Here is a 54,992-nt window from a genome sequence, read left to right as displayed (position 1 = left end):
CGGACTCTTGACGAGCTTCCTGCCGCACGGCGAGACGGCCAAACCGTGTCAGACGCTCGGCTCACGCTGACCGTGCTTCCGGAGAAGGCCCGCACCCTACCCGCCGTCCGGGAACTGCGCGCCCTGACGTCCGGAAACCGATCAGCCTGAGCCGGACACGACGACGCCCCGCCGATCAACCAGCGGGGCGTTGCTGTCCCTGCCGATGTATAACCAGGTCAGGCCAGGTAACCACATTCTGTCTCAGCGTAGACCTGACGGACTATCCCCGCCGTGCGGGGAGCGCTACACGATGTCTATCTACCTCAGGACCACCACGGGACCATCCCCGCGTGCGCGGGGAGCACTACATAGAGGAAGTGTTCAGCCGGCTTGTGCTGGGACCATCCCCGCGTGCGCGGGGAGCACTCCATGCCGACCACATACCACCCCTTGAGGGGGGGACCATCCCCGCGTGCGCGGGGAGCACGACGCACCGGGCGCGGGGATCGAGTTGCACCAGGGACCATCCCCGCGTGCGCGGGGAGCACCGCCGGATCCGCAACGGCCGGCCGGGTGACCTGGGATCATCCCCGCGTGCGCGGGGAGCACGTGGGGTCGATCGCTCCCTGAACGGTGATGTGGGGACCATCCCCGCGTGCGCGGGGAGCACATGATCCGGTCAGATCGGCTGTGCCGGACGCTGGGACCATCCCCGCGTGCGCGGGGAGCACTGGTCAGGTCCATCGTCCGCAGGGGCGGCACCGGGACCATCCCCGCGTGCGCGGGGAGCACGGTGCTGATGATGTGGGCGCTACCCCCGGGCAGGGACCATCCCCGCGTGCGCGGGGAGCACGAAGGGGAGCTGGACGGTATCCGCGTGGAGCGGGGACCATCCCCGCGTGCGCGGGGAGCACCCGAAGCTGGGGCAGAGCCAGCCGCGGCACGTGGGACCATCCCCGCGTGCGCGGGGAGCACCGAGAGGAGGCGTCTCGGGGCGCTGGCGGACCAGGACCATCCCCGCGTGCGCGGGGAGCACCCCCGGAAAGTGATCATCCGGACCGGTCGGCGGGGACCATCCCCGCGTGCGCGGGGAGCACGAGATCCCGCAGGGGGTGCCGGTGCTACGTCAGGGACCATCCCCGCGTGCGCGGGGAGCACAGCGGTCCGCTCCGGAGGCCCGGCTTTGACCAGGGACCATCCCCGCGTGCGCGGGGAGCACTGGCCGAGGACCTGCCCCCCACCTTCGCGGACGGGACCATCCCCGCGTGCGCGGGGAGCACCCTTGCCGGCGTAGTCCGCGGCAAGACGCGGCGGGACCATCCCCGCGTGCGCGGGGAGCACGTAGGAGTCGCCGCAGTCGCCTGCGCGGGCGAGGGACCATCCCCGCGTGCGCGGGGAGCACTCCTCACGCAGGACGTGTCCCCGGCCGGGGAGGGGACCATCCCCGCGTGCGCGGGGAGCACATCTCGCAGGCACGCTCGAAGCCGAATACCCCGGGACCATCCCCGCGTGCGCGGGGAGCACACGACTGCGAGTAGCGGTTGACGAACGGGATCGGGACCATCCCCGCGTGCGCGGGGAGCACGAACGTCCACCACCAGGCGAGGCGGGCAAGCAGGGACCATCCCCGCGTGCGCGGGGAGCACCCAGGCGACGAGAGGCGCGAGGTCATTCACTGGGGACCATCCCCGCGTGCGCGGGGAGCACTCTGCCTGACCTGCAGGTTTATCGGCGGTAAGTGTGAAATTCGAGTACTTTCGAGGGATCGGACATTTCGGGCACCACCGGCCTTGTTGTCTCCGGATGTTCCTGAGCAGGGTAGTCCTCCTGGGCAAGCCATGCGCTATCTGGCTGTGAGCCCTTGAGGCTTGGGCTATTCCCACGTGCGGGGAAAGCGCGAGGCGAACGCCTGGCGGCATGTCAAGGAGGAAGGGATATCCCCGCGTGTGCGGGGAGCACACCCCCATGGGGTGTGATGACCTGTGCTCCCCGCGCACGCGGGGATGGTCCCTGCGCCGGATAGTGGTCAGATCCCGAGGTGTTGTGCTCCCCGAGCATGCGGGGGGGGGGATTCCTCGGAGGGGTGTGAGGACTGCTGGGATCGTTCGCTGTCGGTGTGATCGGCCGGTTTCTCTGTGACGCCGGTCGGATCAGGCGTGCCGCCGGGTTCATGGGCGAGGTCGTCATTCTCGATGAGGTTCACGCGGCGCGAGCACGCCCGCGCGTTTGTTCTGGACGCCGAGTGCGCCGGCCTGCTGGGTGAGGGACGCGCTGTTGTCCGATGTGTGTTCCGATGCCCCGGGTTCGTCCCCAAGCCCCCGGGGCGTCGTTTTTCGTCATGTCGCAGTCAAGCCCGTGTAAGGCTCTGATATCCCCGCGGGTGCGGGGCCGACGGTTGTCCGAGACACGGCTACGGACCATCCCCGCATAACTCATGGTCAACTTTTGCGAAATTCGTGTTTTGTCGGCGCCGAATGTGCGAGGTGGTTCCACTCTAGGGATTTTCCCTCCCGGGAGTCGTCTCCTCTGGCACGCTTCACTGATCGGCGTCCAGACACGGCTAATTCGAGGATCCCTCATGTCCGCATATGACCTGATTGATTCACCTTGGCTGTTCGTACGACCGCGAGGTGACGGAAAACCTGGGGATTTCTCCCTATATGAGGTGTTGCTCCGCGCGCACGAATTCGACTCTCTCGTGGTGGAGCTTCCCACCCACACCCCCGCCCTGCTGCGGCAGGTGCTGCTCCCCGTCGTGCTGGACGCGCTGGGGCGCCCGCGTGATCGGGCGGAGTGGGCGCGGAGGTTCGACGCCGGACGGTTCACCGACGAGGAGCGGGACAGGCTCTCCGCCTACCTGGAGGAGCACCGATCCCGGTTCGACCTGTTCGACGGCCGGGCCCCGTTCGCCCAGGCCGCCGGTCTGCACACCGCGAAGAACGAGACGAAGGGGTCCGCGCTGCTGGTCGCCACGGCGCCCTCGGGCAACAACGTCCCGCTGTTCGCCACCCGCACCGAAGGAGATCCGCTGCCGCTGACACCGGCTCAGGCGGCTCGCTGGCTGCTGCACGCGCACTGCTGGGACACCGCCGCGATCAAGTCCGGGGCCGCGGGCGACCCCCAGGCCAAGGCCGGAAAGACCACCGGTAACCCCATCGGCCCGCTGGGAGCGCTGGGGGTGGTCGTCCCCGTCGGGCGCAGCCTGTACGAGACGCTGCTGCTCAACCTCCCCGTCGGTTCTCAGCCCGCCGCCGACCGCCCGCACTGGCGGCGTCCTTGCGCCGGGCCGGAATGGGAGAGCAGGGCCGCCGTCGGCCTGCTCGACCTGTGGACCTGGCAGTCGCGCCGCATCCGCCTCATTCCGGAGGCGACCGATGACGGCGTGAGGGTCTCCCGGGTCGTGCTGTGCGCGGGAGACCGGCTGCTGGATCTGCCCGAGTGGGAGCCGCACACCGCCTGGATCTTCCCGAAGGCACCCAAGAGCCCCACTGGAACGATCCGCAGACCTCGCCGTCACGCGCCGGGCAAGGCGGCCTGGCGCGGTCTGGAAGCCCTGCTCACCTCGGTACGGGAGAACGACGACGGCGACTTCGAGACCTCGGCGCTGCTGAACCAGCTCGCCGAGGTCCAGGCCGATGGGCGCCTTGACCAGGACTATCCGCTGCGGGTGGAGGCGACGGGCATCGCCTACGGCAATCAGTCCGCGGTCGTCGAGGACATCCTCTTCGACGCGATTCCCTTGCCGGTGGCGGCCCTGCGCGCGGGGGAGGCCACCTCCACCGTCCTGCTGGAGGTGGCCGAGCAGGCCGAAGGCCTGGCCAGAGCCGTGAACAACCTCTCCGCCGACCTACGCCGGGCCACGGGAGCCGACCCCATCCCCTGGGACAGGGGGCAGCGCCCCGGTGAGTTCGTGTTGCACGCGCTCGACCCGCTGGTCCGCCGTTTCCTCGTCGGAGTACGGGCGGCCGGGGGAGACCCGGACAGCCTGGAGCGGGGCCGTACCGCGTGGGAGAGGATCGCCCGCGACCGCACCTGGGACGTCGCGGAGAAGGTCCTGGCCACCGCCACCCACGGTGAGTTCGGCGGCCGTGCCGTGGAGAAGAACGGCCGCGGGTTCACCTACCGGCTGGCCACGGCCGAGCAGAGCCTCCGCCGGCAGATCAACACCGTCCTGCCCCGCTGCGCGCAGCCGGCGGACGACCTCGTAGAGGACACGGCGGACGACTCCGGAGCGATGGACGATCTCGTGCGGGACGTGACCGGCGTCCCCGTGGCGGCAGGTGACCCCGGAGCGGTGGACGAGCTCGCGCGGAACGTGGCGGGCGACTCCGTGGCGGTGAACGACCTGGTGGAGGACGTGGCGGCCGGCCTCGGGGAGGACATCGCCCTGGCCGCCTCCGTCCCCGCGACCCAGACCTTTTAGACAGCCCGGACCTTTCAGAAGGTGAGGACTTTCATGCCCGCCACGAACGACAGGCTCCCGCGTTACTGGGGCCGATACATCACCTCGGACGGGACCTGGTGCGCCAAGGAGGGGCGCCCGCCGGGCGAGGAGCTGGCCGCGCTGCGCGCGGGGCTGGGCCGCGAGGCCGGAACCGTGCCCGCGCTGTGGCCGCTCTACCGATCCCCGGTCGACGACGGGCTGGCCCGCAGAGGCGAGGTCTCCGACGAGCAGTGGGCCGAGCACGCCGCGCTCGCGCTGTACGGCCTGCACCAGCAGGCACGCCCCGAGCCCATGCACCAGCCGGGGATCCGGCTGGGCCAGGCGCTGCGCCGCCTGCACAGGAGCGGCGCGTTCACCCAGGAGGCCGTGGACCGCCGGGTGAACGCGGCGGCCTCCGCCACCCAGGTCTCCGCGCTGCTCACCCATCTACGCGGCCTGGTCACCCAGCTGCGGACCATCGGTCAGCCGCTCGACTACGACCTGCTGCTGAGGGACATCCGTGCCTGGCAGCGGCCCGACTCCCGGCAGAGGGTCCGCCGCAGCTGGGGCCTGGACTACTACGGATGGTCCCGTCCCGAGGGCGAGGCGTCCCCCGCTCCAGTTCCGGCCCCGAGCTCCGTCTGACCGCCGGGTCCCGTCCCGGCATCGGTCTCGTCGGCCTCCCTTTCCCCTCTCCTCCGGGACCTCCCCGGATCCTCCCCAGGTCCTTTCCGGAGTCTCTTCCCGGGATCCTCCCCGGATCCTTCCCCGGAGTCTTCTCATCGGACCCTCCCGGGATCCTTTCCGGAGTCCTCTCTCCCCCTGGAGTCCCCATGGACACGTGTCTTTTCGTCGACGTCCACATCGTGCAGACGGTCCCGCCCGCCAACCTCAACCGCGACGACCAGGGCAACCCCAAGGAGGCCTACTTCGGCGGAGTGCGCCGCGCCCGGGTCTCCTCCCAGGCGTGGAAGCGCGCCACCCGCACCGCCTTCGCCCAGCAGGCGCCGGAGCAGGACCACGCCACCCGCACCAAACGGATCGTCGGTGAGCTGGCCAGGCGTCTGGCCGGCCGTACGGGGCTGGAGAGCGAGCAGTCCGCCCGGCTGGCCGCGAAGCTCCTCGAACCGCTGGGCATCAAGGAGGGCAAGAAGGCCGGCGACACCGCCTACCTGCTGTTCTTCGGCTACCGGCAGCTGGAGGACATCGTCGACCTGGTGGCCGACGATGTCGCCGACCTTGTGGCCTTGACCGACGAGCAGCTCGTCGTGGCGATGAGGAACCTGCCGGTGGCGCGGAAGCTCCAGAGCGGGCACCCGGTGGACGTGGCGCTGTTCGGCCGGATGGTCGCCGACATCCCCTCTCTCAACGTCGACGCCGCGGTCCAGGTCGCCCACGCGCTCTCCACCCACGCCGTGGAGCTGGAGTTCGACTACTACACGGCCGTCGACGACGAGAACCTCGCCGACGAGACCGGTGCCGGCATGATCGGCACGATCGGTTTCAACTCCGCCACCCTGTACCGGTACGCCACCGTCGGCCTGCACCAGCTGGTCGCCAACCTCGCGGACACCGAGGCGGCGCTCAACGCGGTGGAGACCTTCGTCCAGCACTTCGCTCGATCCATCCCCTCGGGGCACCAGAACTCCTTCGCCCACCGCACCCTGCCCAGCCTGGTGGCGGTCGTGGTCCGCGACGACCAGCCGGTCAACCTGGTCTCCGCCTACGAAAACCCCGTCGTCGCCCGCCAGGAGGGGATCGCCGAAACCTCGGTACTGCGCCTGGCCGCCGAATACGAGCGCGCCGTCCGGCAGTGGGGTGACACGCCCGTCCACGCCGCCGTCTGCCACACCTTCGCCCCCGGGGGGGAGGTCGCGGAGAGGCTCGGCGCGGCGTTCGGCGCCCAGCAGACCTTCCCGGAGCTGATCGCCGGCCTGCGCGCCACGCTCGTCGAGCTCGTCAAGCGGGCCGGATGAGCGCCGCCGAGGTCACGCTGGTGCTGCGGCTGGGCGGCCCGTTGCAGTCGTGGGGCGACCGCAGCGTGTTCAACCGCCGCGACACCCGGCCCGAGCCCACCAAGTCCGGCGTGCTCGGCCTGCTGGCCGCCGCGGCCGGTCGGCCGCGTGAGGAACCGCCGGGTGAGCTGCTCGACCTGCGGATGGGGGTGCGGGTCGACCAGCCCGGCACCCTGCTGCGTGACTACCACACCGTCAGCGACTACCGGGGGCGCCCGCTCCCGCAGGCGGGCGTGTCCGCGAAGGGGTTGCAGAAGCCCACGTCGCCCGCCAAGTTCACCCACGTCACCCAGCGTTTCTATCTCCAGGACGCGGTCTTCCTCACCGCGTTGCAGGGGCCCGCCGTGTTCGTGCGGGCACTCGCCGACGCCCTCAGGCGCCCGGTCTTCCCGCTCGCGCTGGGCCGCCGCTCCTGTGTCCCCACCCAGCCCCTGCTTCTCGGTGTCCGCGACGCACCGCTGGAGGAGGTCCTGCGCGCGGAGTCCTGGCAGGCCACCGAGAGGGCCAAAGAGCTCTACGTTCGGAGCCGCCGCGCCCGCCCGGCCACCATCGACCTGCCCGCGACCCTGGACGACGCGGACGGCGACGACTCCCTCAACGATGTGCCGCAGTCCTTCGCCCCGCGCGACCGCCGGTTCGTCAGCCGCCGCATCCGCCACACCTGGGTGACGCTGCCGACCGGATTCTCCCGGCCCGACGCCGCAGCCGACGGCCACGACCCCTTCGCCCTCCTGGGCTGGTGATCTCCCATGACCTACATGTCCCGCATCCGGATCAACCCGCTACGCGAGAGGAGCCGCCGGTTCCTCGCCAGTCCGCACGTCATGCACGGCGCCGTCATGCATGCCATTCCCGACCAGCCCACCGGCGAGCGCATCCTGTGGCGGCTGGACGCCGACAACCTCCACCGGCCGTTTCTTTATGTGCTCACCAGGACCAGGCCCGACTGGTCGCACCTCGTCGAGCAGGCCGGCTGGCCCGACGCCGAGGGCGAGCACGCCGCCGTCCGCGACTACGCGCCGCTGCTCGCCCGCATCGCGGCGGGCCGTGAGTTCGCCTTCCGGCTCACCGCCAACCCTGTACAGAACACCCCGAACCCCATCAAGCCCACCGCGATCCAGCTCGAACAGGCCGTGGACGCCAAACGGCGGTCCTTCCGCGTCGGTCACCGTACCGCCGGCCGGCAGCTCACCTGGTTTCTCAGCCGGACCGAACGCTGGGGTTTTGAGATCCCACCGGCGCGCACCGACCCGTCGGCCCTCGGCCTGAAGCCGTCGGCGGACATCGACGGCCCGGCGCCGTACGAGGTCCGGATCACCGCTCGTGGCCGCCGCTCGTTCAAGAAGAGCCGTGACACCAGGCCGGTCGTCCTGCACACCGCGACCTTCGAGGGCCGGCTGCGGGTCACCGACCCGTCCACCTTCGTCGAACGGCTGCTCGGCGGCATCGGCCCGGCCAAGTCCTACGGCTGCGGCCTGCTCACCCTGGCACCGCTTCCGAGCGGTGCGCCCGCCGAGCACCCGCCCCTGGCGGGCGGATGAGGCTCAGAGCGGCCCGGCCCGCTGGTGGACGACGTCCACACCTTCTTCCGCCCCTCCGTTAGCGCGACGGCCACACCTCTCGCACGGTGCTTGTCCCGGACAGCGACCCCACTTTTAGCGGGGTCGCTGTCCGTAAGATCCGGGGAGTTTCGGGCGGTGGCGGCGGATTATATCCGCCGGGTAGGCCGAGGCCCGATGTGGCAGCGGCGGTGCGGCACGATAGAAAAGCCCCCGAGCCTCCGGTGCGATGGTTTACCTTGGTCAACAACCCCTCCGCCGGGGCCTCTCCAATTCACGAGCAAGGTCGATGACTCGTGGCGCTCCTGTTAACTGCGATATCAGGTTGCGATTGGTTCATCGGGCCTTCTGTGAGCACGTTCAACAGCCGTGGTCACAGTGTGAACGCACCTACGTCTGTGTCAAAGTCTGACGGGGGAACCGATGGAGGACCACCAGGTGGCCCGCAGTTTCCTTGACAGGCCCGATGTGACATCACGCGAACACGTCACGGCCTGCGAAGGAGAGGTGAACGGAGTCGGCGAATTGCGTGTGCTCTGGCTCGCGTACGACGAGGTCTCCTTCTACGGGTTGCCCGCCCTGCTCGACCGGTTGCCCGTGGTGCGCACGCACAAGGTCTGCTGGGGAGTCGACGCCTTCAAGCAGTCGATCACGGAGGAACGCTACGATGTCTGCGTCCTTCCCCTGAGTTCACACACCGACGTACTGGCGTCATTGATCTCACGGTGCGGCGCCCAGCTTGTGCTGACGCTTTCCGAGGCGGCGGAGTCGCTTTTGACCCGTGTAACGCGCGGCAAGGAGCCGGACGCGTGGCTCTTCGAGCAGGGGATCAGGTCTGCTGGACTGCTTGACGTGTTCAGGCAGTTGACGAAAAATCGCGCCCTGGAAACCGCGGTCAATCCTGAGCTGACCGTGTTCGGTCGTTCGCCGAAATACTGGCTCAGTAAGGTGACCGAGCGGGAGCGCTCTGTTCTGCGCCTACTCTGCCAGGGGGAGGGCAACCAGCAGATAGCGAGCGCCCTCGGCATATCCATTCATGGGGTGAAGCGTCACATCTCCAATCTGATGCTCAAGTCGGGCTGCTCGAACCGTACCGAACTGGCGCTGATGGCGGCGAGGCTGGGTTTCGCCCTCCCCGCCGAGGGTCAGCCTTGATCTGAGCCCGTCGTTCAACCTGTGCGTTGCCGCCGGGTTCGGCACGCGACCTCGAAACGGCTCGTACCCGAGGCGTCCTTTAACCGGCGCACGCCGCGAAATTGATCACACCGGCCGTGGGAACGCGCCGGCTCGGGGTGGAGCGTGCCGGTGCCGTACAAGAGGCAGGAACGGGCCGCGGTGTCACAGGAGCGCCAACCCCGCCTCCGCCGGGCTCCGCGGCCGGAGGGAACGAGCCAATACGGATGTCGTGCTGAAATCGTGGCGTACTCCTGCGCGAACCTCATCGCTGTCCGCCGCGCGCGGGTAGGCTGGCCAAAAAGATTTTCACGCTCCAATTTCGTCGAAAGGACGAAAAGCGCTCATTGGATGCCGTGCTCGGAAGGCGGCCAAAAGTCCGGTCCATTGGTCATGTCTTATCGGCCACCCCTGGTCGACCGCACCTTTGGGCACTTGTCCACATGCGGACCATTGGTTTAAACATACGAGGAGCCGGTGACCGGGTGCTGGTGAGAGGGGCGCACGGCTTTAAACGTGGCCGATGGAAGGGGTAACAAGTGACCGTCCGGGGAGCGCCTAGAGATGCCCTGGAGGGTCTTCGCCCACAGGAGCTGGAAACTCTGCTCAGTGGATTGCCGGCTGCCGCCGACGAGCGTCAGAGCGCGTGCGATCCAAGCCCGGTGAAGGGGCTTGGTGAATGGGACCCTCCAAACGTCAATGGTCAAGCCCGTGCAGGCACCTGACCGTTCTGGGAATCGCTTCAGAGTGCCCGTGGCGCGGGCCGCTCTCCCGGCGACGCGACCCGGCGGCGGGATTCACGTGACCAAGGGCGGCCATGCCGGTACTCACCTCTTCGAAGGTGGTCCGGCCCACAGCTTGACGGAGGGTGCTCCGAGGGCGTCCGTCGAGACGCCGTTACTCGTCTCCGGCATGTGTAAGAGCACGGCCTGCGCCATCCGCCCGGGAAACCGCGCGTAAGACGCAGGACACCGGTGTTACCGGCGAGATCAGTCGCCACGCGGGAGCACCGGCACCCTGATCGTTTACGGTGATCGACCCGGAACCCGTTCCAGGTCGTCATGAACAATCGTCCCGTTCAACGACGAAAACGGCATGTCCACTACCTCGAAGGTCCGCTGAAGAGCTGTTGAACCGTCTGAGCACAGCTCGGCACCGCACTCTTGAAGAGAGGAGCACGTACGTGAACGTGGCACCGGTCGGCACTGGGCGCGGAAACGCACGAGCGGACAGCGCCATCCGTAGGAGTCGGGACCAGAGACAGGTGGGTCATGTCACTCAAGGCCGCTGAAGTCGCGCATGTCCTTCTGGCCATCGTCGCCCTTCTGCTGTTCGCGCACGGCGGTGGACGTATATTCGAGCTCATCCGCCAGCCGAAGGTGATCGGAGAGATCGCCGGCGGTCTCATACTCGGCCCCACGGTACTCGGCGCGTTTTACCCGGGTGCCCAGCATTGGCTCTTTCCGGCCGGTGGACCTACGGCCAGTGTCCTGGGCGCCTTCTACAGCATCGGCTTATTGCTGATGGTTTACCTGACGGGCACCGAGATGCGCATGCCCGGCGGGGGAGGCGAACGGCGCACGGTCGGGTTCATCACGGTGTCCGGGCTGGCGCTGCCCTTCGTCTTCGGGCTGAGCATCGCCCAGCTCGTGGATACGGGCCAACTGGTCGGCCCGAACGGCTCCCCCACGACCCTGGCGCTCATCTTCGGTATGGCGGTAGCGATCACCAGCGTGCCGGTCATCTCCAGGATCATGCTCGACCTCGGCATCCTTAACACGGTCTTCGCGCGCATCGTGCTCGCCGTCGCAATCGTCGAGGACATCCTGCTCTACGTTATCCTCGCGATCGTCCTGGGTTTGGCTCAAGCCCAGGCCAGCGACTCGTACGGTGTATGGGCGCTGCTCGGAAGCGATTCCATGGCGCTCGCCGTCGTCTATTTCACCGTGGCGCCCCTGGCCTTCCTGGCGGTGGTCATCCGCTTTGGCCCATCGCTGTTCGTCCGTATGTCGAAGAGTTCGCTGAATGTGCTGGAGCACGCGAGCCCGATCGCGTTCCGCCTTTTCTTCCTGTTTCTCATGTGCGCAGGGTGTATCGGGCTCGGCATTGACCCGATCTTCGGCGCCCTCGTCGCGGGAATGTGTAGTTCGGGCACCGCGCGGCAGGAGGAGGCGCAGCCTCAAGAAACGCTCCGGCACATATCGCTGGGATTCTTCATCCCGATCTACTTCGCTATCGTCGGTATCAAGCTGGACCTGTTGCACCACTTCGACGTGGTCTTCTTCTGCTGGTTCCTGGTGCTGGCGTGCGCGGTGAAGTTCGCCAGTGTGTGGCTGGGGGCACGGCTGGCCGGTGAGGACAATCCCTCCGCCGTCAACCTTTCGGTGGCGATGAACGCCCGTGGAGGCCCGGGGATCGTGCTCGCCTCGACGGCCTTCGGAGCCCAGATCATCAACGAGAACTTCTTCGCCTCGCTTGTCGTGCTGTCGATCGTCACCTCGCAGCTCGCCGGATTCTGGCTCTGGAGGGTTGTCGGCAGGGGAATGCCACTGAGGGCCGATCCCTCGGCGAAACGGGAGGTCATTACGCGGGAGGTCGAACCGGTCGCCGCCCGGACAACGCGTAACGGGAGAAGACCGTGACCCAGGTCTCCGATGTGGACATCGGCGTCACCGGCGGTCCGGACGCGAGGTCGCGGCCGGAGGGCGGGTGCCATGGCGACCGGCCCGCCCAAGCGGGCCCGGGAGACCGACACTCTCTTATTCAAACTCGACGACTACGGAATCAACGCGATCGAATGGACGAATGGAAAATGCTGGGTGACACATATCAACCTATGGGATCATCTTTCGCCGAGTCCACGAGCCTTGCGGTGTCCGATAAACCGCTGTCTCTGTGCAGGCTTACCATCACTCTTCGCAACGGCGCTCTCTGGCACCACAAGCCGCTCTACTCGGAAATCATCCAGCGGGCCCGCGGATATGGGCTGTCGGGCGCCGGTGTCTTCGTGGGGGCCGCGGGGTTCGGGTCCGACGGGGTCATCCACACCACGCGGATTCTCAGCCTGAGCGACCACCTGCCGATAATGATCGTCGTCATTGACGAGGAATCGAAGATTCGCGGCTTCGTCCAGAGGCTGGAGGCCTCGATGGAGATCGAAACGGCGACCATCGAACACGTGCAGGCCCTGAGAGTCCGGCAGTCGAACGGCGTACCCCGATAGCACCCGGGTGCCCCGGCGGGTCGGTGGCCGGTCGGCAGGCCGGGGACAACGTGGGCGGGCGCGGAGGTCGGTGTGAGAAGGACCTCCGTGCCACGACCGCCACGGTATGAGCCCAGGAGCCGCGTGGGGGCGACAGCCGTCGGGCGAGCCGCCGGGAGCGCTCAGAGGCTGTTGAGGGACGGTTCGGCCTCGCGCCGGCGCATGCCGGCCTCACCACGCACCAGATGGACCGCCTGCTCGGTGCGGTCGGTGGACGTGAGCTCGCGTACGCGGATGGCCGGGGCGGGGCCGGTGTACCTGTGCACGGCGGAGCTACGTGGCGGAAGGGCTGAAACCGGGCCATGACGGGATGGCTCCGCATGTCATGCCCCATCGCCAACGCATAGCCACCGCGTCGGTGACCGTCCTGGAGACTTTCAGGTTGAGCCCGGTGCGCCGGCGCATTTCCTTGATCGCCTGAATCCTGGGCCCCTGGTGGGGCATCCGTGTGACACGCTCCCGCAGAGCTTGTGGTGCCGGCGAGATGGGTGTTTTCTTCTCCTTTCGGCCGGCCAATGACAACGCGGATCGTTCCTACTGGACCTTGCCCTCCGGCGGCTCCGAGTGGGGTGAGAATGGCAGATGGATCCGGCGTGTCCTCTACCAGGACGAAGCACTCTAAAAAGCACAAGGCTTCCCCTCGCCTCTGTCAACTCTGCCCCAAAGTTCTGCTTTCGACGGTGCCGCGGGCATGGCAAGCTAGGTGATCGGTTACGTAGAGAGGCGGAGTGATGACGGGCAAGGCAGTGGACCCGTCGGAGCACTCAAATAAGGATATTCGTAAGGAACTTGATTACTGGGTCAGCGTGGGGTGGATACTTCGCAAAGAGGGGCATGGATTCCGGCTCTACTGTCCATGCGAGGGGAAGTGCACGACCATCCCTGTCGGCGGCACTGTCCCTAGGCCTGAGCGCAGAGTTCGAGGCATCCGCACCGCGGCTCAGCTGTGCCCGAAGGATCCTGAGGACCCTCGCAGGAGCCTGACCGGCCTGGATCGGGGAGAATGATAGAAGCCGTTGACGAACGTCAACACCCCTGCGAAGCTCAGGTATTAGGTGGGAGGAGGAGCGGTGGAGTATGAGTTCCGATTCGTAGTTGAAGGCGTGTCCGTCGACGATATCGACGTAGTGGAGACGCTTGATCGGGAGCTCGACGCCATGTTGTTCCGTGGTGGGGGGGTTGACCTTCTTGACATTGCCGCCGAGGGCGTAGACGCTCTGGCCGCCGCCATGAAGGCCGCTCGCGGGGCCACCATGTCCATCCCGGGCCTTCGGGTACTCCGCCTCTATCGTGATCTGGTTGGTGTTCCAGAGATCGCAGAACGAGTGGGAGTCTCGCGTCAGAATGTCCATCAGTGGATAGCCGGAAAGCGGCATGGCGGAGTTTCGCCTTTTCCTCGGTCGGAGGGCACGGCGGGGCGAGCGCAAGTATGGCTGTGGACAGAGGTCAATGAATGGCTGGAGCAGATCGTCCGGGGCGATGGGGTCAATAGGCCGACCCGCAATGAAATGGCGGATATTGATTCCGCGCTGAACTGCAGCCTCCAACACAGGACAGAGCGTTCGATGGAGCGTTGGCGTCGAAATCGACAGGTTGGCGTCGCTCTATATGAAGCTGATCTTGTGTTGAGTGGGGTGGATGACAACGGTTCCTTCATGGATAGTCCTATGAAGGGCTGGGATCGCGCAGAGGCCTCGCATTATAAGGTTGCGATGCAATGAGTGTTGAGCAAGAAAAGTCGTTGATGACTCTAGAGAAGCTCGAAGCCCTGCTTGAGTTGCGCCGTGTTTTTTTCGTCGAGTCGTCGAGTCGACGCTGGAATTCTGGAATAGGCGAGGAAGAAGTCCCGCCTGCCAGTACAGCTCGCGACCTTCAGGTGATGCAGACTGCGGACGAGGAAAGCATCTCTGTGCGAGGTCGCATGATCGTAAAGACGCCCCAAGCGGTTCTTATTGCTGACGTCGTGGCTGTCTTCTCGATCGAAGAAAATGACGACGATAAAAACTCGGGAAAAATTGAAGAGGTTGAACTTTCCGCTGATCTTATGCGAGAGTTCGCTGAGCGAGTGGCAGTGCCCATACTTTTCCCGTTTATTCGAGAATCCATCTATGGCGGTGCTCGAAAGATAGGTGTTAAGCCTCCTGTGTTGGGCATTCTCCGGCATGGGAGCGTCTCGCTGAAAAAAATACCGGAGCCTTTCGGCCCTTCAGGGGATCAGCGTTAGATGAAAGATGCAACGGGGAAGCCGTCAAACCGCTGAGATGTCAGGCTACCCGTGGTGTCTGTACTGAGGCCTCGGTCCGGAGGGTCGTGGATGGCCTGTCACATGGCGGCGTTCACGCGGGCCGGTGTCAAGCACGACCGATGGCTTCGGGCGAGGAGCCGGCGAAGACAATGATCTCGTCGATGTCGCCTCCGGCGGTCACATGGACGACATCCATCCCCGACAGGAGAGTTTCGCCGCCGGCGCCCTCGTAGCGCCAGCCGAACCTCGCCCACTCTCCGGGCGCGTCCACCTGGGTCGTCCTGACGAGGCGTCCCGGCCCGCCGGGGTGGCCATGGACCACCGCGGCGATGAAGTCGCTGACGACCCTGCGCCCCACAGCGCGGCCTAGAGGACCCCAGAAGACCACGTCAGCGGTCAACGCGCGGCTCAGGAGGGTGACACGGCGCTCGGGGTCGACGGTGGCGGTGGCTTCGATGAAGATGTCAATGGCCTGCGCGTAGAGTTCCTCGCCCATCACCCTGCGGTCCTCTCGGTGATTGACATCCTCTCCGCCCTAAAGGGCGGAGATTCCCGTCTGCCGCGTGTGCGGCTTCGAGTGGGTTCCTGCTTCGTCGCGCGGTGCCGGGACGAGTCCCGATCTTACCCGCGCTCCACAGTCGTTTGGTCTCTCCGCCTGTCCGGCGGCGAGGATGTTGATCGCGGCGTTGACGTCCCGGTCGTGGGTGACACCACGCCCTCACACCACGCTGAGGTTCGTGAGAGCCGGTCAGGCGTTCGTGCGTGATAGGTGGTCGGGGAGGTCGGTGAGCCGTTCGATGCGGAGCACCGTCTCGTCTGCCGCCGGCGATGGTCCACCGGTGACGAAGTTGACGCCGCGGTCCAGCCAGATGCCGGTGAGCCCGGCGAGGGCGGCCTCGTTCACGTCGCTTTCCAGCATGTCGCCCACGTTGACCGCCTGCGCGGGGTCCGTCCGCATCCACCGGCAGGCGGTGGCGTAGGCGACGGGCTTGGCCGCACCGAGCTCGGTCGGGGTCAGAACGGCTTCGAAGTATTCCAGGAGGCCGAAGCGGGCGAGCTTGGCGCGCTGCTGCCCGGGGTCCCCGTTGGTGAGAACGGCCAGACGCGGTCCTCGGGGAAGCCGTTTCAGGGCCTCCAGGCATGGCTGGACATCGGGATAGCACCGCCAGGACTCCTCGAACACGGTGAGGTAGCGCTCGGCGATCCAGGCGTCCAGAAGGCCGGGGCTTTCAGGAACCGGCTCGCCGAGCATCGGCAGGAAGGAACGGAGCCTGCGCCGGTGGTGCTCAGCGAAGGAGCACTGACCGGCCAGGTATTCCCGCATGTGGCGCCCCTCCAGCGTCCACCACAACGTCACCAGCTCCTCCGGCGGAGCCGTCGCGTTCGGCGCGGCCCGGACGATCTGGCCGATCGTTTCCCAGACCGCGCTTCGATGATCGACCAGGGTGCCGTCCAGGTCGAAGAAAACCACATCCGCCATAGGGTGATCATCTCGTGGCGCCTGTCCCTGACACCAGAGGGGTCCTTGGCGCCCGGTCTGGCGGACCACGCCACCTGAGGTGCTCAATCCGCCGACTGAAGTGCTCAGTCACATTGACGGCGCGGGGGCGTCCTGCTGTCCACCCGCCCCCACCCGGCCCCCGAGCCGTACCCTGCTGTCCGCAACCGTCGCCGACGGCGGATGCCGCCCGGCCCGCACAGAAGGAGCAGGTAATGACCAACATCAGAGCCGATTTCCTGTCCACTGCCCGCTCGGCTGCGGATCTGCTGCGCAACCCGGTGGTCGCCGCCGCCTGGAGCCGGCCGAGCGCGCTGCCGGAGTTCAGCGTGGCCGGTCTGGCGGGACATCTGGCCTACCAGATCCTGGCCATCCCACAGCTTTTGACCGGTCCGGTGCCGCAAGAGGAGACCGTCGCCCTGCTGGAGCACTACACCCGGGTGCGCTGGATCGGGGCGGGCCTCGACGACGACATCAACGTCCGCATCCGGCGAGGCGGCCAGGAGGTCTCGGCCGAAGGACACGCTGCGCTGGTGGCGCGCGTGGACTCGGCCCTCGGAGAACTGGACGGCACCCTCACCTCAACGGCGGACCGGCCGGTGCGCATCTCGCTGTGGGGACCGTGGTCACTGGCGCTCGACGACATGCTGATCACCCGGATGATGGAGCTCGCCGTCCACTCCGACGACCTGGCGGTCAGCGTGGGCGTGGCGACACCCACGCTCCCGCCTGGCGCCGTCGACACGGTGGTCGGCCTGCTGGCGCGCCTGGCCGTGCGACGCCACGGCCCAACCGGCGTCCTACGGGCACTCAGCCGCGCCGAACGCGCCCCGGCCACCATCGCCGCCTTCTGAGGCCGGGGTCTTTGTACCGGCGGCCTATGTAGTGAGGGCGTTGTCACCTCCGCCCGTGCATGATCACCCGGCCGCACCACCATGACGGGATGAGCGCACCCGACGACGACCCGATGCCCGACCACGTCCTCCGCGACGCCCTGGCCCTGAGTTACGCGCACCTGGCGCCGGAGGCTCACGAGAAGGTCATCACGTCGTGGAGGCGGCGTGCGACCGGAGACGGAAGTTAGTGATCTTGACACATCCGCGACGCACGATCACCGAAACCAGGGAGCGAAAAAGGCCGCTCCCGATCTCTCGGAAACGGCCTTTGACCTCGGGAAAGTCTTAAACGTCGGGGTGACAGGATTTGAACCTGCGACCTCTTCGTCCCGAACGAAGCGCGCTACCAAGCTGCGCCACACCCCGGTGCACGCCGGTCTTGCTCGTGCTTGGGAAAGTCTAGCGGACTTCGCGGGTACTTGCGTCACCGCTTGCGGCGGGGAACCAGGGTGAGGAGGCTGGCCTCGGGGAAGCAGGCGAAGCGGACCGGGGCGTACGGGCTGGTGCCCAGGCCCGCGGAGACGTGCAGGTAGGCGGAGTCGTGGCGGTTCAGCCCCTTCACCCGGGCCGGCTCGATGCCGCAGTTGGTGACCAGGGCGCCGTAGAACGGGATGCAGAGCTGGCCGCCGTGGGTGTGGCCGGCGAGCAGCAGCTGGTAGCCGTCCGAGGCGAATCGGGTCATGTTGCGGGGCTCGGGGGAGTGCATGACGCCCAGGCGGAGGTCGGCCTCCTCGGGGGCGGGCCCGGCGATCTCGTCGTACCGGTCGAGGTTGATGTGGGAGTCGTGGATGCCGCCCACGGCCACGTCGAGGTCGCCGGCCTTGATCCGGGCGACGGCGTTGTTCATGTCCAGCCAGCCCTCGACGGACATGGCGGCGCCCAGCTCCTCCCAGGGGAGCGAGGGGGCCCTGCGGGACTGTTCCCCCTTGGAGGTGCGCCAGAGGTAGCGTGCGGGGTTCTTGGCCCGTGGGGCGTACATGTCGTTGGAGCCGTAGACGAACAGCCCCGGACGGGACAGCAGGGGCTGGAGGGCGTGCATGAGGGGGGCGACGGCGTCGGGGTGCGCGATGGAGTCGCCGGTGTTGACCACCAGGTCGGGTTTGAGGTCGCCCAGTGAGCGCACCCAGTCGATGAGCATCCGCCTGCCGGGCGTGAGATGCAGGTCGGACAGGTGCAGGATCCGCACCGGACGGCGTCCGGGCTCCAGCACCGGCACGTCGAAGCGCCGCAGGCGGAAGGCGTTGCGCTCGATGACCGAGGCGTAGGCGAGACCGGCCAGGCCGACGCCGAGCAGGGACAGGGGCACCGCGGCTGCTTTCCTCACCTTCTCATCATGCCCGACATCAAGCCCTCAAGAGGAAACTCGGGATACAGATGAGCTGGTGAGGCGGCAAGATGGACCGCATGAGCGCATTGAAGGACAAGTTGAGGACCGATCTCACGGCTTCCATGAAGAGCAGGGACGAGGTCCGCACCCGGACGCTCCGCATGGCCCTGGCCGCGGTGAACGTCGAGGAGGTCGCGGGCAGGGCGGCGCGGGAGCTCTCCGACGACGAGATCGTCAAGGTGCTGGCCAGGGAGGCCAAGAAGCGCCGCGAGGCGGCCGAGGCGTTCAGCGGCGCCGGCCGTGTGGAGCAGGCGCGGGCCGAGGTGGACGAGCAGGCCGTGCTGGAGGAGTACCTCCCGGCCCAGCTGTCCGACGAGGAGATCGCCGAGATCGTGGACGAGGCCGTCGCGGAGAGCGGTGCCTCCGGGCCGCAGGCCATGGGGCAGGTCATGAAGATCGTGAACCCGAGGGTCGCCGGGCGGGCGGAGGGCAGCCGGGTGGCGCAGGCCGTTCGGAGCCGTCTGGCCTGACGATTGTGAGGCGGGGCTGTACGGAGTCGTCCTGCCTGACGGTCTTGAGTCTTGAGGCGGGGCCGTTCGGAGAGGAGCCCTCCCCGGACGCTCGGGGAGGGCTTTGCCGCCTCGTGGGGGAGGGCCGGGCCTACGGGTTGATCAGGCCGCCGGTTTCGGTGCCGGGCTCCCGGGTGATCCAGCCGCCGCCGTTGCCGTTGTTGTCGAAGCGGCCCCTGCCGTTGCCCCTCCCGTTGCCCCTCCCGTTGCCGTTGCCGTTGCCGTCGCCCTCGTCGTCGGGGCCGATGTGGTCGGGCTTCGGCGGGGCCTTGGGCGCGCACCTGCCGCCGGAGCAGCCGCCGAAGCGTCCCATGTTCACCGGGGTGAAGGCGGTCGGCTCGGTCCCCCGGAGGGCGTTGAGCATGGAGTACTTCCAGATCCTGCCGGAGATCGAGGCGCCGTACACGTAGCTGTAGTAGCGTCCGCCGATGGTCACGCCCGTCAGGTCGTGCATGAAGGCGCCGCGCGGGTCGCCGAGGCTGACCGCGGAGGCGAGGTCGGGGGTGAAGCCGGCGAACCAGGCGGCGGTGTAGCCGTCGGTGGTGCCGGTCTTGCCCGCGGCCGGGCGGCCGATCCCGCCGACCTCGGTCATCGTGCCCTTGGTGAACACCCCGGACATGATGTGGGCGGCCGCGTCGGCGACCTCCTCGTCCAGGACCTGCTCGCACTTGGGTTTGTACGGCGTGGCCTTGTTGTAGCGGTCGCGGATCTCGGTGATGGCCATCGGCTTGCAGTAGGCGCCTCGGGCGCCGATCGCCGCGTAGGCGGCGGCGACCGTCACCGGGTCCATCTCGTTGATGCCGAGGGTGAAGGTCTCGAACTCCTTCAGCTTGTCCCCGTCCGCGCGCTTGATGCCCAGGCTCTTGGCCGTCTTGACGACCTCGCAGAGGCCGACCTCCTGCTCCAGGCGCATGAAGAAGGTGTTCACCGAGCCCAGGGTGCCGGTCGTCAGGGTCTTGAAGCCGCCGCCGCCCTCGCTGGAGTTGCGCACCTCGTGCGTGGGGTCGCCGACCGCGTTGCCCTTGCAGTCGCGGAACGCGCTGTAGCCGGGGGCCGTGTATCCGGAGCCGGTGCCGAAGCCGTCGTTGAGCTTGAGCCCCTTGCTCAGGGCGGTGAGCAGGGTGAAGACCTTGAACGTGGAGCCGGCCTGGAAGCCCGCGCCGCCGCCGTGCATGACGTCGCCGGCCAGGTTGTAGCTCATCTCGTTCTTTTTTCTGTTCTGCCCGAACTTCCGGCTGGCGGCCATCGCCTTGATGGCGCCGGTGCCGGGCACGACCATCGCCTGGGCGGCGACCGGCTTGTCGCTGGTCTTGACGTATTCGGCGATGGCCTTCTCCGAGGCCAGCTGGGCCTGCGGGTCGAGCGTCGTCTTGATCGTCAGCCCGCCCCGCTGGAGCAGCCTCTTGCGCACCGCGGCGGACTTGCCGAAGATCTCGTTGTTGAGCATCTCCTGCTGTGCGTAGAGGCAGAAGTACGGGTAGGAGCTCTCGTCGCAGCCGCCGGGGACCGGGACGTCCTTGAACCCGAGTTTCCTGGCCTTGGCCTCCGCGGCCTCCTCCGGAGTGATCTTGCCGAGCTCGGCCATCCGGGTCAGCACGGTGTTGCGCCGCTCCAGCAGGCGCTCGCGGCTCGCCTTGCCCGCGTTGGGGTCGGTCCTGCTGGGGTTCTGCACGGCCCCGGCCAGGGTGGCGGCCTCGACGAGGTTCAGCTTGGAGGCCGGCTTGCCGAAGAACCGCTTGGCCGCGGCCTGGATCCCGTGGGCACCGGCGCCGAAGTAGGAGATGTTGAGGTAGCGCTCAAGGATCTCCGACTTGGTGTACTTCTCCTCGATGGCCAGCGCGTAGCGCAGCTCGTTCAGCTTGCGGGAGAGGGTCTGCTCGATCGCGGCGGCCTTGTCCTCGGCGCTCTCCGCGGAGTTGAACAGCACCAGCTTGACGTACTGCTGGGTGATGGAGGAGCCGCCCTGGACGCTGCTGCCGGAGAGGGTCTTCACGGCCGCGCGGAGGGTGCCCTCCATGTCGATCGCCCCGTGTTCGTAGAACCGGAAGTCCTCGATCGAGACGATCGCGGTCTTCATGATGTCGGCGACCTGGTCGAGCTTCACCGACTCGCGATTCTCGAAGTAGAACTGGGCGAACGGCTTGCCGTTCACGTCGAGCAGGGTCGTCTTCTCCGCCAGCGGGGGCTCGTTGAGCTCCTCGGGGAGCAGGTGGAGCTCCTCCGTGGCGGACTTCGCCGTCATCCCCGCGCCGCCCACCGCGGGAAGCGCGATGGCGGCGACCAACACCCCCGCGCCGGCGGCCGCGGCGAGCAGCCGCAGCGCGTTCCCGACTGTGGACCCCTGAGCTTTGCCTTCAGCTTGCACGAGTCCAAGGGTACGTCGGACGGATGGCCCAAACGGTAACGGAACCCCATTTCGTCTTGACTCGACCGTGTATCGGATGCAGGTGACTAGTCATTCCCGGCCAGATGGCCGCCGATGACCATGCGGGAAATTGGTCCCGCCGGGGTCTGTCGGCCCGAACGTCTGATTGCGTACGTTCTCCTTCTGCGGCAACTGAATATGGAGGCTCGACGCCCGCGCCCGTCGGCCCCAAGTCACGACTGACCACCTAAAGGGGAGTGGGGTCGAATGTGGATCACGGATTGGACCTCCCGTGCGGCCTGTAAGGGTGCGGATCCTGACGCGTTGTTCGTTCAGGGCGCTGCCCAGAACCGAGCAAAGCTGATCTGCCGAGGATGCCCGGTCCGGACCGAGTGCCTCGCCGATGCGCTGGACAATCGCATCGAGTTCGGGGTGTGGGGTGGGATGACCGAGCGCGAGCGTCGGGCGCTGTTGCGCCGGCGACCGGATGTCGACTCCTGGCGGGACCTGCTGGAGTTGGCCAAAGAAGAGTACGAGCGAACGAACGAGCTGATCGCCGGCTGAGTTCGCGCCGACCCCGTACGGCTGGCGCTCCGCGCCAGCCGTACACGCATGCCCGCGGGTTGGCCCGGACGTGTCCCGTGGCCGCCCGGTGGGCGGGTCCTCGGGGCTGGGCTCTTCGGGGCTACCGGGCTCTTCGGGGCTACTGGGCGGCCAGCAGTTCGCCCACCTGGCGCAGGCCCTTCAGGTCGTGCACGTCCTCCGGCATGGCGGGCACCTGGGCGACGGGCACCGTGGGGTGGGCGGAGACGAAGTGCTCCTGCTCCCGCCGCTCGCGGGCCGCCAGTTGCATCCGGCCGGCGTGCAGGCGCAGTACGGCGGAGGTGAGCTCGTGCTCGCCCCGGGATTCGAGGTCCTCGGCGGCGGCGGTGCTGCGCGCGGCGGACAGCACGGCCGCCGGTGCGCGGTGCACGCGGTTCACCACGAGCCCGGCCAGGGGCATGCGCTCCTCGGCGAGCCTCTCCACGAAGTAGGACGCCTCGCGCATGGCGTCGCGTTCGGGGGCGGCCACGACGACGAAGGCGGTTCCCGGGGCCTGCAGGAGCTTGTAGGTCTGCTCGGCCCGTGCCCTGAATCCGCCGAAGACGGCGTCCAGCGCGGACACGAACGTCTGCAGGTCCTTGAGCACCTGGGCGCCCAGCAGTTTGGTCAGTGCTCCGGCGACGATGCCGAACCCCGCGTTGAGCAGCTTGAAGGCGCTGCGTCCTCCCGCCTTGGCGGGGGCCGTCAGCAGCCGGATGAGCCGGCCGTCGAGGAAACGGCCCAGCCGCTCCGGCGCGTCCAGGAAGTCCAGTGCGGAGCGGGACGGCGGGGTGTCGACGATGATCAGGTCCCAGTCGCCCGACCGGCGGAGCTGGCCGAGCTTCTCCATCGCCATGTACTCCTGGGTACCGGAGAAACTGGACGACAGAGACTGATAAAAGGGATTTGTCAGGATCTGGCGGGCCCGGTCCGGGTCCGCGTGCGCCTCGATGATCTCATCGAAGGTGCGTTTCATGTCGAGCATCATGGCGTGCAGCTGGCCCTCGCCCGCCACGCCCGCGACCAGCCGCGGGGTGTTGTCCAGCTCGATGAGCCCCATGGACTGCGCCAGCCGCCGGGCCGGGTCCACGGTCAGCACCACGGCCGAACGGCCGCGCTCGGCCGCGCGCAGCCCCAGCGCCGCCGCCGTGGTGGTCTTGCCGACCCCGCCTGAGCCGCAGCAGACGATGATCCGGGTGCCCGGATCGTCGATGATCGGGTCGAGATCGAGGACCGGGGGGGTCTTCATGCGGCTCCCTGGGCGTGGATCGATTCGGCCAGTTCGTACAGCCCGGACAGGTCCACCCCGTCGGCCAGCAGCGGCAGTTCGTAGCGGGGGCGGCCCGACCTGTCCAGCGACCGCCTCTCGCGGCGTTCGAGGCGGGTGCGGTGGGCGTGCTCGGCGATCTCCGCCGCGAGGGCCTCGGCCACCGCGGCGGCGTCGGAGCGGCCCTCCGCGAGCCCGGCGGCCTTCAGGCCCAGCGCCAGCTCGGCCTGGTCGAACCGGCCCTTGACGGCGGCGTCCAGGACCGACTTGGGCAGCAGCGAGTCCCTGACCATGTTCGTGAAGATCCCGCCGGGCGGCAGCCCGGCCTCCCGCAGCTCGCCGATTCCGTCCAGGGTCTCCTGGACCGGCATCTCCTCCAGGAGCGTGACAAAGTGCACCGCGGTCTCGGGGGAGGACACAACGCCGTTCACCAGGTCGGCGTGGTTCTTGATCGGTCCTATCCTGGCCAGCCCGGCCACCTCGTTGGTGACGTTCAGGAAGCGGGCGATCCTGCCGGTCGGCGGCGCGTCCAGCACGACCGCGTCGTAGATCCGGCCGCCGTCCTTGCCCTTGCGCCGCACCGCCTCGGTCGTCTTCCCGGTGACCAGCACGTCGCGGAAGCCGGGGGCGATGGTGGTGGCGAAGTCGACGACCCCCATCTTGCTCAGGGCCTTGCCCGCGCGGCGCATGCCGTAGAACATCTCCAGATATTCGAGCATGGCCTCCTCGGGGTCGATGGCCAGCGCGTAGACGTCGCCGCCCGCGGGCGCGACGGCGATCTTCCGCTCCTCGTACGGCAGCGGCGGCAGGTCGAAGACCTGCGCGATGCCCTGCCTGCCCTCGACCTCCACCAGCAGGACCCTGCGCCCGCCCGAGGCGAGGGCAAGGGCGAGCGCGGCGGCCACCGTGGTCTTCCCGGTGCCGCCCTTACCGGTGACGACGTGGAGGCGTACGCCGTCCCAATCGGTGTCGCGAGCTCTCACCTTTCGAAGGCTACCCAACGGCCATATGGTGATTGGCCGGGACCGTACCGTTGGTGACCGATCGGGTATGGCCCGGTGCCCTGTGAACGCGCCGGTCCGGTGGACCCAATGGGGGGGATCCGTCCGCGTTTGGGCTCTCGCTAGGGTGTCCCCATGACGCAATGGGAATACTCGACGGTTCCACTGCTGGTCCACGCGACCAAGCAGATTCTTGATAACTGGGGTCAGGACGGCTGGGAGCTCGTCCAGGTTGTGCCGGGGCCGAACCCCGAGCAGCTGGTCGCCTACCTGAAGCGGCCGAAGCAGTGACGCCGGAGGAGAGGCTGACCGAGCTCGGCCTGAAGCTTCCCGAAGTCGTCCCGCCGCTGGCGGCCTATGTCCCGGCGGTTCGCACGGGCAACTACGTCTACACCTCGGGGCAGCTCCCGATGGTGGACGGCAAGCTTCCGGCGACCGGCAAGGTCGGCGCCGAGGTCAGCCCCGAGGAGGCCCGCGAGCTCGCCAGGATCTGCGCGCTCAACGCTCTCGCGGCGGTCAAGTCGGTGATCGGGGACCTGTCCGGCATTGTGCGGATTGTCAAGGTTCTCGCCTTTGTGGCCAGTGACCCTGGTTTCGGGGGGCAGCCCCAGGTAGTCAACGGTGCGAGCGAGCTGCTCGCCGAGGTTCTGGGGGACGCGGGCAAGCACGCTCGCAGCGCGGTCGGTGTGGCCGTTCTCCCGGCGAACGCGCCGATCGAGATCGAGCTGATCGCCGAGGTTCGCTGACGGTCGTCCGGGGCGGGAGCCGTACCCCAATCACGAATTCCAGAGCGGAGCGTTGTTCTGATGGAGGGGCTGAATGGGCGGGATCCCGCTCTCCGGTGAGGACGGCCGGCGTGCGCGCGACATCCTGGCCGGGCGGGTGCCACCCGTCCCGGCCCGCGATGCCGCCACGGTGGCCGTCCTGCGCGGGCGGAGCGCCGGCGGGATCGAGGTCTACCTGCTGAGGCGGAAGGCGAGCATGGCCTTCGCCGCCGGCGCCCACGTCTTTCCCGGCGGCTCGGTGGACCCCCGGGACACCGACCACACGGTCGCCTGGGCGGGCCCCTCGCCCGCCGGCTGGGGAAGGGTCTTTCGCGCGGACGAGAAGACCGCGCGCGGCCTGGTCTGCGCCGCGGTGCGGGAGACGTTCGAGGAGTCGGGCGTGCTGCTGGCCGGGCCGTCCCCGGAGGCGGTGGTGGCGGACACCACCGGTGAGGACTGGGAGGCGGACCGGATCGCGCTGATCGACCGGAGGCTGTCGTTCGCCGGCTTCCTGGACCGGCGCGCCCTGGTCCTCCGCGCCGATCTGCTCCGCCCCTGGGCGCACTGGATCACTCCCGAGGTGGAGAGCCTGCGGTTCGACACCCGGTTCTTCGTCGCGGCGCTCCCGCCGGGCCAGCGCACCCGGGACGTGGGCGGCGAGGCCGACCGGGTCGCCTGGGTACGGCCGGCCGACGCGGTCGAGCGGGCCGGGAGCGGCCGGATTCTCCTGATGCCGCCCACCTATCGCACGCTCGCCGAACTCGGCGGCTATCGGACCGTGGCCGACGTGCTCGCGGCCGAGCGCGAGATCGTCACCTTCATGCCCGGGGTCGCCGAGGTGGACGGGGAGATGCGCGTCGTGCTCGACGACGACTACCACAGCCACAGGTACGGTGCCGGTTGAGCGGGCGGATCGGCGGGCACGGGAGGTGCCCGTGCGAGGGCTCCCGGCCGCCGGGTGCGGAGGCGGAGTGAGCGGGCTGCGGATCCCCCTCGGCGGCCCGGACGGATCGGGCACGGCCCACGCGCTCAACCTCCTCGCCCCGAACCCGTCCCCCATGACCCTGGACGGCACCAACACCTGGGTGATCGGCCGCGGGGAGGACGTGCTGGTCGTCGATCCCGGACCGGACGACGAGACCCATCTGCGCCGGGTCGCCGACCGGATCGGCGGGCGCCGGGTGACGGCGATCCTGCTCACCCACGGGCACCACGACCACAGCGGCGGGGCCGGGAGGCTCGCCGAGCTGGTCGGCGCCCCCGTCCGGGCGCTGGACCCCCGGCACCGGCTCGGCGACGAGGGGCTCGGCGACGGTGACGTGCTCGCCGTGGACGGCCTTGAGCTCCACGTGGTCGGCACGCCCGGCCACTCGTTCGACTCGCTCTGCTTCTGGCTGCCCGAGGATCGGGCCGTGCTCACCGGCGACACCGTGCTCGGCCGGGGCACCACCGTGATCGCCCCGGACGGCGACCTGACCGACTACCTGCGTTCCCTGGACCGTCTCCGGGCGACGGCCGAGCGGGTGGGCGCCGTGGCGCTCCTCCCCGGGCACGGCCCGGTGCTGCCCGACCCGATCGGCGCGCTCGACGGCTACATCGCCCACCGGAGGCGGCGTCTTGAGCAGATCCGGCGGGCCCGCGCCGAGGGCGCGACGACGGTGCGGGAGATCGTCGAGATCGTCTACGCGGACGTCGGCGGATCGCTCAGGCCCGCCGCCGAGATGTCGGTCCGCGCCCAGCTCGCCTATCTCGACGGCTAGACCCGTACGGCCGCTCCGGCGCGTCCGGCGCGGCTCGCCGGATGTTCCGGCACGGCGTCAACGCGAGCGGTTGTGCAGCCGTTCCAGGTCCATGATGACCACGGCCTTGGCCTCGATGCGCAGCCAGCCGCGCTGGGCGAAGTCGGCCAGGGCCTTGTTCACGGTCTCGCGTGAGGCGCCGACCAGCTGGGCCAGCTCCTCCTGGGTGAGGTCGTGGTGGACCCGGATGCCGTCGTCGATCCGCTGGCCGAACCGGTCGGCCAGGTCGAGCAGGGCCTTGGCGACCCGGCCGGGAACGTCGGTGAAGACCAGGTCGGCCAGCACGTCGTTGGTACGGCGCAGCCGCTGGGCCAGGGCGCGCAGCAGGTGCAGGGCGACCTCGGGGCGGCCGGTCAGCCAGGGGCGGAGGTCGTCGTGGCCGAGCCCGGCCAGCCGGACGTCGGTCAGCGCGGTGGCGGAGGCCGTACGCGGGCGGGGGTCGAACAGCGACAGCTCGCCGAACATCTCGCCGGGGCCGAGCACGCTGAGGAGGTTCTCCCGGCCGTCGGGCGCGGTTCTGGAAAGTTTGATCTTGCCTTCGAGCACCACGTAGAGGCGGTCTCCGGTCTCGTTCTCGCTGAACAGGGCCTGCCCCTTGGAGAGGCGTACCTCGGAGACGCTCGTCCGCAGCGCGGCGGCGCCCTCGCGGTCGAGCGCCGAGAACAGAGGCGCCTTGGCCAGCACGTCGTCGGTGTTCACAGTGCCTCCTGTCTCGCGGCTCACGCAGTCATTGTGACCTATCCCACCGAGCCACTTTCAGGGGGCCCGTGCGCGTAGGCTGTCCGCGTGCTCCGCAACGTCAGTCCTGCTGGTGAATCCCAGCTTGCCCTGGTCCGTCGCGCTCGGAGGATGGACCGCGTTCTTGCCGAGACCTACCCAGACGCACACTGCGAACTTGACTTCGGCAACCCCCTTGAGCTGCTGGTCGCAACGATCCTGTCCGCACAGTGTACGGACAAGCGGGTCAACATGGTTACTCCAGCTCTTTTCGCGAAATATCCGACGGCGGAGGACTACGCCGGCGCCGATCGGGCCGAGCTGGAGGAGCTCATCCGGTCCACCGGCTTCTACCGGGCGAAGGCCGGCAACATCGTGGGCATGGCCCAGGCCCTGTGCGACCGTCACGGCGGCGAGGTCCCCGGCGGGCTCAAGGACCTGGTCGCGCTCCCCGGCGTCGGCCGCAAGACCGCCAACGTGGTGCTCGGCAACGCCTTCGGGGTGCCGGGGATCACCGTGGACACCCACTTCCAGCGGCTCACCCGGCGATTCGGGTGGACCGGTGAGACCGACCCGGTCAAGATCGAGCACGCCGTCGCCGAGCTCATCCCGAAGCGCGACTGGACGATGATGTCCCACCGTCTGATCTGGCACGGCCGCCGCGTCTGCCACGCCCGCCGGCCCGCCTGCGGCGTGTGCCCCCTCGCCGCGCTCTGCCCCGCGTACGGAACCGGGCCCACGGACCCCGTCCAGGCCGCCAAACTGGTACGTCCCGGCCCTTTCTCGTAAGTCCTTCCCCTCCGTCCGCCACGTCGGATCCGCCGGAGGGGAAGCACGGAGCCGGAGAGTCGCGTTGCAGAACATCGGAGGTGTGTCCGTGGAAGTGCCCGGATGGATGGAGAAGCTGGCCGAGCGGGCCGCGACGGCACCGGTGCCCCCGTCGCTGCGTCCCCCCGCGGACGGCGGACGTCCGGCCGCGGTGCTGATGCTGTTCGGTGAGGGGCCGCTCGGCCCCGACGTGCTCCTGATCCAGCGCAGTCTCCGTGGCCGCCGGCACGCCGGGCAGCCCGCCTTCCCCGGTGGCGGCGTGGATCCCGAGGACGGCGGCCCGGTCGCCGCCGCGCTGCGCGAGGCCCGGGAGGAGACCGGCCTCGACCCGCGCGGGGTCCACGTGGTCGGCACGATGCCCGAGCTCTACATCTGGCGCAGCGACAACCGGGTCACCCCGGTGCTGGGCTGGTGGCACACGCCCTCCGTGGTGCACGCGGCCTCGCCCGACGAGGTGGAGTCCGTGGAGCGGGTCCCGATCTCCGAGCTGGTCGATCCGGCCAACCGGCTCAACCTGCGTCACCCCGGTGGCTTCACCGGGCCCGCGTTCCGGGTGCGCGGGCTGCTGGTGTGGGGTTTCACCGCGGGGGTGCTCGACGGGGTGCTCGACGACTCGGGCTTCGCCCTCCCCTGGAACAGGTCACGGATCGAGGATCTGCCTCCGGACGTCTTCGACCTCGCCTCCCGCTGACGCCCCCGGCACCCGCTCCCGGCCCTCCGGCTCGCCGAGGTCCTCGATCTCGTGGCCGGTCGCCAGGGCCAGCCCGAGGCGGGCCCAGTCGGCCACGTCGTCGTCGGAGTCGTCCGTCAGCCGCCGCAGGGTGGCCAGGCCCGCCGGATCGGGTGGGCTGCCGATGATGTTCGGCAGCGCGTAGGCCGCGCCGTACCGGACCCCGGGGTCGGTGTGCTCGCTCAAGGCGATCACCGAGGACAGCGCGCGGCGGTCCCTGAGGTGGCCGAAGGCGATCAGCACCGAGTAGAGCACCATGCAGTCGTCCTCGCCGGCCGCCATGAAACGGAGCAGGGTCAGGCTCCGGTCGGCGAACGGGAGCCCGCCGATGACGTCCACCCCGAGCATTCGCTCGGCCGCGGTCTCTCCCGCGCACAGCCGCCTGGCCGCGGTGAAGGTCTCCAGATCGCCGCGCTCGTGCAGTGTGGCGATCGCGTTCCAGCGGATCGTGCCGTCATGGTCTCGGTCTCGCAGCGCGGTCTCGATGAGAGATTCCACGGCCGGCGACCCCCCGATCGTTGCCATACGGTCACGATAACCGGACGGACCTCCGACAAGGAGTGCACGCGCGGGCTGGGGGCTGGATACCGTAAAGGGGTGAGTGGTGACCTCCTCGATCTCATCCTGATCGCCCTGATGGTGGCCTTTGCGGTGTCGGGATACCGGCAGGGGTTCATCATCGGGGCCCTAAGTTTCGTTGGATTCGTCGGAGGTGGGCTGCTGGGCATGTTCATCGCTCCGCCGATCGCCCGGGCGGTCGTCGACGGTGAGACCGAGCGGGCGCTGCTCGCCATCGTCATCGTCTTTCTCGCCGCGACCATCGGGCAGTTCGCGTCGTCGACGATCGGCGCGGTGGTCCGCAGCCATGTCACCTGGGAGCCGGCCAAGGCGGTCGACGCGGTCGGCGGCACCTTCGCCAGCGCGTTCTCCGTGCTGGTCATCGCCTGGATGATCGGTTCGCTGATCGCGTCCTCCCAGTTCACCCTGTTGAGCGAGCAGGTCAACAAGTCCCTGCTGATCAGTACGGTGGACCAGGCGCTGCCCGCCGCGGCCAAGGACCTGCAGAAGCCGATCAAGGACTTCATCGACACCTCCGGCTTTCCCAAGGTGTTCGACGCCATCGGGGGCGGCCAGTTCGTCGAGGTCCCGCCACCCGACCGGAGCGTGGCGAAGGGGCCCCAGCTCACCCGGGCCCGCCGGGGCATCGTCAAGGTCCAGGGCGTCGCCTCGGGCTGCCGCAGGCACATCGAGGGCACCGGGTTCGTCTACGCGCAGAACAAGATCATGACGAACGCCCACGTGGTCGCCGGGGTCAACCAGGACCTCCAGGTCACCGACTATCTGAACAACTCCCACCCGGCCAGGGTCGTGCTCTACAACCCCGACAGGGACATCGCGATCCTGTACGTGCCGGGGCTGAACATGCCGGTCCTGCGCTTCGACGGCACCGCCAAGAAGGGCGACGACGCGATCATCGCGGGCTTCCCGCACGGCCAGGGCTTCACCCTCAACGAGGCCCGCATCCGGGTGCAGCAGAAGGCCAAGGGCCCCGACATCTACGAGCGCAAGACCGTCTACCGCGACGTCTACGCGATCCGCGGCTTGGTCAGGCAGGGCAACTCCGGCGGACCGCTGCTCACCACGGACGGCCGTGTCTACGGGGTCGTCTTCGCCGCGGCACTCGACCAGCAGGAGACCGGGTTCGTGCTGACCGCGGCGGAGGTGGCGCCGGACGCCGAGGACGGCTCCAAACTGTTCAACCGGGTGGGCACCCAGGAGTGCGACCAGAGCAACTGAGCCAAGCAGCCCAGAAGTCCCGGACGCCTTGGACGCCCTGGAGTCCCTGGAGTCCCTGGGCGACCGGGGCGACCGGGGCGATCTCCCGCGTGGGGAGACGGCCCGCGCGCACTGTCAGAGCAGGTCTCTGATCCTGGCGACGGCCGCCTCGGCGTCCGGATCGTCCAGGCCGCCCAGCTCACGCGCGGCCACGGCGACCTCCGCGTACGGCGGGCCGTACCCGGAGATCCTTTCGGCGCCCCGCGCGAACAGCGCCGAGGCCCCGCGCCGGTTCCCCCGCTGAAGATGGGTGAGACCCACGCAGATCTGCGCCAGCCCCTGCCACAGCTCCCGTTCCCGCCGCGGCGCGCATTTCCACCTGCCCTCCAGCACCTCGTGGGCGTGGAAGGGGCGGCCCTCGCCGAGCAGCCTGCGGGCCTCGGAGACCGCCTCCCGCGCGCTGGGCGCGTAGTCGTCGGGGACGCGTTCCACCCCCTCGGCGCCGTGCGGCAGCGGGCGCCCGAACGCGTCCCGGGGACGGCGGCTGCGTGGCCGTCCGTCCGGGTCGCGGTCTCGTGAGGTCATCGAACCGGCTCCGGGGCGCGACCCCGTACCGCCGGCCGCGCCCCGGGTGTCCCCGGTGTCCCCGAGGTTCCCGGCGTCTCGGGAGTCTCCGGCGCCCTGGGCGAGGTCATCGGTCGGGCTCCGGGTCGGACAGCCAGGAGACGAGCTCGGTGTCGAACTCCTGCGGGCGCTCCTCGTGCGGGAAGTGCCCGGCGCCCTCGATCAGCCGCCACCGATAGGGGGCCGTCACGTAACGGCCGGAGCCCTGGGCGGTGCGGGGCAGGGTGTGCCCGTCGAGCGCGCCGTGGAGTTGCAGGGTGGGCGCGTCGATCTCGCCCCGCATGGTCCTCGCGTAGCGGAGCCCGTCAGGACGGAGCTGGGAGCGGGCGAACCAGCGGTGATACTCCAGCGCGCAGTGCGAGACGGTGGGGATGCGGAACACGTCGCGGTAGGTCTTCGCCACGTCCTCGTCCGGCCACCCCGGCCCCGCCCACTCGTTCAGCATCCGCCCCACCAGCGCGCCGTCCCGGGCGGTCAGCCGCCACTCGGGCAGCAGCGGCAGCTGGAAGCCCAGGGCGTAGGCGCTCGCCCTGAGCTGGCCGAGCGGGTCGGTGAGCAGCGAGGAACGGAACCTGAGCGGATGCGGCGCCGACACCGGGACCAGCCGCAGGACCGCCTTGGGGTCGCGTACGGCCATGGTCCAGGCCAGCAGCCCGCCCCAGTCGTGGCCGACGACGATCGCGCCGCTCTCGCCCAGCGCGCGGATCAGCCCGGCCGCGTCGCCGGCCAGGGTGGGCAGGTCGTAGCCGCGGGGCGGCTTGTCGCTGCCGCCGTAGCCCCGCAGGTCGACGGCGACGGCGCGATAGCCCGCCGCCGGCAGCGAGACGAGCTGGTGGCGCCAGGTCCACCAGAACTGGGGAAACCCGTGCAGCAGCAGCACGAGCGGGCCCTCACCGGCCTCCACCACGTGGAAGCGGGTGCCGCCCGCGTGGACGGCGCGGTGGGTCCACGGGCCCTCGATCCTGACCAGAGACTCGTCGGGATGGCTCACTGGACCGGTCTCACCGGTTCGCGGGCCGCGCCGATCTGGCCCGCGGTGGCCGGAGCGGGGAGGGGGGCGCCGGGCTCGGTGTCGCCGCTCTTGAGGTTCTTCAGCGACCGCATGGTCCGCTTCATCCCGCTCAGGCCCTTGAGCCGCCGGACGCCGAAGAAGATCAGAAGTCCGGCCACCACCAGATAGAACACCGTGACGACGGTGAAGGCCAGCCACGTCCACATTCCCAGGGCGACCAAGCCGTACGCGATGGCGAACGAGGCCAGGATCAGGCACAGATGAGCCATGAACGCCGCCGCGCCGAAGAGTCCCGCGGCCATGCCGGCCCGCTTGGCGTCGAACTTGAGCTCGGCCTTGGCCAGCTCGATCTCGGCCCGCACCAGGGTGGAGATGTGGTCGGTGGCGTTGGCGACCAGCGCACCCAGCGACTCCTCCGCCGGCTCCGTGGACGGATTGTGTGTCATGAACGATCTCCTATCGAGCGCCGCTGTCAATCATCATCCTGCGTGTTGTCCCGGCTGCGCACGCGCACCCGGAGCAGGATCGCCGCCAGAATCGAGGCCATGAGGCTTGCCGCGAGCACGCCGGTGGTCACCGCGTTCAATCGTTCCGGATCGTCGCCGTAGGCCAGGCCGCCGATGAGCAGCGACACGGTGAACCCGATCCCGGCCAGTATCGAGACGGCGGCCATGTCCCGCCAGTGCAGTTCCTCCGACAGTCTCGCCAGGCCGAGCCGTACGGCCAGCCACGCCCCGCCGAAGACGCCGAGGAACTTGCCGACGACCAGTCCGACGATCACGCCGAGCACCACCCGGTCGGTGAACATCCCGCCGAGGCTGTCCCCGCTGAGCACGACCCCGGCTGACAGGAACGCGAACACCGGCACCACGAAGCCCGCGGAGAGGGGACGGATGTAGTGGTCGGCCAGTTCGGCGGGGGAGTTCTCCTCGGCGGGGCCGTTGTGCACGCGGGTCATCAGGCCGAGCGCCACCCCGGCGACGGTCGCGTGAACGCCGCTCACCTCGACGAAGTACCAGGCGCCGAGGGCGAGCGGCAGATATATCACCAGGCCGCGGACCCGCCTGGCCTGCAGCAGGCCGTACAGGGCGATGAGCGCGACCCCGGCCAGCAGGGCCGTCAGGTTCAGGTGCTCGGTGAAGAAGACGGCGATGACGCCGATCGCGCCGAGGTCGTCCACCACGGCGCTGGTCAGCAGGAAGGCGCGGAGCGCCGCGGGCATCGCGCTGGCGGTCACGGCCAGTACGGCCAGCGCGAAGGCGATGTCGGTGGCCGTGGGGATGGCCCAGCCCCGCCCGGCGCCGGGCGCGCCCCAGCTCACCGCGAGGTAGATCACCGCGGGAACGATCATGCCGGCGACCGCGGCGAGGATGGGCAGCGCGGCCTTGCGGAGGTTGGAGAGCTCGCCGTGCACGAACTCCTCCTTGACCTCGATCCCCGCCACGAAGAAGAAGATGGTGAGCAGGCCGTTCTGCGCCCACTTGTACAGCTCAAGGTCGAGATGGAGGGAGGCGGGGCCGAACGTCACCGTGCGCAACGCCTCGTAGGAGTCGTTGGACACATTGGCCCAGATCAGTGCGGCGACCGTGGCGAATAACATGATGACGCCGCCCACGGTCTCGGCCCGCAGGGCCTCGGCGAGCTGACGGGCGTATCGGACGGTCGGCCTGAAGGGCCAGTTCTCGGCGACGCGGCGCATGAAACCTCCGGGAATGCAGAGAGGGCCGGTTCCCCCACTGGCCGACCAGACTTCCCGGCACACCTGATCACCACCCTACAGACCTCCTCCAAAAGGGATTTAGGGCGCCCTATATAGCGAAAAGGCGCGGACCCTTGCTCGCGGGGCCCGCGCCTTGCCCGCCGCGCCTACTCCTCGCCCTTGGTGCCGGGAAGCTTCTGGGAGATGAGGTTCATCACCGTGCTGTCGGCCAGCGTGGTGACGTCGCCGACGCTGCGGTTCTCCGCCACGTCGCGCAGGAGACGCCGCATGATCTTGCCCGAGCGGGTCTTCGGCAACTCCGGGACCACCAGGATCTGACGGGGCTTGGCGATCGGGCCCAGCGTCTTGGCCACGTGGTCGCGCAGCTCGGCGGCGATGTCCTCCCCCTCCTCCGCGTCGCCGCGCAGGATCACGAACGACACGATCGCCTGCCCGGTCACCGGGTCGGTCGCGCCGACCACGGCGGCCTCGGCGACCTTCGGGTGGGAGACCAGGGCCGACTCGACCTCGGTGGTGGAGATGTTGTGGCCGGAGACGAGCATGACGTCGTCCACCCGGCCGAGCAGCCAGATGTCGCCGTCCGCGTCCCTCTTGGCGCCGTCGCCCGCGAAGTACACGTTCTCGAACCGCGACCAGTAGGTGTCGATGTAGCGCTGGTCGTCGCCCCAGATCGTGCGGAGCATCGCCGGCCACGGGTCGCGGATCGCGAGGTAGCCGCCCCCGCCGTCGCCCACGCTGTTGCCCTGGTCGTCGACCACGTCGGCGGTGATGCCGGGCAGCGGGCGCATGGCCGCGCCGGGCTTGCCGCTCGTCACGCCGGGCAGCGGGCTGATCATGATGGCGCCGGTCTCGGTCTGCCACCAGGTGTCCACGACCGGGGTGCGGTCGCCGCCGATGTGCTCGCGGTACCAGGTGTAGGCCTCGGGGTTGATCGGCTCGCCGACGCTGCCCAGGATGCGCAGGGACGACAGGTCGTACTTGGCGGGGATGTCGTCGCCCCACTTCATGAACGTGCGGATGGCCGTCGGCGCGGTGTAGAGGACCGTGACCCCGTACTTCTGCACGACCTCCCAGAACCGGCCGCGGTGCGGGGTGTCCGGCGTGCCCTCGTAGATGACGCTGGTCGCGCCGTTGGCCAGCGGGCCGTACACGATGTAGGAGTGGCCGGTCACCCAGCCGATGTCGGCGGTGCACCAGAAGACGTCGGTCTCCGGCTTGAGGTCGAACACCGCGTGGTGGGTGTAGGCGACCTGGGTCAGGTAGCCGCCGGTGGTGTGCAGGATCCCCTTGGGCCTGCCGGTCGTGCCGCTGGTGTAGAGAATGTAGAGCGGGTGCTCGGCGTCGTGCGGGACCGCCTCGTGGACCTCGGGCTGCCGGTCCACGACGTCGTGCCACCAGACGTCCTTGTCCGTCCACGCCACGTCCTGGCCGGTCCTCCGTACGACGAGCACGTGCTCGATGCCGGGGCACTCCCCGACCGCCTCGTCCACGGTCGGCTTGAGCGCGCTGGGCGCGCCGCGGCGGTAGCCGCCGTCGGCGGTGACCACGACCTTGGCGTCGGCGTCCTTGATCCGGCCGCTGAGGGCGGCGGCGGAGAACCCGCCGAACACCACCGAGTGGATCGCGCCAATACGGGCGCAGGCGAGCATCGTGATCGGCAGCTCGGGGATCATCGGCATGTAGACCGCGACCCGGTCGCCCTTGCCGACCCCCAGCTCCCGCAGCGCGTTGGCGGCCTTGGCGACCTCGCGTCGCAGGTCGGAATAGGTGAGGGTACGGCTGTCGCCCTCGGGCTCACCCTCCCAGTGGTAGGCGACCCTGTCACCGAGGCCGGCCTCGACATGGCGGTCGACGCAGTTGTAGGCGATGTTCAGCTCTCCGCCGACGAACCACTTGGCGAAGGGCGGGTTCCACTCAAGGGCGGTGTCCCAGCGCTTGGACCAGGTCAGCCGGTCAGCCTGCCGCTCCCAGAACGCCAGGCGGTCCCGCTGGGCCTCGGTGTAGGCGTCGGCGGTCACGTTCGCGGCCGCGGCCAGGTCGGCAGGAGGGGCGAACCGCCGGGTCTCGTTCAGCAGGTTCGACAGCGTCTCCTGGGTCTCACGCGACTCGGAACCAGGGGTCTCCGGGGCCACTGCGTACTCCTTACGTACTGCCGGTCGGGTGGTCGTGTCCCACTTCACCAGGCCAGAGGCGTCCGCCACAAGAGGTCTAGACAGGTCTGTACCAACCGGTGATAGCACCCCATAGGGTTCACAAGCGCCTTGACCGGACAACAACTGTCGTAGAAACGTTGCCCTCTCGACATCATCGGAATGTAGAGGTTGCCATTCCGAGTCTCTTTAGTGTGACGGCACGCGCGAGGGCGCCCCGATCCGGGTCCGCGCCGGGTGAAGGAGGGGTGAGAACCCTTCCTGTGGCGGGAGTTAGGGTGTGTCCGTAAGTCCGTACCGGTTACCCGAGAGGCCTGCGGCGGCCGCCCCGCGACCGGGTGCCGCGACGGTGCCGCGGAGGCGCGCCGAGAACGCGCGGGCGTGGACACGGGCGTGAACGTGTGCGTGGACATGTGCGTGGACGTGCGGGGCCGAAGCGTCCACCGGTGCTCCTGAGGGGCAGGTCGGCGCCTCGACTACCGGCCGGTATGGTCGGGAAGCGTGAGCGATCCATTGGCGGTAATCGCCGAACTGCAGGGAGTGTCCGAGGCGGTCAACGACACGCGCAAGGCCGTGGACCGGCTCTACGGGCATCGCGTGCTGCGGCGCAAGAGCCCCGAGGTGTCGGCCAGGTCCGCCCTGCGCGGGGCCCGCGCGTCCGCCGCGCTGGAAGGGGTGGACATCCCGCTTGAGGCCATCCCCGAGGCCACCGACCCCGTCGTCCAGGGCGCACTGCGCGTCTCGGCCGAGCTGGGGAGACTCGGCCCGACCTGGCGCACCGCCCCGCGTCAGGTGCTGGCCAGACTGCACACCCTCGCCGCCGCCGGCCTGGCCGAGGACCTCGGACGCCCCAGGGCCTCCCCGGAGGCGTCCGACCCCCTCGGCCTGGGCGTCGCGCCGGGGCCCGAGGAGACCGTGGCCCGGATGGACGGGCTGGTCGACCTCGTCACCAGACCCTCCAGGGCCCCCGCGCTGGTGCTCGCCGCCGTCGCGCACGCCGAACTGGCCGTGCTGCGGCCGTTCGGATCGGCGGACGGGGTGGTGGCGAGGGCGGCCGAGCGGCTGACCCTGATGGAGTTCGGCCTGGACCCGAGGTCTCTGGCGGCCGTCGAGCTCGGACACCTGGAACTCGGCCCGGCATACCCGGAAAGCCTGAGGGCCTACCTGAGCGGAACCCCCGAAGGGGTCGCGACCTGGGTACGGCACTGCGCCTCGGCGACCACGCTCGGCGTGCGCGAGGCCACGGCGATCTGCGAGGCCATGCAGCGCGGCTGATCAAGGACAACCGCGCGCCGAGCAGGCCGTCCTCTGGACACAGCGGACGGCGCCCCTGGTATGGGGCGCCGTCGCCGGCACGACCCGCCGGGTTACCATGCGTGCACCTGATAATCGTCGAGACAGGCCGAAACCCGTCCCGAACGTGCCTCCCGCGGCTCGGCGGCACGTGGGTGCCCGGTGGTCGTGCCCGGACAACTGGTCCGTTCCCTCTTTGTACGACGAATCCGGTCTGATGGGAACCCCCGGCACCAAGTCCTTTACAGATCAAGGGACATTCATGGACAAAGCTCTCATATAGCGCATTTTGCCCAAAGGGAAGTCGGCTGGCCGGCCCGCAACCTTGATCTTGGTCACCCTGGGTGATCAAAAATGGGCCCATTAGGGTCGCGTCCGATTGGTCGACGATCAGATGCGCGATCGTTACATTGAAAAAAACTAGTGGAAAATGGAGATTACTCCTCGACGAAACTCACGTTGATCGGGCAGCATGAGGTGGTATCTCCCAAACGTGAGTGAGTGTGCACGGGGCCGCCTTGCAATACGCTGGCCGTACCCTGGTTAACTGTTGAAGACTTTCTTCTAAACGGGACCGGCTCTACCCCCCCAGAGCCGGACCGGCTGGCGACCCCCGCCCTCCCCCCGGCGGGGGTCGCCACTTTTTCCAGGACCACCCGCCATCCGGCCCCGCCCCGGCCCCGACCGGGTTCTGGACCTCCAACCCCCCGCTCCAGCTCTGGTCCGCCCCCGAGCCTGAGCCCGGTCCGAAGCCCTGGGTTCGCCCCTGCCCCCGCCCTCAGCCCTGGTCTCTATCCTGGACCCGTCCCTCGCTCCGCTTCCCGGTCCTGGCCCTGAGCCCCCGGTCCTGGCCCTGAGCCCTGGAGTTCGCCCGGTCTCGGCTCTGGGTCCGGACCGTCCGCCCTCCTGGACACTCGGCCCCCGAGTCCCTCCGGCTGCCCGGTTCCCCGCTCTCCCCTGACCTCGCCTTCCCCGTCGTCTCCTATCTCGGGCGCCGCCTTGTCCACAGGTGACGTCAAGGGTTCCTCGGTTATCCACAGAACGGCGTTCGGTGGCCTGGCGGGGGCGGCCTCTCTCCGAAAGTGGGTCTCCCGAACTTCAGGGAGGCACCCTTGGACCGCCCGGACCGCCCCCTGGTCATCACCGATGACCACGATCTGCTCGACGATCTGCTCCGTGTCGCCGCCGCTGCCGGGGTCGAGCTTGACGTCGCCCATGTCCCGGCGCACGCCCGGCCCTACTGGAACCGCGCTCCACTGGTCGTGGTCGGCGGCGACATGGCCGACGCCCTGGCCGTCACCGCGCCGCCGCCCAGACGTCGCGTCCTCCTCGTCACCAACATTCCCGACGATCCCGACACATGGCGCAAGTGTGTCGCGGTCGGGGCCCAGGCCGTCCTGGAGCTGCCCTCGGCGGAGCGGCGACTGGTCGACGAGTTCGCCGACGCCGTGGAACCGGCGGCCAGAGCGGGGGTGGTGGTGTGCGTCGCAGGCGGCCGAGGCGGAGCCGGAGCCAGCGTCCTGGCCGCCGCGCTGGCGCTGAGCGCCTCCCGGCAGAGCCTGCGCACCCTCCTGGTCGACGCCGACCCGCTCGGCGGTGGCCTGGACCTGCTTCTCGGGCAGGAGGAGGCGGGCGGCGCGCGCTGGTCCGATCTGGTCGCCCGGCAGGGCAGGGTCAGCTTCACCGCGCTTCAGGCGGCGCTGCCCACTTTCGCCGGGCTGACCCTGCTCTCCTTCCACCGCGGCGAGGTCGAGACCATTCCCGCCGAGGCGATGCGCTCCGTCCTCGAAGCGGGTTGGAGAGGCTTCGATCTGGTGGTCGTCGATCTGCCCCGTCACCCCGACCACGCCGCCGTGGAGGCGCTCAGCAGGGCCACGACCACTCTGCTGGTCGTCACCGCCGACGTGCGCGGTGTGCTCGCGGCGGCCCAGGTGCTCGCCGGGCTGCGCAAACACACCGGCGAGGTGCGGGCCGTCGTGCGCGGCGGCGTTCTGGACGACGATGTGGTCACGGCCTCGCTCGGCATGCCATACGCGGGTGGTCTCCCCGATCAACCCCGGCTCGTGGCGGCACTCAACCGTGGTGACCTTCCTCCGCTCGGTCGGCGCACCCCTCTCGGTCGCTTCTGCGCCTCGTTCCTGCGCTCGCTTCTCGGAGCCGAGGCGTGAAGCGCGCGGAAACCCCCACGACGGTCTCCTCCGAGCTGGTGGAGGCTGTCCGGGTACGGCTGGCCCGGACCGGGGTCGAGCCCAGTGCCGCGCACGTCGCGGTCGCGCTCAGAGCGGAGCGCGCGGTGCTCGGCGACGCGGAGATCCTGGCGGTGGCCCGTGTCCTGTGCGCGGATCTGATCGGGGCCGGTCCGCTGGAGCCGCTGCTGGCCGAGGCCGACGTCACCGATGTGCTGGTGAACGGTCCTGGTGAGGTGTGGGTCGACGACGGCCGTGGACTGCGCCGCACGTCGATCGTCTTTCCCGGAGAGGAGGCGGTCCGCCGGCTCGCCCAGCGCCTGGCCTCGGCGGCGGGCAGGCGGCTCGACGACGCGTGCCCCTATGTCGACGCCCGTCTCGCCGGAGGCGTCCGGCTGCACGCGGTCCTGCCACCCGTGGCGCCTGGTGGCACCTGCCTGTCGCTGCGCCTCCCTCCCCGCCGCACCTTCACTCTCCCCGACCTGGTTCGGTCGGGCACGATCAGAGCCGACACCGTTCCCGTGCTCACCGCCGTGATCGAGTCGAGGCTCGCCTTCCTGGTCACCGGTGGCACGGGCACGGGAAAGACAACCCTGCTCTCCGCCCTGCTGTCCCTGGCCGACCCCGGTGACCGGCTGCTGCTGGTCGAGGACTCGGCCGAGCTGAGGCCGCTCCACCCCCACGTGGTGCGGCTGGAGGCCCGTTCCGCCAACCTTGAGGGAGCGGGCGGTGTCCGCCTTCGCGACCTCGTACGGCAGGCCCTGCGCATGCGCCCCGACCGGCTGGTCGTCGGTGAAGTCAGGGGCGCGGAGGTGGTCAGCCTCCTCGCAGCCCTGAACACCGGCCATGAGGGCGGCTGCGGCACCCTGCACGCCAATACCGCGGCCGACGTGCCCCCTCGCCTGGAGGCCCTGGCATGCGCCGCGGGTCTCAGCCGTGAGGCGGTTCACAGCCAGATCGCCGCCGCTCTGGACGTCGTCATCCACCTTGCCCGTGATCACACGGACGGCCGCCGCAGGGTGGCCGAGATCTGCATGATGACCCGTCGTTCCTCGGGGCTGGTCGACGCCGAACCCGCCCTCACCTTCTCACCGGAGGGTCACGTGGCCACCGGCCCGGGTTTCCCCGCCCTGGCGGCCCGAGCCCCGGGCATTCCCCTTTCACAACCTCCTCATCTCCCCCCAGATGGCTGGCGGGGAGTCCGATGACGGGAGCGGTCATGTTCCTCGCCGCCCTGGCGGTGTGGCTGTGGACGGGGCCCGACCCGGGAACGGCTCGTCTGCGGTGGATGGAGAGGCGTCGTCCCCGCGGGTCGCGCCCCCTGCTCCAGAGGCTCACCGGCCTCTCCCGGCCGTCGAGACGCGTGGCCGCCTGGCGGACGGCGTCGATGGAGCTGTGCCAGGGACTCGCGGCCGAACTGGCCGCCGGGCGGCCGGCCGGTGAGGCACTGGTCAGGGCCGTGTCAGCCGCGGACTTTCCCGATCCGACGGCACTCCGCCCGCTGATCGCGGCGGCGAGAGACGGCGGTGACATCCCCTCGGCCCTGCTGGCGGTGGCCCCCGAGCGGGGAGGCGAGGCGTTTCGGGGGCTGGCCGCCTGCTGGCGGGTCAGCACGACCACCGGTGCGGGACTGTCCGTCCTGGTCGATCGTGTCGCGGACTCCCTCAGAGAGGCCCATGCCCATCGCCAGGACGTCGCCGCCCAGCTCGCCGGTCCGCGCGCCACCGCTCGCCTGCTGGCGGGCCTTCCCGCACTCGGCCTGCTGATGGCGGCGGGGCTCGGCATGAGCCCGCTGGGCTTCCTGTTCGGCAGCCCGGCGGGAGTGGCCTGCCTGGCCTGTGGCCTCGCCCTCGACGGGTGTGGCCTGTGGTGGACACACCACTTGGTCCTCCGCGCGCAGCGGTCCTGACAAGGAGGTTCGTTGATCAGCATGCTGGCTGTCGTGCTCGCCGGGGTCGCGGGGTGGTTGTGGACGCCGTTCCATGATCCTTCCATGCGGATTCGCCGGACCCTGAGATCGCCGCCGTCGGCCTGGACAGCCGGGGCGCGGCACTCTCGGTCTTCTCCGCCGCGGGGACGGTCCGTGAACGTCGCGCCCCCGGGGGCGATCCGCGAAACAGCGGGGAAGCGGCGCCCCAGCCGGCAGGAGACGATGATCTGCGCCGCCATCGGGGTGACGGTGTTCCTCCTTGTCGGCGCCGTGCCGGGAGCCGTCGCGGGGGCGGCCGGTTTCGGGTTCACACTGGAAGTCATCCGGAGGCGCGAGCCGCCCCGGCTCCGTCGGGAACGCGAACGGACGGTGGCGGACCTGCCGCTGGCGGCGGACCTCATGGTCGCGTGCCTGCGCGCGGGGCAGCCGATCACCGGTGCCCTCGACATCACGGTTGAGGCGGTCGGCGGACCTCTTGGCGATCGGCTGGCCTGGGTGAGCGGACAGCTGAGGCTGGGGGCCGCGCCGGAGGACGCCTGGCGGTCTCTGGCGGCCGAGCGCTCGTTGGCTCCGCTGGCACGCACCATGGGCCGGGCCGCCCTCAGCGGTGCTCCAGTGGCCGATGTTCTCACCAGGCTGGCCGATGACTCCCGCTATGCCGCCCGCGCCGTGTCAACGGCCGCCGCCCGGCGGGTGGGGGTGCAGGCCGTCGCTCCTCTGGGACTCTGCTTCCTGCCCGCGTTCGTCCTCCTCGGCATCATCCCCACCGTGGCCGGCCTCGCCGGCGACGTGCTGCTTCCCTGAGCTTGCCACCGGGCTGAGTCATCCACAGGGGCTCTCCGGTGGCCGGGGTTGTCCACACAAGAACGTGGGGGTCCTGTGGAGCTAGTGAGAAGATCGCTAAGACTCTGGTCAGGGGGTTGATTTATGCCCCGACCTGCTTCAACGTGCTCTCCCTCTGGGGCAGTGTCGACGGTGTCTCACTGTCGATCACTGTTCACGGGCCATACACGGGCCAGTGGCCCGCAGTGTTCCAGCAGATCAGGGGCCTGTGCTGTTCCCTCCCGCACGCCTTCCCCACCTGCCCCTGCCCGCTTGCCAGGGGGCGGCGGTGGACGGGATGAGCGGAACCTTGGCCGCCACCCGACCCGCGCACCTTGCTGCCCCCTCATCCCGGAGCCGGCGGCCCCCGACGGAGGCATCTTTTCCTAAGGAGACTTTATCGGTAGGAGTAGACTGGGGGCCTTGCCTCAGTGCCGGTGTTCACTAGGGAGATGTAGTCAATGCGGACAAAACGGTTCGAGTCGTTCCTTAAAGAGGAGATAGTCAGAAAAGTAAGCGAAGAGATACAGAGTACCCGCACGTTCGATGAAGTCGGATATAAGGCTAGGCCGATAGGCGTACAGCTTGACTTCGCGACGGGTGCGCGGGTGATGCTTCAAATTGTGCGCGCCTCTCCTCCCGGAGGGGATGATTTCAGTCAAGCTGAGCGCCCTGTCGAAGGTGCGATGCTGGAGCCGGTTCGCGGGGTAGACCTACCGGTCGAAGGCGGGAAGATACGAGTCAAAGACGTTGAAATCTACCTCGTGGCTTTGATCACTAACAGTGGTAGCAGCGAGATCGACAATGTCCGGTCGTTCGCAAGACATAAGTAAAGGCTTGGAATCGACGTAGCATTCCATAATGGTGGGCACTGCTACGTTCATTTCCTGTATACCCTTCCCAAGGGGAAGGATCTCAGTTTCCATCCGGAGTTCAACGTGCTGGAGGTTATCTGATGGGTAAATTTCCGGTGTGTGGGGCTAGGGTTAGTGCGGATCCCGAGCAGGCGACGCCAACGCACCAGAAGGCTGGTGCCCGGGAAACGTGTTCAGGGGCGGGAATGCCGGCCGTAAGTTAGCTTCCCGTATGAATGAGATCCCCAGCGGGGTGCTCCTTTTCTAGAGGTCGTGGCGCGTAGCGCTATCGCTTTTTAATCCTGCACTCTGCTGAACGTCTTTACCGCGCTCTGTTCTCTCGCTCCCACCACTGGAGCCGGTAAAGGGTTGGGGTGAGGTGTTTGGTGGGCAAGATCAAAACTGTTTTTCCGGGCAGGCGTTCCCCTGTTTCCCGCAGTGGTTTTTCATGATCAAAACGTGTAGCCGGCGCAAGGCGGAAGGCGACCCGTAGGGGCCGCGTAGCGGTTGGGCCGGTCGCAGGGCGACCCGAGCTCTCTCGCTACGAAAATGCGAAACGCCTGCCCGGAAAATCGGGTTGGCGCTACGTCCTAGCTTAGATCAGGCCGTCGAACTCTCCGCTCTTGACGCCCCCAATAAAAGCCCTTCATAGAGGCATTCTATTTCTTCAAATGGCTAGACTTTCCGCCTTCTGGATAAGCCTCAATGAAGAGTGATCATATAGCCGGGGGGGCCGGTGTCGGCATTCCAAATAATAGGCCTGTTCTGTGCGGGGAGATCGGTGATGCGCTAAATGATTTTCTTCGCCGTGGGGGGGTATGTCTTCAAAAGACTTGAGGATTATAATGTTGCTCGCCCGGGTGAGCGTAAGTCTTCGAGTGTAAAAATGGGCAACTGTGAGGAGTCCTGATATAGGCGTCCATTGTCCAGTGGTTTCAATGTGGATCGGGCAACGTATGTATGGCCGGATCAGTAACAGGGCCGAAGTGTTCTCATGCTGTGAGGCCGGGTAGCTGAAGACCGTCCGCAGGGTGGCTGCGGTAGTGGTCGGTGGCGGCGGCGATGCTGGTCCAGCCGATCAGGCGGGCCAGACCGATGGTCGGGTCGCGCAGGCTGGCCATGATCGAGTGCCACTCTGGTGACCTCGCGTAATCAGGTGTCGCCTATTTGATGCGTCTGAGACTGATGACTGTCACTCATTGTGATCGCTGTCTGGGGCATAGCGGCTCCAGGGGCCCCGGCGGCGGTGGCGATGGCGGTCAATGCCAGCTCCGCCCGGCGAACTTGGGTGCTTCGCCGCCTCATATGCGCGGCCCGGGGCCGGTAATAGCCCTCAACTTGACCGGCGACCCGTAGCTCCAGGTATGCCCGACATCGGTGACGGCAGGCAGCGCGCGCCGGCGGGGGATGAAGGTGACGGTGTGGCCGACCAGGTCGGAGGCGTCCGTGAGGATCCGCTCGGCGCGGCCCAGGAGCGTCTGGGGGCGTCCGCGTCCCGGTAGGAGCCGATGCGGGCGAGGTACGCATAAACCTCGCTCTTGAGCTCCTCGCTGAGCGAACGCAATCTGGTCCAGTCGTGGACCTGTTGAGGGCCTGCCCTCTTGGTGGCCAGCGGCACGAGCCCCACCGCGACGGCCGCAAGGAGAAGCATCCACGCCGGGAGGTCGTGGACGCGATCGTGTACGTGGTGCGGACCGGCTGCGCCCGGCGGCGGTTGCCGGTCGGTTTCCCGCCCTGGCAGACCGTCTACTGGCCTTCGTTCGCGGGGAGGACCAGGGCGTCACCCAGCGGATCCTGGACGTGCTGCGACGGCGCGTCCGCGGGAAAGCCGGTCGTGATCCGAAGCCGTCGGCGGCGGTCATCGACGGTCAGAGCGTCAAGGGCGCCGGCACCGTCGGAGCCGGTACCCGCGACTACGACGCCAACAAGAAGATCAACGGCCGCAAGCGGTCCGTGGCCGTCGACACCCTCGGCCTGCTGCCGGCGGTGATGGTGCGCCCGGCCGCTGTGCGGGACCGCGCCGGGGCCACCAGCTTGCTGCTGGGGCTGTACCTGTCCGGTTCCTGCCGGGTGGTCTTCGCCGATCAGGGTTTTGCCGGGCGGCTGGTGGCCTGGGCGCGCCGGGTGCCGGGCATCATCGTGCACATCGTGACCAAGCCCGCCGGCCAGCACGGTTTTCAGGTGCATCCCCGGCGATGCGCTGCTTTCCTAAGCTGGCCACAGGACTGAGTTGTCCACAGGGGCTGTCCGGGTGCCCCGGGGTTGTCCACAGAACGGCGTTCACGCCCTTCGAGCCGTCCCTTCGTCGAGAAAACTGGTGTGACCGGTGCCGGGCGTGGGATCCGGCCGGGATTCCAGGAGGAAACGATGGCTCCATTGACCAGGGGCGACACCCGGTGTGACCGGCGGCGACGGCTGCGCGTCCGTTGGGCGTCGCTGAGCACGGGGCCGGGTCGCGACCGGGGCATGTCCACCGCTGAATACGCCGTCGGCACCATCGCCGCCTGCGCCTTCGCGGCGCTTCTTTTCAAGGTGGTGACAAGCTCCGAGGTCCAGCAGATGATCAGCGGTCTGATCAATCGGGCGCTCAGCGTGGCCGGGTGATCCTTGTGGCGTCGGTCACCACCCCTCGCCGGTCGCGGGGATCGGTGACCGCGGAGACCGCAGTCGTGCTGCCTGCCGTCGTGGCGGTGCTGGCGGCCGCGTTGTGGGCGGTGGCCGCGGTGGGGGCGCGGCTCGAATGTGTGGACGCGGCCCGGACGGGTGCTCGGGCCGCGTCACGAGGCGAGTCGCTGGAGCGGGTGCGGAGCGACGTTCTGGCCGCTGCTCCGCCGGGCTCGCGGGTTGTGGTGACCCGGGGTGCGGAGATCACTCGGGTGGAGGTGTCGGTGACCGTCAGACCCAGTTGGGGGGTCTCACTCCCTGGCGTCATCGTCCGCGCGACCGCTGTCTCCGCCACCGAACCGGAGGCAGAGCTGTGAGCGGCGGAAACGGGGGCTGGAGGGGGCGGGGCTATGGAGACGGCAGAGGGGACTGGGGGAAACGGCGGAGACGACAGGGGGAACGGGGGGCTGGAGGGGGCTGCGGAGTCGGCGGAGGGAGTTGGGGGAAATGGCGGAGGGGAGCGGAGGTGGGGAGAACGGGGAGGGGAGCCGGAGCCGGGGAGCGGGGGGTGGCGACGATCTGGGCGGTCGGGCTCATGGCGGTGGTCTTCGTGGTGGCGGGTGCGATCGTGCTCGCCGGTACGGCCAGGGTTGCCCGCCACCGGGTCCGGAGCGCCGCCGACCTGAGCGCGCTCGCCGCCGCCCGGCTGGCCCTGGCCGATCCGAAACGCGGCTGCGTCGAGGCGTCCTGGCTGGCCGTCGGCAATGGAGCCAGGCTTGTGCGGTGCTCCATCGACGGCTACGGCATCGCCGACGTTCAGGTGGTCCTACGGCTCTCGTCGCCTGTCCTGGGAGATCGGAAGATCACGGCCGCCGCCCGCGCCGGCCCCGTCCATATCGCCGATGCTCCTTCGATAGCCGCTGCGGGCCGATGACCGTCGGCGCCCCCCCCGCGCCGTCGTGGATCGTGACCCCCGCCAGATCCGGGGGGCACCGTATTCGGGAACGGTGAACAGCTCGGTGGCCAGACCATGGGTCGCGAACGGCCACGGATCGAGATACCAGGCCCCTCCAGTGCCACACAGATAGGTGGTCGCCCCGACCGTGCAGGTCAGATTGGCGAGGCGGTCCGACCGTCCGGCGCGGGCTCCCAGATCACTGCTGCGGTGGATGGGCCTGGGCCGGCCCAGCCGGTCCGGAGTCGCCGTGGTCAGCACGTCAGCACGGCAGGAGTCGGCTGTCGAACCCTGCCTCCAGCAGACGCCGATAGGCGGCGTCTACCTCGGCGGGGACGTCCTGGGGGACCGCGAACCCCAGGCCCGGGTATTCGAGCACCCGCTGTAGGTCCCCGACAAGCATGTCGATGACGAGCTTCTCATCACCGATCGACTTGAGATAGTCGTCGAAGGTGAGTGGCTCGGACGCACAAACCACCTCGACCTGCGGCCAGAGTTTGCGGACGGTGGCGAAGGCCCGCCGCTGCATATAGGGCTTGGAGATCAGCATCAGCGAGGCGATGCCGATTTGCGCCTCGGTGAGCAACTGGCGGGAGTAGTCGATGTTCTGGCCGGTGTTCGCGGCCCGCGGTTCGATAATGATCGCCGATTGGGGGACGCCGAGCTGCATGGCGTGCTCGGCGAAGTGGACGGCTTCGCCGCGCGGGAACCGGGCGGCGGTGGTGGGGCTGTTGGCGCCGCTGAAGACCAGGATCGGGAACAGCCCCGCATGATAGAGCTCGGCGGCGAAGGCGGCCACGCCGAGGTCGTGGCTGCCCAGGCCGATGGCCGCCGAGCAGAGGCGGACCGGGTGGTGCATCTGGTGGTAGTCCCAGATGAGTTCGGCGTCGGCGCGCTGGCCATTGGTCGCGGAACGCAGGTGAAGGTCGGTCACGAAGCCCCTCGGATAAGTGGTTGGTTGGCTCGGTCAGATGGAGCGTCCGCCGGCGTTCTCGAAGCCCTGGCGGATGGTCTGGATGCTGCGCAGTTGATGGCTTAGGCCACTGCTGACGGCCAACTGGGCGGTCTGGTCGAGCAGGGCCAGGCCCTGCCCGCTGGTGGCCCGATCCGACAGCAGGATGTGAGCGTGGGCAGTGGACAGGCGCACCCGCTGCATGGGGGTGTCGTCGCTGCCGCTGGAGCGGGCCAGCTCAATGAAGTGCAAGGCCCTGCCGAGATCTCCGGCACCCCGATAGGCCAGAGCGAGTTTCTGCTGGGCGACCGACCAGTCCTCGGCCTCGCCGAGGTCGTCGAACTCGCGGGTGGCCTCGGCCATGACGCGGGCGGCATAGTCGTGGTCGCCATCTTTGGACAGGGCGGTGCCGACCCACAGCCGGGAGCGGGCTCGGTCCCGGCCGCTGAGCCGCTCGTCCGCGGCGAGCCGTTCATAACGGTGGGCGGCGCTTTGCAGTTCGCCGGTCATCTCCGCCACCACCGCCAAAGACAGCTCAATCTGGGCGACCCTGCGAGGGATGTCCAGCTCACCGAACATGCCCAGCGCCTGGCGATAGGACCGGTTGGCCGACAGCGGGCCGACCAGGGCTCCCTGGTCGCGCTGGGTGTCGCCGAACAGCACCAGCGACCGGGCATGCAGATACAGGCCTTTGCCGTTGAGGCGGTGGGCGGAGAACCGGGTCAGCCACCGGTTGATCAAGGCCAACGCGGCGGGGAAGTTCTGGCGGGACAAGAACACCATCGCCCGTTCCAGATCATCAGCCCAAGTCTCGTAGTCCCAAACCCGAGGTGCTGAGGGCCCGTCTGCGCTCTTGGGCAGGGCGGTGCCGGTCTCGGCCACGAGCAGCTGGAAACGCATCTGCCCGGCCGCTCCGGCGCGGTCCAGGGCGGTGTCCAAGATGGCCTGGGTGTCGGGGCGCGGCTGGGTATCGGCACCCAGGTGCTCCCATTTCGACACAGTCCGCACCGCGACGCCCAGGTCTTCGGCGAAGGCGCGCACGCTCCGCGTCAGACCCGTTACCTGCTGCGTTCCCAGATCGACGAACACGTCACCGACGGGGCCGCCCTGGCGGACTTGGAGGTCATGGTCAGCGAACTGGTCACCAACGCCTTCCTGCACGCAGGAGGCCCCTGTGAGCTGAGAATACTGCACCACGCGGGTGTCCCGGTGGCAGTGGAGATCGTCGATACCGGGGGCGGCCTCGACCAGATCACCGCCTGCCTACGCTACGGCGCCCGCCGATCGGCCCCCGAGGCGATCGACAGTGAGTCCCTCGATCTCGGCGGTCGCGGCCTGGCGATCGTCGCCTGGTTGTCGGGCGGGCGCTGCGGGGTGCACACCACCCGGCTGTCCACCACCGGCCAGCCCGGCGAGAGCGTCTGGTTCGCCATCGCCCACGCAACAGACGTCGGCTGACCACGCCGATCTCTGCACGTCGGCGCGTACTCGATTCGGCTCGGCACAAGAGTCCGTACGCGGCAACCGGCCTTGGGCCAGCGCATGCCACCCCATCCGATGACCGCTCACCTTCCTGGGCGGCGGAAAGGACCCCGATGCTGCACCCCGCTACCTTCCAACGGTTCGAAGACGCCTACACCGCCGTGCTGGAACACGTCGGCGTTGGTTACCAGCAGACCATCGGCGCCCGCGGGAACAACGCCCGCGAATGCCTCAACATCAGCTTCGTTCTGGACAACCCCCGCGACCGGATCGTCTACACCCCGGCCCGGCGCACCAACATCGTGTTCTGCTTCGCAGAGGCCCTCTGGTATTTCTGGGGTCGCGACGACCTGGACATGATCGGCTACTACGCGCCGTCCATCGCCAAAGTGTCCGCCGATGGCACGACCCTCACCGGCAGCGCCTACGGCCCGAAGATCTTCAAACCGTCGCTGTCGCGCGGATCCCAGTGGGACCGGATCATCCGGGTCCTCACCGACGAGCCCGACTCCAAACGGGCGGTTGTGTCGATCTTCGGTCCCGAGGAACTGCTGGACCCGGCCAACCCGAACGTGTCCTGCACACTGGGCATGCAGTTCCTGCTGCGCAAGGGGTTCTTGCACGCCGTCACCTACATGCGCGGCAACGACGCGGTGATCGGGCTGCTCAACGACGTGTTCTCCGCGACCCTCATCCAGGAGTTCACCGCCGCGCACCTGGGCGTCAAGGTCGGCAGCTACGGTCACCACGTCGGGTCGATGCACATCAACGACGTCGACAACCAGCTGGCCGCCCAGGTCGCCGCCACCGCCCATCACGACCACGCCCGGTTCCCGATCATGACCATGCCGCGCACCGGCTGGGCCGAACTGCTGGTCGTGGAGCACTACGAACAGGCGCTGCGCCGCGACGAGCAGCAACTCAACCTGGCTGACGCCGCCTGGCAGTCGCTGCACCCCTACTGGCAGCAGGTCGTGCTGCTGTTTGAGATCTACCGGCAGATCATTCACTACCCGGGCACCCCGATCTGGGCCGCCACCTTGAAGGCTCTGGCTCCCGCCTATCGGTGGCTGGTCGGCAACCGATGGCCCCAGGTCATGACCAACGCCAGCGTCGTCCGAGAAGAGGCCCGATGACCATCCGAACGCTGCCTGCCACCATCGACTGGACCCGGTGGAGCGTCATCCTGCTCAAGCCCGACTGTCTGCGCCGCGGCCTGGTGGAGGAGGTCCTGTCCAAAGTAGCGGCCGAGGTCGAGATCGTCGCCCGCCAGGCCACCCTGGTCACCCAGACGCAGATCTTCGCCCACTACGACGACCTGCTCGCCGATCCCGGCCGGTTCCACCCGGTGAATGTCGCGGCGGACCTGCGCCGCGGCTACGTCGGCCAACGGGTCGTGATCGCCCTCGGCCGCGGCCCGGCCGGTCCGCCTGACACCCCGACCCGGTTACGGGCGTTGCTCGGCCACTACGACCCGGCCCGCGCCGACCCGGCCTCGATCCGCGGTCAATTCGGCATTGACAGTCTCGCCACGGCGCGTGGGGAGAACCGGCTGATCGAGAACCTGATCCACACCTCCGATGACGCCGAGGCCGCCCGCCGGGACTTCGCGATCTGGTTCGGTATCCATCGCTCGGCGGCACTGCTCACCAACACCGTCCCTGATCGGAGATCACGATGAGCGTCCCCATCCGCCCACCCGTCCAACTCGCGGCAGGACCCAAGCACCTGCAGCACTTGTCCGCCGAGCAGATCGCGGCACTGGACCCCTACATGGCTCAGATCGTCACCTACCGCAAGAGCGGCCTGTCGCTCAACCACATCATCGGCTGCCCGCTGGACTGCGGTTACTGCGTCCGCCACTTCTGGGGCGACTTCGAGCACAAGGTCCCACACCTACTCTGCACCACCGACGAGGCGATCGAGTTGCTCGTCACCCATGAGGGTTTTCGCCCGTCCAGCACTCCGATTCAGATCTTCAACAAGGCCACTGACCCGTTCCTGCCCGGGGTGAAGCCGCACCTGTTTCAAGTGCTGCGCGCCTTGGACGAGTGCAGTCTGGACAACCTCGTCCTGATCATCACCCGGTTCAAGGTGACCGAGCAGGACATGGCCGTGCTGGAGCAGCTCCAGCACGTCCGCGTGACGCTTCTGTTCACCTACAGCGGGATCAGCGACCCGCGGATCGAGCCGATCGCCAAAAGCTCGATTACGACCACGTCGATCGCCACCGCCTGCGCTCACAAGAAGCGGACCAAGGTGGTGCTCTACTGGCGGCCGATCGTTCCCGGCTGGAACGACCAGTCCGAGACCATGGGCCATGTCCTGACCGTTGGCGCGCAGACCGACGCGATCGTGTTCACCGGCTACTACCACAAGGCCGAAAACGCCGACTACCTGCGCGGGATCGGCGTCACCGTCCCCTACGCCGACGAGTTCAACCGGCGCAAAGTCCTGCCCGGCGAGCTCGACGCCACCATCATCACGGCCTGGCACGAATCCGGCATCACCACCCCGCTGTTTCGCAAGACCAGCTGCGGGGTGTCGTTCGCACATACCGTCCCCGACTACAACGGGCACTGGGGAGTGCGTGAACTCTGCGACATCTGCCCCAAAGCCCAGCAGGACCTCTGCGCCGACGATCACCGTCAGCCGACCCGCGGCGAGTTTGACACCGTGCTGGCTGGTCTCGGCTACACCACAGACTTTCTCATCGACGACGGGCATGTCTGGACGCATGGTCTGGGCGAGCAACGCCGCTACGCCATCCAGCACACCCTGCGCTATCAGATCTGGGAACTCGACCAGCCGCACCTGCTGCACGCCCACGGCCGATCCCTCATCGGCTACCCGCCCTCCGGCGACCAACAGCAGCAGCTCACCGAGATTCGCACCCGGTTCCCCCAGGCCACACGCTTTGATGAAGAGGACTGACAGTCCTCAAGGCCCACTCCGATAGGCGGCAGCACCCTCATGACCGACACCACCCCGTGGGAGGACGCACCGCTGGTGGCCCTCGACCTCGAAGGCACCGGCGGCCAAGATCACGACAACGAGGCGATCCTGGAGATCGCCCTGGTCCCCATCATCGCCGGGCAACCATCCGTCACGGACTCCTACACCACCCTCATCAACCCAGGGCGTCCCGTCCCGCGCAGCCCCTGGATCTCACCCGGGCTCACCGACGCCGCACTCGCCGGCGCGCCAGCCCTTGACCAGGTCCTCCCCGAGCTCACCGCCCGCCTGACCGGCAAAATCATCGTTGGTCACAACGTCGGCGTCGACGCAAGGCTCCTGCGCAAGCGCTGCCCCGACCTGCGCGTTGAAGCGCTCATCGACACCCTCCGCCTGGCCCGCCAGCTCAACGACGGCGGCGGCAACAAACTCAGCGAACTCCTCGCCCACCACCACCTGACCAAGACCGTCGGCCTGCTCGCCCCCGACAGCCAACCGCACCGGGCACTCTGGGACACCGTCGGCGCCGCACTCCTGCTCAGCACCCTGCTCGCCGCCCTCCGCCGCGACGATCTCACCATCACCGAACTGCGCCACATCGCCGGACTCCCCGGCGACGGCAGCCACAACAGCGGCGGAGGCGGCAAGCTCATCATCAACCCCGGCCAAGGGTCGCTGCTCGATCTTTGATAACCCGGTCAGCTGCTGTGAAGTCGATCGGCCGCGCCCGCTGGTGCCCCAGACGGACCGTCAGGATGCCCCATCCAGCGGTCCGTCCGCGTGGGTGGTGGCTGCGGTGGGGGCGCGGCTCGAATGTGTGGACGCGGCCCGGACGGGTGCTCGGGCCGCGTCACGGGGTGAGTCGCTGGAGCGGGTGCGGAGCGATGTCCTGGCCGCTGCTCCGCCGGGCTCGCGGGTTGTGGTGACCCGGGGCGCGGAGATCACTTGGGTGGAGGTGTCGGTGACCGTTGCGTCGAGGCGTCCTGGCTGGCCGTCGGCAATGGAGCCAGACTCGTGCGGTGCTCCATCGACGGCTACGGCATCGCCGACGTCCAGGTGGTCCTACGGCTCTCGTCGCCTGTCCTGGGAGATCGGAAGATCATGGCCGCCGCCCGCGCCGGCCCCGTCCATATCGCTGATCTCGCCGAATGAACGGAGGAGAGGAAGCCGCACTGGCCCGCGCCCAGCGGGATGCGACCTGGAATCGCCGACAGTCGGCCAACCAGCTCCGCTCCCTGCTGCGCGAGTACTTCCCCACGGCGTTGAAGCGTTCCAGCTCAAGAACGTCGGGCTGACCTCACCGGCGCCGCGTGCTTGCCGGATTCGGCGACGACCGTATCCGTTTCGCCGACGCTCGCGCGCTGAAGGTGTACGCCGGATCGGCGCCGATCACTCGCGCCCGTCCCTTGGCCGCAGTCCTTCGAAGACGATCTCCAGGGTGCGGTGCCGCAGGTCCGGGTCCCAGCCGGTGTGCAGCGCCGCCTGGCAGGTGGCGGTGAGCAGGGCGATCACCTCGTCCAGGTGAATTTCCAAAGCGGGCACCGGCTTCCCAAATCTCGCGAGGCTGGGGAAACCGATCCAGGCGGGCATCAGGCAGGCATGCCGAACGGATCACTGAACCTGCCGGCCGGCTGGAACAGACGAGGATGGACAAGAGCGTCCGGTGCGTCGGGACGACCACCGCATGCACGCGAACTACGTTCTGATCATGACCATCGAGGAGTATCGCCATTCCCTTGCCCGCCACCCCGCAGCGTCCGCGTTGTTGATCACGGACGAAGCCGGCCGGGTGCTCCTCGTTCGGCCAACCTACAAAGACGATGGGTGGGAGTTTCCCGGCGGCGCGGTTGACGACGGTGAGACACCGTGGGAGGGCGCCGTCAGAGAGATCAAGGAGGAACTCGGCATCGCCCCCTTGGCATCCCCCGCGCTGCTGTGCGCGGATTGGATGCGCCCGCACGATGACGAGCCCGGCGGGTTCCGGCTCGTCTTCGACGGTGGCGTGATGACCCAGCGGGAGCTGGAGGCCATTCAGCTGCCGCCGGAGGAGCTGAGCGAGTGGAAGCTGGTCGACCCCACGGACGCGGACGCGTTCCTGCCGTCGGTGCGGGTACGTCGGCTGCACGCGTGTGTGTCGGCTCGCCGCACGGGCCGGACGGCCTATCTGGAGGACGGCCATCCGCTCTCCTGACCGTGGGCGATCAGGTCGGCACCAGGCCCTCAAGGTCTCCTGGACGGCATCCGGGAACTGTGCGACGTCTGCCTGCTGAGTCAGCTGGAGCTGTGTGTCGGCGTTTACCGTACCCCCTCCCCCGACCAGTTGCGGGAAGTCGGCCGAGCTGAGGCCGCTCCACCCCCATATCGTGCGGCTGGAGGCTCGTTCCGCCCGGTTGGTCGTCGGTGAAGTCCGGGGTGTGGAAGTCGTTGAGCTTAAAGTCAAGGAGACACTTACAAGCGTCCGGAACCACGCAGCACCTGGGGGGAGACATGGCCAACTACGAGTTCCCGCCTGATCTGCTGGCCGCCCAGCGCGCCGCATCGCAGCTCCTTGAGGTTCCCCCCGAGGTGAGGACACCCCCGACAATGGATCTTGTTCCATAGAGGGGAGCCTTCGGGTGGCACGACCGTCGAAGTTCGGCGATGAGTTCAAGCGGGACGCGGTGAGGCTGGTCCGT

Annotated in this window: 59 protein-coding genes, 1 tRNA gene, 4 pseudogenes and 1 CRISPR repeat array (1 of these 65 running past the window's edge); of the genes and pseudogenes, 43 read left to right on the top strand and 21 right to left on the bottom strand. The window is 68.7% G+C overall.

Going from position 1 to position 54,992, the window contains the following annotated elements:
• The 9 genes from ABZ194_RS24455 to ABZ194_RS24415 all read left to right on the top strand — a co-directional run.
• Positions 1-150: the 3' end of a hypothetical protein gene (locus ABZ194_RS24455; protein WP_355599330.1), read on the top strand. It extends 1,179 nt beyond the left edge of the window; 150 of the gene's 1,329 nt are visible here — the last part of the coding sequence; its start codon lies beyond the left edge, outside the window; it ends in the stop codon at positions 148-150.
• A gap of 109 nt (positions 151-259) precedes the next feature.
• Positions 260-1,689: direct repeats of the CRISPR family, unit length 29 nt; unit sequence GGGACCATCCCCGCGTGCGCGGGGAGCAC.
• A 727-nt stretch (positions 1,690-2,416) separates the two neighbouring features.
• On the top strand, positions 2,417-4,405 hold the full coding sequence (casA, locus tag ABZ194_RS24450; RefSeq protein WP_355599329.1) for a type I-E CRISPR-associated protein Cse1/CasA: 1,989 nt from the start codon (positions 2,417-2,419) through the stop codon (positions 4,403-4,405).
• 33 nt (positions 4,406-4,438) lie between these two features.
• Positions 4,439-5,050 (top strand): type I-E CRISPR-associated protein Cse2/CasB, encoded by a 612-nt coding sequence (gene casB / locus ABZ194_RS24445; RefSeq protein ID WP_355599328.1) that lies wholly within the window; start codon positions 4,439-4,441, stop codon positions 5,048-5,050.
• A 188-nt stretch (positions 5,051-5,238) separates the two neighbouring features.
• Positions 5,239-6,381 carry a type I-E CRISPR-associated protein Cas7/Cse4/CasC gene (gene cas7e, locus ABZ194_RS24440; RefSeq protein WP_355599327.1) on the top strand — a complete coding sequence of 381 codons (1,143 nt, stop codon included), beginning with the start codon at positions 5,239-5,241 and terminating at the stop codon, positions 6,379-6,381.
• Complete coding sequence (gene cas5e, locus ABZ194_RS24435; RefSeq protein WP_355599326.1) at positions 6,378-7,163, top strand: type I-E CRISPR-associated protein Cas5/CasD; 786 nt, start codon at positions 6,378-6,380, stop codon at positions 7,161-7,163. The genes cas7e and cas5e overlap by 4 nt, the downstream gene beginning before the upstream one ends.
• Positions 7,164-7,169: 6 nt before the next feature.
• On the top strand, positions 7,170-7,961 hold the full coding sequence (gene cas6e / locus ABZ194_RS24430; RefSeq protein WP_355599325.1) for a type I-E CRISPR-associated protein Cas6/Cse3/CasE: 792 nt from the start codon (positions 7,170-7,172) through the stop codon (positions 7,959-7,961).
• 441 nt (positions 7,962-8,402) lie between these two features.
• Positions 8,403-9,134 (top strand): LuxR C-terminal-related transcriptional regulator, encoded by a 732-nt coding sequence (locus tag ABZ194_RS24425; protein ID WP_355599324.1) that lies wholly within the window; start codon positions 8,403-8,405, stop codon positions 9,132-9,134.
• Between the two features lie 1,289 nt (positions 9,135-10,423).
• Positions 10,424-11,794 carry a cation:proton antiporter gene (locus ABZ194_RS24420; RefSeq protein WP_355599323.1) on the top strand — a complete coding sequence of 457 codons (1,371 nt, stop codon included), beginning with the start codon at positions 10,424-10,426 and terminating at the stop codon, positions 11,792-11,794.
• Positions 11,795-11,949: 155 nt separating this feature from the next.
• Positions 11,950-12,375 carry a DUF190 domain-containing protein gene (locus ABZ194_RS24415; RefSeq protein WP_355599322.1) on the top strand — a complete coding sequence of 142 codons (426 nt, stop codon included), beginning with the start codon at positions 11,950-11,952 and terminating at the stop codon, positions 12,373-12,375.
• A 161-nt stretch (positions 12,376-12,536) separates the two neighbouring features.
• Here ABZ194_RS24415 and ABZ194_RS24410 read toward each other — a convergent pair whose 3' ends face one another.
• Positions 12,537-12,680: a hypothetical protein gene (locus ABZ194_RS24410; protein ID WP_355599321.1), complete on the bottom strand. Its 144-nt coding sequence runs from the start codon at positions 12,678-12,680 to the stop codon at positions 12,537-12,539.
• Positions 12,681-13,484: 804 nt separating this feature from the next.
• Here ABZ194_RS24410 and ABZ194_RS24405 point away from each other — a divergent pair.
• Both ABZ194_RS24405 and ABZ194_RS24400 read left to right on the top strand, forming a co-directional pair.
• Positions 13,485-14,135, top strand: a complete 651-nt coding sequence (locus ABZ194_RS24405; protein ID WP_355599320.1) for a helix-turn-helix domain-containing protein — start codon at positions 13,485-13,487, stop codon at positions 14,133-14,135.
• A complete protein-coding gene (locus tag ABZ194_RS24400; RefSeq protein WP_355599319.1) occupies positions 14,132-14,638 on the top strand; it encodes a hypothetical protein in 507 nt (168 codons plus the stop codon). The genes ABZ194_RS24405 and ABZ194_RS24400 overlap by 4 nt, the downstream gene beginning before the upstream one ends.
• 127 nt (positions 14,639-14,765) lie before the next feature.
• Here ABZ194_RS24400 and ABZ194_RS24395 read toward each other — a convergent pair whose 3' ends face one another.
• Entirely contained in the window at positions 14,766-15,155 is a 390-nt protein-coding gene (locus ABZ194_RS24395) for a nuclear transport factor 2 family protein (protein WP_355599318.1), read from the bottom strand.
• Between the two features lie 252 nt (positions 15,156-15,407).
• On the bottom strand, positions 15,408-16,139 hold the full coding sequence (locus ABZ194_RS24390) for an HAD family hydrolase (RefSeq protein WP_355599317.1): 732 nt from the start codon (positions 16,137-16,139) through the stop codon (positions 15,408-15,410).
• Positions 16,140-16,372: 233 nt separating this feature from the next.
• On the opposite strand from ABZ194_RS24390, the gene ABZ194_RS24385 reads away from it, so the two are divergent.
• Positions 16,373-17,011 (top strand): maleylpyruvate isomerase N-terminal domain-containing protein, encoded by a 639-nt coding sequence (locus ABZ194_RS24385; RefSeq protein WP_355599316.1) that lies wholly within the window; start codon positions 16,373-16,375, stop codon positions 17,009-17,011.
• An 89-nt stretch (positions 17,012-17,100) separates the two neighbouring features.
• Complete coding sequence (locus tag ABZ194_RS24380; protein ID WP_355599315.1) at positions 17,101-17,241, top strand: hypothetical protein; 141 nt, start codon at positions 17,101-17,103, stop codon at positions 17,239-17,241.
• A 104-nt stretch (positions 17,242-17,345) separates the two neighbouring features.
• Here ABZ194_RS24380 and ABZ194_RS24375 read toward each other — a convergent pair.
• Positions 17,346-17,419, bottom strand: a tRNA-Pro gene (locus tag ABZ194_RS24375).
• Between the two features lie 58 nt (positions 17,420-17,477).
• On the bottom strand, positions 17,478-18,377 hold the full coding sequence (locus ABZ194_RS24370; protein ID WP_355599314.1) for a metallophosphoesterase: 900 nt from the start codon (positions 18,375-18,377) through the stop codon (positions 17,478-17,480).
• Between the two features lie 80 nt (positions 18,378-18,457).
• Here ABZ194_RS24370 and ABZ194_RS24365 point away from each other — a divergent pair, with 80 nt between their 5' ends.
• Positions 18,458-18,910, top strand: a complete 453-nt coding sequence (locus ABZ194_RS24365; protein WP_355599313.1) for a GatB/YqeY domain-containing protein — start codon at positions 18,458-18,460, stop codon at positions 18,908-18,910.
• A 130-nt stretch (positions 18,911-19,040) separates the two neighbouring features.
• On the opposite strand, the gene ABZ194_RS24360 is transcribed toward ABZ194_RS24365, so the two are convergent.
• Positions 19,041-21,314, bottom strand: a complete 2,274-nt coding sequence (locus tag ABZ194_RS24360; protein WP_355599312.1) for a transglycosylase domain-containing protein — start codon at positions 21,312-21,314, stop codon at positions 19,041-19,043.
• Between the two features lie 267 nt (positions 21,315-21,581).
• On the opposite strand from ABZ194_RS24360, the gene ABZ194_RS24355 reads away from it, so the two are divergent.
• Positions 21,582-21,878 carry a WhiB family transcriptional regulator gene (locus tag ABZ194_RS24355; protein WP_012887233.1) on the top strand — a complete coding sequence of 99 codons (297 nt, stop codon included), beginning with the start codon at positions 21,582-21,584 and terminating at the stop codon, positions 21,876-21,878.
• A 139-nt stretch (positions 21,879-22,017) separates the two neighbouring features.
• Here ABZ194_RS24355 and ABZ194_RS24350 read toward each other — a convergent pair whose 3' ends face one another.
• Both ABZ194_RS24350 and ABZ194_RS24345 read right to left on the bottom strand, forming a co-directional pair.
• On the bottom strand, positions 22,018-23,145 hold the full coding sequence (locus tag ABZ194_RS24350; protein WP_355599311.1) for an ArsA family ATPase: 1,128 nt from the start codon (positions 23,143-23,145) through the stop codon (positions 22,018-22,020).
• Complete coding sequence (locus ABZ194_RS24345; protein ID WP_355599310.1) at positions 23,142-24,146, bottom strand: ArsA-related P-loop ATPase; 1,005 nt, start codon at positions 24,144-24,146, stop codon at positions 23,142-23,144. Before ABZ194_RS24345 ends, ABZ194_RS24350 begins: the two co-directional genes overlap by 4 nt.
• A 153-nt stretch (positions 24,147-24,299) precedes the next feature.
• On the opposite strand from ABZ194_RS24345, the gene ABZ194_RS24340 reads away from it, so the two are divergent.
• The 4 genes from ABZ194_RS24340 (at position 24,300) to ABZ194_RS24325 (ending at position 26,688) form a co-directional block, all read left to right on the top strand.
• Positions 24,300-24,455, top strand: a complete 156-nt coding sequence (locus ABZ194_RS24340) for a DUF4177 domain-containing protein (protein WP_221460272.1) — start codon at positions 24,300-24,302, stop codon at positions 24,453-24,455.
• Positions 24,452-24,910 (top strand): RidA family protein, encoded by a 459-nt coding sequence (locus tag ABZ194_RS24335; RefSeq protein ID WP_355599309.1) that lies wholly within the window; start codon positions 24,452-24,454, stop codon positions 24,908-24,910. Before ABZ194_RS24340 ends, ABZ194_RS24335 begins: the two co-directional genes overlap by 4 nt.
• Positions 24,911-24,983: 73 nt before the next feature.
• Positions 24,984-25,832, top strand: coding sequence for an NUDIX hydrolase (locus ABZ194_RS24330; RefSeq protein ID WP_355599308.1), 849 nt, complete (start codon positions 24,984-24,986; stop codon positions 25,830-25,832).
• Between the two features lie 67 nt (positions 25,833-25,899).
• The gene (locus ABZ194_RS24325) at positions 25,900-26,688 is read left to right on the top strand and encodes an MBL fold metallo-hydrolase (protein ID WP_355599307.1); all 789 of its coding nucleotides are present in this window, start codon (positions 25,900-25,902) and stop codon (positions 26,686-26,688) included.
• A gap of 57 nt (positions 26,689-26,745) precedes the next feature.
• Here the strand turns inward: ABZ194_RS24325 and ABZ194_RS24320 are convergent, their stop codons facing one another.
• Positions 26,746-27,426: a Crp/Fnr family transcriptional regulator gene (locus ABZ194_RS24320; RefSeq protein WP_355599306.1), complete on the bottom strand. Its 681-nt coding sequence runs from the start codon at positions 27,424-27,426 to the stop codon at positions 26,746-26,748.
• A 150-nt stretch (positions 27,427-27,576) separates the two neighbouring features.
• Between ABZ194_RS24320 and nth the strand changes: the two genes are divergently transcribed.
• Positions 27,577-28,233: an endonuclease III gene (gene nth, locus ABZ194_RS24315; protein WP_355599305.1), complete on the top strand. Its 657-nt coding sequence runs from the start codon at positions 27,577-27,579 to the stop codon at positions 28,231-28,233.
• Positions 28,234-28,321: 88 nt separating this feature from the next.
• A complete protein-coding gene (locus ABZ194_RS24310) occupies positions 28,322-28,963 on the top strand; it encodes a CoA pyrophosphatase (protein ID WP_355599334.1) in 642 nt (213 codons plus the stop codon).
• Here the strand turns inward: ABZ194_RS24310 and ABZ194_RS24305 are convergent.
• Positions 28,913-29,527, bottom strand: coding sequence for a HEAT repeat domain-containing protein (locus ABZ194_RS24305; RefSeq protein WP_355599304.1), 615 nt, complete (start codon positions 29,525-29,527; stop codon positions 28,913-28,915). The two genes, ABZ194_RS24310 and ABZ194_RS24305, sit on opposite strands and share 51 nt — an antisense overlap.
• A 72-nt stretch (positions 29,528-29,599) precedes the next feature.
• Between ABZ194_RS24305 and ABZ194_RS24300 the strand changes: the two genes are divergently transcribed.
• A complete protein-coding gene (locus tag ABZ194_RS24300) occupies positions 29,600-30,799 on the top strand; it encodes a MarP family serine protease (RefSeq protein ID WP_355599303.1) in 1,200 nt (399 codons plus the stop codon).
• Between the two features lie 114 nt (positions 30,800-30,913).
• On the opposite strand, the gene ABZ194_RS24295 is transcribed toward ABZ194_RS24300, so the two are convergent.
• The 5 genes from ABZ194_RS24295 to acs form a co-directional block, all read right to left on the bottom strand.
• On the bottom strand, positions 30,914-31,363 hold the full coding sequence (locus ABZ194_RS24295) for a DUF309 domain-containing protein (RefSeq protein ID WP_355599302.1): 450 nt from the start codon (positions 31,361-31,363) through the stop codon (positions 30,914-30,916).
• A 106-nt stretch (positions 31,364-31,469) separates the two neighbouring features.
• On the bottom strand, positions 31,470-32,393 hold the full coding sequence (locus tag ABZ194_RS24290) for an alpha/beta hydrolase (RefSeq protein WP_355599301.1): 924 nt from the start codon (positions 32,391-32,393) through the stop codon (positions 31,470-31,472).
• Positions 32,390-32,860 carry a phage holin family protein gene (locus tag ABZ194_RS24285; RefSeq protein WP_355599300.1) on the bottom strand — a complete coding sequence of 157 codons (471 nt, stop codon included), beginning with the start codon at positions 32,858-32,860 and terminating at the stop codon, positions 32,390-32,392. The genes ABZ194_RS24290 and ABZ194_RS24285 overlap by 4 nt, the downstream gene beginning before the upstream one ends.
• A 26-nt stretch (positions 32,861-32,886) precedes the next feature.
• Positions 32,887-34,113 carry a Na+/H+ antiporter NhaA gene (gene nhaA / locus ABZ194_RS24280; RefSeq protein ID WP_355599299.1) on the bottom strand — a complete coding sequence of 409 codons (1,227 nt, stop codon included), beginning with the start codon at positions 34,111-34,113 and terminating at the stop codon, positions 32,887-32,889.
• A 167-nt stretch (positions 34,114-34,280) separates the two neighbouring features.
• A complete protein-coding gene (acs, locus tag ABZ194_RS24275; RefSeq protein ID WP_355599298.1) occupies positions 34,281-36,266 on the bottom strand; it encodes an acetate--CoA ligase in 1,986 nt (661 codons plus the stop codon).
• A gap of 519 nt (positions 36,267-36,785) precedes the next feature.
• Here acs and ABZ194_RS24270 point away from each other — a divergent pair.
• The 6 genes from ABZ194_RS24270 to ABZ194_RS24245 all read left to right on the top strand — a co-directional run bounded on the left by ABZ194_RS24270 (position 36,786) and on the right by ABZ194_RS24245 (position 43,348).
• On the top strand, positions 36,786-37,559 hold the full coding sequence (locus tag ABZ194_RS24270; RefSeq protein ID WP_355599297.1) for a Fic family protein: 774 nt from the start codon (positions 36,786-36,788) through the stop codon (positions 37,557-37,559).
• Positions 37,560-38,689: 1,130 nt separating this feature from the next.
• Positions 38,690-39,745, top strand: a complete 1,056-nt coding sequence (gene ssd / locus ABZ194_RS24265; RefSeq protein ID WP_355599296.1) for a septum site-determining protein Ssd — start codon at positions 38,690-38,692, stop codon at positions 39,743-39,745.
• Entirely contained in the window at positions 39,742-40,971 is a 1,230-nt protein-coding gene (locus ABZ194_RS24260) for a TadA family conjugal transfer-associated ATPase (protein WP_355599295.1), read from the top strand. The genes ssd and ABZ194_RS24260 overlap by 4 nt, the downstream gene beginning before the upstream one ends.
• Positions 40,968-41,672: a type II secretion system F family protein gene (locus ABZ194_RS24255; protein WP_355599294.1), complete on the top strand. Its 705-nt coding sequence runs from the start codon at positions 40,968-40,970 to the stop codon at positions 41,670-41,672. The genes ABZ194_RS24260 and ABZ194_RS24255 overlap by 4 nt, the downstream gene beginning before the upstream one ends.
• A gap of 174 nt (positions 41,673-41,846) precedes the next feature.
• Positions 41,847-42,497, top strand: a complete 651-nt coding sequence (locus tag ABZ194_RS24250) for a type II secretion system F family protein (protein WP_355599293.1) — start codon at positions 41,847-41,849, stop codon at positions 42,495-42,497.
• A gap of 479 nt (positions 42,498-42,976) precedes the next feature.
• Complete coding sequence (locus ABZ194_RS24245; RefSeq protein WP_355599292.1) at positions 42,977-43,348, top strand: hypothetical protein; 372 nt, start codon at positions 42,977-42,979, stop codon at positions 43,346-43,348.
• Positions 43,349-44,361: 1,013 nt separating this feature from the next.
• On the opposite strand, the gene ABZ194_RS24240 is transcribed toward ABZ194_RS24245, so the two are convergent.
• Positions 44,362-44,490 (bottom strand): hypothetical protein, encoded by a 129-nt coding sequence (locus tag ABZ194_RS24240; protein ID WP_355599291.1) that lies wholly within the window; start codon positions 44,488-44,490, stop codon positions 44,362-44,364.
• Between the two features lie 243 nt (positions 44,491-44,733).
• Here ABZ194_RS24240 and ABZ194_RS24235 point away from each other — a divergent pair, with 243 nt between their 5' ends.
• The gene (locus tag ABZ194_RS24235) at positions 44,734-44,871 is read left to right on the top strand and encodes a hypothetical protein (protein ID WP_355599336.1); all 138 of its coding nucleotides are present in this window, start codon (positions 44,734-44,736) and stop codon (positions 44,869-44,871) included.
• A 38-nt stretch (positions 44,872-44,909) separates the two neighbouring features.
• Here ABZ194_RS24235 and ABZ194_RS24230 read toward each other — a convergent pair.
• Positions 44,910-44,987 (bottom strand): annotated as a pseudogene (locus ABZ194_RS24230) (hypothetical protein); the annotation flags it as partial.
• On the opposite strand from ABZ194_RS24230, the pseudogene ABZ194_RS24225 reads away from it, so the two are divergent.
• The 5 genes and pseudogenes from ABZ194_RS24225 to ABZ194_RS24205 all read left to right on the top strand — a co-directional run.
• Positions 44,955-45,110 (top strand): annotated as a pseudogene (locus tag ABZ194_RS24225) (transposase); the annotation flags it as partial. The pseudogenes ABZ194_RS24230 and ABZ194_RS24225 sit on opposite strands and share 33 nt — an antisense overlap.
• A 59-nt stretch (positions 45,111-45,169) precedes the next feature.
• A complete protein-coding gene (locus ABZ194_RS24220) occupies positions 45,170-45,598 on the top strand; it encodes a transposase (RefSeq protein ID WP_355599290.1) in 429 nt (142 codons plus the stop codon).
• A gap of 138 nt (positions 45,599-45,736) precedes the next feature.
• Entirely contained in the window at positions 45,737-45,973 is a 237-nt protein-coding gene (locus ABZ194_RS24215; protein WP_355599289.1) for a DUF4244 domain-containing protein, read from the top strand.
• A complete protein-coding gene (locus tag ABZ194_RS24210) occupies positions 45,970-46,350 on the top strand; it encodes a TadE family type IV pilus minor pilin (protein WP_355599288.1) in 381 nt (126 codons plus the stop codon). The genes ABZ194_RS24215 and ABZ194_RS24210 overlap by 4 nt, the downstream gene beginning before the upstream one ends.
• Positions 46,351-46,541: 191 nt before the next feature.
• Positions 46,542-46,907: an Rv3654c family TadE-like protein gene (locus ABZ194_RS24205; protein ID WP_355599333.1), complete on the top strand. Its 366-nt coding sequence runs from the start codon at positions 46,542-46,544 to the stop codon at positions 46,905-46,907.
• Here the strand turns inward: ABZ194_RS24205 and ABZ194_RS24200 are convergent.
• The 3 genes from ABZ194_RS24200 to ABZ194_RS24190 are packed head-to-tail and all read right to left on the bottom strand — an operon-like array spanning position 46,800 to position 48,663.
• Positions 46,800-47,189, bottom strand: coding sequence for a WbqC family protein (locus ABZ194_RS24200; protein WP_355599287.1), 390 nt, complete (start codon positions 47,187-47,189; stop codon positions 46,800-46,802). The genes ABZ194_RS24205 and ABZ194_RS24200 overlap by 108 nt on opposite strands.
• A gap of 1 nt (position 47,190) precedes the next feature.
• Positions 47,191-47,862: a YdcF family protein gene (locus tag ABZ194_RS24195; RefSeq protein WP_355599286.1), complete on the bottom strand. Its 672-nt coding sequence runs from the start codon at positions 47,860-47,862 to the stop codon at positions 47,191-47,193.
• A gap of 33 nt (positions 47,863-47,895) precedes the next feature.
• Positions 47,896-48,663, bottom strand: coding sequence for a hypothetical protein (locus ABZ194_RS24190; protein WP_355599285.1), 768 nt, complete (start codon positions 48,661-48,663; stop codon positions 47,896-47,898).
• Positions 48,664-48,861: 198 nt separating this feature from the next.
• Here ABZ194_RS24190 and ABZ194_RS24185 point away from each other — a divergent pair, with 198 nt between their 5' ends.
• From ABZ194_RS24185 to ABZ194_RS24150, 8 genes and pseudogenes are all read left to right on the top strand, one after another.
• Entirely contained in the window at positions 48,862-49,338 is a 477-nt protein-coding gene (locus ABZ194_RS24185) for an ATP-binding protein (protein ID WP_355599284.1), read from the top strand.
• A gap of 137 nt (positions 49,339-49,475) precedes the next feature.
• Positions 49,476-50,498: a thymidylate synthase gene (locus ABZ194_RS24180; protein ID WP_355599283.1), complete on the top strand. Its 1,023-nt coding sequence runs from the start codon at positions 49,476-49,478 to the stop codon at positions 50,496-50,498.
• Positions 50,495-51,043, top strand: coding sequence for a nucleoside-diphosphate kinase (locus ABZ194_RS24175; protein WP_355599282.1), 549 nt, complete (start codon positions 50,495-50,497; stop codon positions 51,041-51,043). The genes ABZ194_RS24180 and ABZ194_RS24175 overlap by 4 nt, the downstream gene beginning before the upstream one ends.
• Entirely contained in the window at positions 51,040-52,296 is a 1,257-nt protein-coding gene (locus ABZ194_RS24170) for a hypothetical protein (RefSeq protein ID WP_355599281.1), read from the top strand. Before ABZ194_RS24175 ends, ABZ194_RS24170 begins: the two co-directional genes overlap by 4 nt.
• Positions 52,297-52,335: 39 nt before the next feature.
• The gene (locus tag ABZ194_RS24165; protein ID WP_355599280.1) at positions 52,336-53,007 is read left to right on the top strand and encodes a 3'-5' exonuclease; all 672 of its coding nucleotides are present in this window, start codon (positions 52,336-52,338) and stop codon (positions 53,005-53,007) included.
• A 43-nt stretch (positions 53,008-53,050) separates the two neighbouring features.
• A pseudogene (locus tag ABZ194_RS24160) lies at positions 53,051-53,236 on the top strand (TadE family type IV pilus minor pilin); the annotation flags it as partial.
• Positions 53,237-53,262: 26 nt separating this feature from the next.
• The gene (locus ABZ194_RS24155; protein ID WP_355599335.1) at positions 53,263-53,469 is read left to right on the top strand and encodes a hypothetical protein; all 207 of its coding nucleotides are present in this window, start codon (positions 53,263-53,265) and stop codon (positions 53,467-53,469) included.
• A gap of 20 nt (positions 53,470-53,489) precedes the next feature.
• Positions 53,490-53,620: pseudogene (locus tag ABZ194_RS24150) on the top strand (IS110 family transposase); the annotation flags it as partial.
• An 86-nt stretch (positions 53,621-53,706) separates the two neighbouring features.
• Here ABZ194_RS24150 and ABZ194_RS24145 read toward each other — a convergent pair.
• Positions 53,707-53,859, bottom strand: a complete 153-nt coding sequence (locus ABZ194_RS24145; protein ID WP_355599279.1) for a hypothetical protein — start codon at positions 53,857-53,859, stop codon at positions 53,707-53,709.
• A 166-nt stretch (positions 53,860-54,025) separates the two neighbouring features.
• Between ABZ194_RS24145 and ABZ194_RS24140 the strand changes: the two genes are divergently transcribed.
• On the top strand, positions 54,026-54,508 hold the full coding sequence (locus tag ABZ194_RS24140) for an NUDIX hydrolase (protein ID WP_355599278.1): 483 nt from the start codon (positions 54,026-54,028) through the stop codon (positions 54,506-54,508).
• Positions 54,509-54,992: the final 484 nt, after the last annotated feature.

Origin of the sequence: Streptosporangium sp. NPDC006007 (assembly GCF_040614315.1) — a bacterium.
Taxonomy (GTDB): Bacteria; Actinomycetota; Actinomycetes; order Streptosporangiales; family Streptosporangiaceae; genus Streptosporangium.
Note: the sequence above shows the minus strand (reverse complement) of the source record. Positions and strands in the feature narration are given on the sequence as shown.

Coding starts and splice junctions, on each gene's coding strand:
- ABZ194_RS24235 (WP_355599336.1), top strand. CDS start 44,734: ATGCCCGACATCGGTGACGGCAGGCAGCGCGCGCCGGCGGGGGATGAA.
- ABZ194_RS24170 (WP_355599281.1), top strand. CDS start 51,040: ATGAGCGTCCCCATCCGCCCACCCGTCCAACTCGCGGCAGGACCCAAG.
- ABZ194_RS24395 (WP_355599318.1), bottom strand. CDS start 15,155: ATGGGCGAGGAACTCTACGCGCAGGCCATTGACATCTTCATCGAAGCC.
- ABZ194_RS24355 (WP_012887233.1), top strand. CDS start 21,582: ATGTGGATCACGGATTGGACCTCCCGTGCGGCCTGTAAGGGTGCGGAT.
- ABZ194_RS24140 (WP_355599278.1), top strand. CDS start 54,026: ATGACCATCGAGGAGTATCGCCATTCCCTTGCCCGCCACCCCGCAGCG.
- ABZ194_RS24340 (WP_221460272.1), top strand. CDS start 24,300: ATGACGCAATGGGAATACTCGACGGTTCCACTGCTGGTCCACGCGACC.
- ABZ194_RS24245 (WP_355599292.1), top strand. CDS start 42,977: ATGCGGACAAAACGGTTCGAGTCGTTCCTTAAAGAGGAGATAGTCAGA.
- nhaA (WP_355599299.1), bottom strand. CDS start 34,113: ATGCGCCGCGTCGCCGAGAACTGGCCCTTCAGGCCGACCGTCCGATAC.
- nth (WP_355599305.1), top strand. CDS start 27,577: ATGGACCGCGTTCTTGCCGAGACCTACCCAGACGCACACTGCGAACTT.
- ABZ194_RS24420 (WP_355599323.1), top strand. CDS start 10,424: ATGTCACTCAAGGCCGCTGAAGTCGCGCATGTCCTTCTGGCCATCGTC.
- ABZ194_RS24330 (WP_355599308.1), top strand. CDS start 24,984: ATGGGCGGGATCCCGCTCTCCGGTGAGGACGGCCGGCGTGCGCGCGAC.
- ABZ194_RS24285 (WP_355599300.1), bottom strand. CDS start 32,860: ATGACACACAATCCGTCCACGGAGCCGGCGGAGGAGTCGCTGGGTGCG.
- ABZ194_RS24390 (WP_355599317.1), bottom strand. CDS start 16,139: ATGGCGGATGTGGTTTTCTTCGACCTGGACGGCACCCTGGTCGATCAT.
- cas6e (WP_355599325.1), top strand. CDS start 7,170: ATGACCTACATGTCCCGCATCCGGATCAACCCGCTACGCGAGAGGAGC.
- ABZ194_RS24380 (WP_355599315.1), top strand. CDS start 17,101: ATGAGCGCACCCGACGACGACCCGATGCCCGACCACGTCCTCCGCGAC.
- ABZ194_RS24175 (WP_355599282.1), top strand. CDS start 50,495: ATGACCATCCGAACGCTGCCTGCCACCATCGACTGGACCCGGTGGAGC.
- ABZ194_RS24215 (WP_355599289.1), top strand. CDS start 45,737: ATGGCTCCATTGACCAGGGGCGACACCCGGTGTGACCGGCGGCGACGG.
- ABZ194_RS24415 (WP_355599322.1), top strand. CDS start 11,950: ATGGACGAATGGAAAATGCTGGGTGACACATATCAACCTATGGGATCA.
- ABZ194_RS24350 (WP_355599311.1), bottom strand. CDS start 23,145: ATGAAGACCCCCCCGGTCCTCGATCTCGACCCGATCATCGACGATCCG.
- ABZ194_RS24385 (WP_355599316.1), top strand. CDS start 16,373: ATGACCAACATCAGAGCCGATTTCCTGTCCACTGCCCGCTCGGCTGCG.
- cas7e (WP_355599327.1), top strand. CDS start 5,239: ATGGACACGTGTCTTTTCGTCGACGTCCACATCGTGCAGACGGTCCCG.
- ABZ194_RS24400 (WP_355599319.1), top strand. CDS start 14,132: ATGAGTGTTGAGCAAGAAAAGTCGTTGATGACTCTAGAGAAGCTCGAA.
- ABZ194_RS24255 (WP_355599294.1), top strand. CDS start 40,968: ATGACGGGAGCGGTCATGTTCCTCGCCGCCCTGGCGGTGTGGCTGTGG.
- ABZ194_RS24295 (WP_355599302.1), bottom strand. CDS start 31,363: ATGACCTCACGAGACCGCGACCCGGACGGACGGCCACGCAGCCGCCGT.
- ABZ194_RS24365 (WP_355599313.1), top strand. CDS start 18,458: ATGAGCGCATTGAAGGACAAGTTGAGGACCGATCTCACGGCTTCCATG.
- ABZ194_RS24180 (WP_355599283.1), top strand. CDS start 49,476: ATGCTGCACCCCGCTACCTTCCAACGGTTCGAAGACGCCTACACCGCC.
- casB (WP_355599328.1), top strand. CDS start 4,439: ATGCCCGCCACGAACGACAGGCTCCCGCGTTACTGGGGCCGATACATC.
- casA (WP_355599329.1), top strand. CDS start 2,417: ATGGTCAACTTTTGCGAAATTCGTGTTTTGTCGGCGCCGAATGTGCGA.
- ABZ194_RS24240 (WP_355599291.1), bottom strand. CDS start 44,490: ATGGCCAGCCTGCGCGACCCGACCATCGGTCTGGCCCGCCTGATCGGC.
- ABZ194_RS24190 (WP_355599285.1), bottom strand. CDS start 48,663: ATGGTGTTCTTGTCCCGCCAGAACTTCCCCGCCGCGTTGGCCTTGATC.
- ABZ194_RS24425 (WP_355599324.1), top strand. CDS start 8,403: ATGGAGGACCACCAGGTGGCCCGCAGTTTCCTTGACAGGCCCGATGTG.
- ABZ194_RS24305 (WP_355599304.1), bottom strand. CDS start 29,527: ATGGCAACGATCGGGGGGTCGCCGGCCGTGGAATCTCTCATCGAGACC.
- cas5e (WP_355599326.1), top strand. CDS start 6,378: ATGAGCGCCGCCGAGGTCACGCTGGTGCTGCGGCTGGGCGGCCCGTTG.
- ABZ194_RS24165 (WP_355599280.1), top strand. CDS start 52,336: ATGACCGACACCACCCCGTGGGAGGACGCACCGCTGGTGGCCCTCGAC.